This window comes from Novosphingobium naphthalenivorans NBRC 102051 (assembly GCF_001590985.1).
Taxonomy (GTDB): Bacteria; Pseudomonadota; Alphaproteobacteria; order Sphingomonadales; family Sphingomonadaceae; genus Novosphingobium; species Novosphingobium naphthalenivorans.
In genome coordinates this window covers 1-57671 of sequence record NZ_BCTX01000027.1, presented here as the reverse complement: position 1 = coordinate 57671, position 57671 = coordinate 1, and the positions used below count along the sequence as shown (strand labels likewise).

52 protein-coding genes and 1 tRNA gene (1 of these 53 running past the window's edge) are annotated in these 57671 nt (G+C 61.0%); 39 read left to right on the top strand and 14 right to left on the bottom strand.

The window, feature by feature from the left end:
• The 6 genes from NN5_RS10800 to NN5_RS10775 form a co-directional block, all read left to right on the top strand.
• Positions 1-436: the 3' portion of an SDR family oxidoreductase gene (locus tag NN5_RS10800; RefSeq protein ID WP_067734208.1), read on the top strand. 368 nt of this gene lie to the left of the window's left edge; only the last 436 of its 804 coding nucleotides appear in the window; its start codon lies off the left edge, out of view; its stop codon occupies positions 434-436.
• A gap of 149 nt (positions 437-585) precedes the next feature.
• Positions 586-1455: an FAD binding domain-containing protein gene (locus tag NN5_RS10795; protein ID WP_067734207.1), complete on the top strand. Its 870-nt coding sequence runs from the start codon at positions 586-588 to the stop codon at positions 1453-1455.
• Positions 1452-1940 carry a (2Fe-2S)-binding protein gene (locus NN5_RS10790; RefSeq protein ID WP_067734206.1) on the top strand — a complete coding sequence of 163 codons (489 nt, stop codon included), beginning with the start codon at positions 1452-1454 and terminating at the stop codon, positions 1938-1940. Before NN5_RS10795 ends, NN5_RS10790 begins: the two co-directional genes overlap by 4 nt.
• Positions 1937-4207 (top strand): xanthine dehydrogenase family protein molybdopterin-binding subunit, encoded by a 2271-nt coding sequence (locus NN5_RS10785; RefSeq protein ID WP_067734205.1) that lies wholly within the window; start codon positions 1937-1939, stop codon positions 4205-4207. Before NN5_RS10790 ends, NN5_RS10785 begins: the two co-directional genes overlap by 4 nt.
• A 21-nt stretch (positions 4208-4228) precedes the next feature.
• The gene (locus tag NN5_RS10780) at positions 4229-4453 is read left to right on the top strand and encodes a MoaD/ThiS family protein (protein ID WP_067734217.1); all 225 of its coding nucleotides are present in this window, start codon (positions 4229-4231) and stop codon (positions 4451-4453) included.
• Between the two features lie 4 nt (positions 4454-4457).
• Positions 4458-4781 carry a hypothetical protein gene (locus tag NN5_RS10775; protein WP_067734204.1) on the top strand — a complete coding sequence of 108 codons (324 nt, stop codon included), beginning with the start codon at positions 4458-4460 and terminating at the stop codon, positions 4779-4781.
• A gap of 14 nt (positions 4782-4795) precedes the next feature.
• Here NN5_RS10775 and NN5_RS10770 read toward each other — a convergent pair whose 3' ends face one another.
• Positions 4796-5212, bottom strand: coding sequence for a hypothetical protein (locus NN5_RS10770; protein ID WP_067734203.1), 417 nt, complete (start codon positions 5210-5212; stop codon positions 4796-4798).
• Positions 5213-5349: 137 nt separating this feature from the next.
• Between NN5_RS10770 and efp the strand changes: the two genes are divergently transcribed.
• From efp to NN5_RS10730, 10 genes are all read left to right on the top strand, one after another.
• The gene (gene efp, locus NN5_RS10765; protein ID WP_067734202.1) at positions 5350-5913 is read left to right on the top strand and encodes an elongation factor P; all 564 of its coding nucleotides are present in this window, start codon (positions 5350-5352) and stop codon (positions 5911-5913) included.
• 20 nt (positions 5914-5933) lie between these two features.
• On the top strand, positions 5934-6296 hold the full coding sequence (locus NN5_RS10760) for a hypothetical protein (protein ID WP_217998635.1): 363 nt from the start codon (positions 5934-5936) through the stop codon (positions 6294-6296).
• A gap of 43 nt (positions 6297-6339) precedes the next feature.
• On the top strand, positions 6340-7161 hold the full coding sequence (locus NN5_RS10755; RefSeq protein WP_067734200.1) for an inositol monophosphatase family protein: 822 nt from the start codon (positions 6340-6342) through the stop codon (positions 7159-7161).
• Positions 7162-7279: 118 nt separating this feature from the next.
• Entirely contained in the window at positions 7280-7639 is a 360-nt protein-coding gene (locus tag NN5_RS10750; RefSeq protein ID WP_245656410.1) for a hypothetical protein, read from the top strand.
• Positions 7640-7898: 259 nt separating this feature from the next.
• Complete coding sequence (locus tag NN5_RS10745) at positions 7899-9056, top strand: tyrosine-type recombinase/integrase (protein WP_067734199.1); 1158 nt, start codon at positions 7899-7901, stop codon at positions 9054-9056.
• A gap of 84 nt (positions 9057-9140) precedes the next feature.
• Positions 9141-9225: transfer RNA gene (locus NN5_RS10740), tRNA-Leu, on the top strand.
• 462 nt (positions 9226-9687) lie between these two features.
• Positions 9688-9903, top strand: a complete 216-nt coding sequence (locus NN5_RS10735) for a hypothetical protein (RefSeq protein ID WP_067734198.1) — start codon at positions 9688-9690, stop codon at positions 9901-9903.
• Between the two features lie 444 nt (positions 9904-10347).
• Positions 10348-10923: a M48 family metalloprotease gene (locus NN5_RS25815; protein ID WP_157081103.1), complete on the top strand. Its 576-nt coding sequence runs from the start codon at positions 10348-10350 to the stop codon at positions 10921-10923.
• A gap of 188 nt (positions 10924-11111) precedes the next feature.
• Entirely contained in the window at positions 11112-11690 is a 579-nt protein-coding gene (locus NN5_RS25810; RefSeq protein WP_157081102.1) for a hypothetical protein, read from the top strand.
• Between the two features lie 159 nt (positions 11691-11849).
• Positions 11850-12779 (top strand): hypothetical protein, encoded by a 930-nt coding sequence (locus NN5_RS10730; RefSeq protein ID WP_067734197.1) that lies wholly within the window; start codon positions 11850-11852, stop codon positions 12777-12779.
• Positions 12780-12793: 14 nt separating this feature from the next.
• Here NN5_RS10730 and NN5_RS10725 read toward each other — a convergent pair whose 3' ends face one another.
• Complete coding sequence (locus NN5_RS10725; protein WP_157081101.1) at positions 12794-13114, bottom strand: hypothetical protein; 321 nt, start codon at positions 13112-13114, stop codon at positions 12794-12796.
• 33 nt (positions 13115-13147) lie between these two features.
• Entirely contained in the window at positions 13148-13330 is a 183-nt protein-coding gene (locus NN5_RS10720; RefSeq protein ID WP_067734195.1) for a hypothetical protein, read from the bottom strand.
• Between the two features lie 232 nt (positions 13331-13562).
• On the opposite strand from NN5_RS10720, the gene NN5_RS10715 reads away from it, so the two are divergent.
• From NN5_RS10715 to NN5_RS25790, 5 genes are all read left to right on the top strand, one after another.
• Positions 13563-14162: a tyrosine-type recombinase/integrase gene (locus NN5_RS10715; protein WP_067734194.1), complete on the top strand. Its 600-nt coding sequence runs from the start codon at positions 13563-13565 to the stop codon at positions 14160-14162.
• Between the two features lie 210 nt (positions 14163-14372).
• Positions 14373-14816, top strand: coding sequence for a hypothetical protein (locus NN5_RS25805; protein WP_157081100.1), 444 nt, complete (start codon positions 14373-14375; stop codon positions 14814-14816).
• Between the two features lie 83 nt (positions 14817-14899).
• Positions 14900-15058, top strand: a complete 159-nt coding sequence (locus tag NN5_RS25800) for a hypothetical protein (protein ID WP_169800974.1) — start codon at positions 14900-14902, stop codon at positions 15056-15058.
• Between the two features lie 266 nt (positions 15059-15324).
• Positions 15325-15570, top strand: a complete 246-nt coding sequence (locus tag NN5_RS25795; RefSeq protein ID WP_157081098.1) for a hypothetical protein — start codon at positions 15325-15327, stop codon at positions 15568-15570.
• A gap of 207 nt (positions 15571-15777) precedes the next feature.
• Positions 15778-16230 carry a hypothetical protein gene (locus NN5_RS25790; RefSeq protein ID WP_157081097.1) on the top strand — a complete coding sequence of 151 codons (453 nt, stop codon included), beginning with the start codon at positions 15778-15780 and terminating at the stop codon, positions 16228-16230.
• Positions 16231-16449: 219 nt separating this feature from the next.
• On the opposite strand, the gene NN5_RS10710 is transcribed toward NN5_RS25790, so the two are convergent.
• The 9 genes from NN5_RS10710 to NN5_RS25785 all read right to left on the bottom strand — a co-directional run bounded on the left by NN5_RS10710 (position 16450) and on the right by NN5_RS25785 (position 24232).
• Positions 16450-16983, bottom strand: a complete 534-nt coding sequence (locus NN5_RS10710) for a hypothetical protein (RefSeq protein ID WP_067734193.1) — start codon at positions 16981-16983, stop codon at positions 16450-16452.
• 1 nt (position 16984) lies between these two features.
• On the bottom strand, positions 16985-17944 hold the full coding sequence (mobQ, locus tag NN5_RS10705) for a MobQ family relaxase (RefSeq protein WP_281190416.1): 960 nt from the start codon (positions 17942-17944) through the stop codon (positions 16985-16987).
• Between the two features lie 309 nt (positions 17945-18253).
• Positions 18254-18823 carry a hypothetical protein gene (locus NN5_RS10700; protein ID WP_067734191.1) on the bottom strand — a complete coding sequence of 190 codons (570 nt, stop codon included), beginning with the start codon at positions 18821-18823 and terminating at the stop codon, positions 18254-18256.
• Positions 18820-20388 carry a type IV secretory system conjugative DNA transfer family protein gene (locus NN5_RS10695; protein WP_067734190.1) on the bottom strand — a complete coding sequence of 523 codons (1569 nt, stop codon included), beginning with the start codon at positions 20386-20388 and terminating at the stop codon, positions 18820-18822. Before NN5_RS10695 ends, NN5_RS10700 begins: the two co-directional genes overlap by 4 nt.
• 31 nt (positions 20389-20419) lie before the next feature.
• A complete protein-coding gene (locus NN5_RS10690) occupies positions 20420-20644 on the bottom strand; it encodes a hypothetical protein (RefSeq protein ID WP_067734189.1) in 225 nt (74 codons plus the stop codon).
• Positions 20645-21048: 404 nt separating this feature from the next.
• On the bottom strand, positions 21049-21774 hold the full coding sequence (locus NN5_RS10685) for a hypothetical protein (protein ID WP_067734188.1): 726 nt from the start codon (positions 21772-21774) through the stop codon (positions 21049-21051).
• On the bottom strand, positions 21767-22672 hold the full coding sequence (locus NN5_RS10680; RefSeq protein WP_067734187.1) for a hypothetical protein: 906 nt from the start codon (positions 22670-22672) through the stop codon (positions 21767-21769). The genes NN5_RS10685 and NN5_RS10680 overlap by 8 nt, the downstream gene beginning before the upstream one ends.
• A gap of 63 nt (positions 22673-22735) precedes the next feature.
• The gene (locus tag NN5_RS10675; protein WP_157081095.1) at positions 22736-23167 is read right to left on the bottom strand and encodes a hypothetical protein; all 432 of its coding nucleotides are present in this window, start codon (positions 23165-23167) and stop codon (positions 22736-22738) included.
• A 702-nt stretch (positions 23168-23869) separates the two neighbouring features.
• A complete protein-coding gene (locus tag NN5_RS25785; RefSeq protein ID WP_157081094.1) occupies positions 23870-24232 on the bottom strand; it encodes a hypothetical protein in 363 nt (120 codons plus the stop codon).
• Positions 24233-24444: 212 nt separating this feature from the next.
• On the opposite strand from NN5_RS25785, the gene NN5_RS25120 reads away from it, so the two are divergent.
• From NN5_RS25120 to NN5_RS10630, 10 genes are all read left to right on the top strand, one after another.
• Positions 24445-26340: a transglycosylase domain-containing protein gene (locus NN5_RS25120; RefSeq protein ID WP_157081093.1), complete on the top strand. Its 1896-nt coding sequence runs from the start codon at positions 24445-24447 to the stop codon at positions 26338-26340.
• A gap of 272 nt (positions 26341-26612) precedes the next feature.
• On the top strand, positions 26613-27188 hold the full coding sequence (locus NN5_RS10670) for an antirestriction protein ArdA (protein ID WP_245656407.1): 576 nt from the start codon (positions 26613-26615) through the stop codon (positions 27186-27188).
• On the top strand, positions 27169-27480 hold the full coding sequence (locus tag NN5_RS10665; RefSeq protein WP_084384875.1) for a hypothetical protein: 312 nt from the start codon (positions 27169-27171) through the stop codon (positions 27478-27480). Before NN5_RS10670 ends, NN5_RS10665 begins: the two co-directional genes overlap by 20 nt.
• Positions 27481-27587: 107 nt before the next feature.
• Complete coding sequence (locus NN5_RS10660) at positions 27588-28700, top strand: Fic family protein (protein ID WP_067734184.1); 1113 nt, start codon at positions 27588-27590, stop codon at positions 28698-28700.
• Positions 28693-32814, top strand: coding sequence for an NACHT domain-containing antiphage protein EruA (gene eruA / locus NN5_RS10655; RefSeq protein ID WP_067734183.1), 4122 nt, complete (start codon positions 28693-28695; stop codon positions 32812-32814). The genes NN5_RS10660 and eruA overlap by 8 nt, the downstream gene beginning before the upstream one ends.
• A gap of 316 nt (positions 32815-33130) precedes the next feature.
• On the top strand, positions 33131-34447 hold the full coding sequence (locus NN5_RS10650; protein ID WP_067734182.1) for an amidohydrolase: 1317 nt from the start codon (positions 33131-33133) through the stop codon (positions 34445-34447).
• A gap of 239 nt (positions 34448-34686) precedes the next feature.
• Positions 34687-36072, top strand: a complete 1386-nt coding sequence (locus NN5_RS10645) for a TIGR03013 family XrtA/PEP-CTERM system glycosyltransferase (RefSeq protein WP_067734214.1) — start codon at positions 34687-34689, stop codon at positions 36070-36072.
• Positions 36072-38201, top strand: coding sequence for an XrtA/PEP-CTERM system histidine kinase PrsK (gene prsK / locus NN5_RS10640; protein WP_067734181.1), 2130 nt, complete (start codon positions 36072-36074; stop codon positions 38199-38201). Before NN5_RS10645 ends, prsK begins: the two co-directional genes overlap by 1 nt.
• The gene (gene prsR / locus NN5_RS10635) at positions 38201-39565 is read left to right on the top strand and encodes a PEP-CTERM-box response regulator transcription factor (protein WP_067734180.1); all 1365 of its coding nucleotides are present in this window, start codon (positions 38201-38203) and stop codon (positions 39563-39565) included. Before prsK ends, prsR begins: the two co-directional genes overlap by 1 nt.
• Positions 39566-39611: 46 nt before the next feature.
• Entirely contained in the window at positions 39612-41369 is a 1758-nt protein-coding gene (locus tag NN5_RS10630; RefSeq protein WP_245656405.1) for a tetratricopeptide repeat protein, read from the top strand.
• A 146-nt stretch (positions 41370-41515) separates the two neighbouring features.
• Here NN5_RS10630 and NN5_RS10625 read toward each other — a convergent pair whose 3' ends face one another.
• Positions 41516-42019: a flavin reductase family protein gene (locus NN5_RS10625; RefSeq protein WP_067734179.1), complete on the bottom strand. Its 504-nt coding sequence runs from the start codon at positions 42017-42019 to the stop codon at positions 41516-41518.
• Positions 42020-42117: 98 nt separating this feature from the next.
• On the bottom strand, positions 42118-42987 hold the full coding sequence (panB, locus tag NN5_RS10620) for a 3-methyl-2-oxobutanoate hydroxymethyltransferase (RefSeq protein WP_067734178.1): 870 nt from the start codon (positions 42985-42987) through the stop codon (positions 42118-42120).
• Between the two features lie 121 nt (positions 42988-43108).
• On the opposite strand from panB, the gene NN5_RS10615 reads away from it, so the two are divergent.
• The 8 genes from NN5_RS10615 to NN5_RS10580 all read left to right on the top strand — a co-directional run.
• Positions 43109-44626, top strand: coding sequence for an amino acid permease (locus NN5_RS10615; protein ID WP_067734177.1), 1518 nt, complete (start codon positions 43109-43111; stop codon positions 44624-44626).
• A gap of 293 nt (positions 44627-44919) precedes the next feature.
• The gene (locus NN5_RS10610) at positions 44920-45654 is read left to right on the top strand and encodes a hypothetical protein (protein ID WP_067734176.1); all 735 of its coding nucleotides are present in this window, start codon (positions 44920-44922) and stop codon (positions 45652-45654) included.
• Positions 45655-46602: 948 nt separating this feature from the next.
• Entirely contained in the window at positions 46603-49218 is a 2616-nt protein-coding gene (locus NN5_RS10605; protein ID WP_198409093.1) for an SIR2 family protein, read from the top strand.
• Positions 49211-50710 (top strand): argonaute/piwi family protein, encoded by a 1500-nt coding sequence (locus NN5_RS10600; protein WP_013833357.1) that lies wholly within the window; start codon positions 49211-49213, stop codon positions 50708-50710. The genes NN5_RS10605 and NN5_RS10600 overlap by 8 nt, the downstream gene beginning before the upstream one ends.
• A gap of 194 nt (positions 50711-50904) precedes the next feature.
• Entirely contained in the window at positions 50905-52068 is a 1164-nt protein-coding gene (locus NN5_RS10595; RefSeq protein ID WP_041558949.1) for a DUF3800 domain-containing protein, read from the top strand.
• 228 nt (positions 52069-52296) lie between these two features.
• Positions 52297-53223 carry a DUF7146 domain-containing protein gene (locus tag NN5_RS10590; protein ID WP_013833359.1) on the top strand — a complete coding sequence of 309 codons (927 nt, stop codon included), beginning with the start codon at positions 52297-52299 and terminating at the stop codon, positions 53221-53223.
• 32 nt (positions 53224-53255) lie between these two features.
• Positions 53256-55331 (top strand): ParB/RepB/Spo0J family partition protein, encoded by a 2076-nt coding sequence (locus NN5_RS10585; RefSeq protein ID WP_013833360.1) that lies wholly within the window; start codon positions 53256-53258, stop codon positions 55329-55331.
• 139 nt (positions 55332-55470) lie between these two features.
• Positions 55471-57671: strawberry notch family protein (locus NN5_RS10580; protein WP_174523888.1), on the top strand; the 2201-nt coding region annotated here is incomplete at its 3' end.

The following is a 57671-nucleotide window of genomic DNA, read 5'->3' as shown; positions in this document are numbered from 1 at the left end:
TCATCTGGCCGCGCGGGGCGATGCGGCAGTTATCAATGTGACGTCCGGCCTGGCTTTCGTGCCGCTGGTGGCGGCGCCGACTTATTCCGCGACCAAGGCGGCCGTGCATTCCTACACCGTGGCCTTGCGCGATGCGCTTGCCTACACCGTGGCCTTGCGCGATGCGCTTGAAGGCAAGGTCGAAGTGATCGAACTGGCGCCGCCCGGAGTGCAGACGGCGCTGACGCCGGGGCAGGAAAACCGGCCGGGCTATCTGCCGCTGGAGGACTTTGCCGACGAAGTCATGGCGCTGTTCAGCGTCGTGCCGACGCCGAAGGAGATTCTGGTCGAGCGTGTCAAACCTCTGCGCCTTGCCGAGCAGGACAAGCGTTTCGACGAAGCGCTCCAGTCCATCAACGAATTCGCCCGGAAAGCGCGCGAACAGCAGGAAGCCTGAGAAACAGCGGGCGCCCGTCAGGCGGCCGGGAAACCGGCCGCCGACAATCTGGACCGTCCGGTAGAAAAATCCGTCCGGGGCGGTTGACGAAACGCATCGCAGGGACGATTCTGGGTTTCTGACGGACCGGTCGGTTCCGGGGAGAAATCATGTCATCCACTGTTTATCATGCGCCCGGCACAGTCGAGGATGCAGTCGCTTTGCTTTCTGCCGATCCCACAGCGCGGCCGCTGGGAGGCGGCACGGACCTGATCGTGCAGATGCGCTCGGGGCGGCTCAGTCCCGGCGCAGTGATCGATCTCAAGCGGATCGAGGGGATGAGCGGCGTGCGGCGCGTGGGCGATGCCTTTGCCATCGGCGCGGCGACGCCTTGCACCGCGCTCAAGGCCAATGCAGGGCTGGCGGCCGCCTGGCCGGGCGTGGTCGAGGCAGCGAACCTGATCGGCTCGGTGCAGGTCCGCAACCGCGCGACGATGGCGGGCAACCTCTGCAATGCATCGCCGGCGGCGGACAGCGTGCCTGCGCTGGTGGCAGCCGGCGCTGTCTGCGTGATCGCGGGCCCCTCGGGCCTGCGCGAGGCGCCGGTGGAGGCGATTCCGGTCAGTCCGGGCAAGACCTCGCTCGCGCCCGGCGAATTCGTGGTCGAAATCCGATTGCCGCCCAGGCCCGCAGGCGGCGGTGACGCCTATCTGCGCGCGACCCCGCGCACCGAGATGGACATTGCCGTTGTCGGCGCGGGCGTCAGTCTCGTGCTCGACGGTGAGGGGACCTGCACTGCCGCGCGCGTCGCGCTGGGGGCTGTCGGCCCGACGGTCGTGCTGGTCGAAGAAGCGGGCGCCGCGCTCGTCGGCACCAAGCTCGGCGACGATGCGCTCGCCGCCCTTTCGCAGGCGGTGCAGGCCGCCAGCCATCCCATAGACGACAAGCGCGGGACCGTGTCCTACCGCAAGGCCATGGCAGGCGTACTCGCCCGCCGCGCCGCCCTGATCGCCGCCAGCCGCGCCGGAGCTAAGGCATGAGCAAGATTCGCGTTTCCACCACCGTCAACGGCGATCATGCCGAGTTCCTGTGCGAGTCCACGTCGTCGCTGCTCGATGTCCTGCGCGATACCATGGGGCTGACCGGCTCCAAGGAAGGCTGCGGCTCGGGCGACTGCGGGGCCTGCACGATCATGCTCGACGGCGAGATGGTCTGCTCCTGCCTCGTGCTCGCGCCAGAGGCCGAGGGGCGCACGGTCGCCACGATCGAGGGGGTCGCGGAAGGTTCGGTGCTGCATCCGGTGCAGCAGAAGTTCCTCGAACATGCCGCCTTGCAGTGCGGCTTCTGCACGCCGGGCTTCATCGTCGCGGCCAAGGCGCTGCTCGACCGCAATCCGAACCCGACCGAGGCCGAAGTCCGTTATTGGCTCGCGGGCAACCTGTGCCGCTGCACCGGCTACGACAAGATCGTGCGCGCAGTGATGGCCGCCGCCGCTGATCTTCGCCAGGAAAGGACGCCCGCATGAACGCGCCCGAACAGATGAAGCAGTTCCGTCACATCGGCACCCGCCCGATCCGTCCGGACGGTGTGGACAAAGTCACCGGCAAGGCGCTCTACAGCCCGGACTTCAAGGCGCCGGGGATGCTGTGGGGTGCGATCCTGCGCAGTCCGCACCCGCACGCGCGCATCCTGTCGATCGACACGAAGAAGGCCGAGGCGCTGCCCGGCGTGAAGGCAGTGGCGACGGGCAAGGACCTGCCGACGCTGGAATCGCTGGTGATGCACGTGGGCGAGGGCGCATCCGACATCGTCGACATCTCGCACAACTGCCTCGCGCTCGGCAAAGCGCTCTATGAAGGGCACGCGGTGGCCGCCGTTGCCGCGACCAGCCCCGAGATCGCCCGCGAGGCGCTGGGCCTGATCGCGGTCGAGTACGAGGAACTGCCGTTCGTGCTCGGGCTGGAGGAGGCGCTGGCCGAAGGCGCGCCGGTCCTGCACGACACGGTCTTTACCAAGGGCGTCGATCCGAAGCCGGACAAGCCATCCAATGCCGCGATGCGCGTCGAGATGGGCAAGGGCGATGTCGAGGGTGCGCTGGCCTCGGCGGCGGCCACGGTCAGCGGGCGCTATACGCTGGAGCCGGTGCACCAGGGCTATATCGAGCCGCACGCCTGCGTCGCCTCGTGGAACGGGGACGGGCAGGCGCAGATCTGGACGTCGAGCCAGGGCCACTTCGCGGTGCGCTCGCTGACGGCCTCGGTGCTGGCGATCCCGCAGGCGGACATTCGCGTGACGCCGCTCGAAATCGGCGGCGGGTTTGGCGGCAAGACCACGATCTACCTCGAACCGGTGGCGATGGTGCTCTCGAAGAAATCGGGCCGTCCGGTGCGTCTGGCGATGACCCGCGAAGAGGTGTTCCGGGCGACCGGCCCGGCGCCGGGCGCGGTGATCGATGTGCGGCTGGGCGCCGATGCCGATGGCGCGCTGGTCGCCGCCGATGTCCAGTTCCTCTACCACTCGGGCGCTTTTACCGCGAACGATGCAGGCGCCGGAGTGTCGAGCGCGATCGGGCATTACCGCATCGCCAATACGCGCGTTGTCGGCACCGAAGTGCTGTGCAACCGGCCTGCCGCCAAGGCCTATCGCGCGCCGGGCGCGCCGCAGGTGAACTTCGCGGTCGAAAGTGCGATGGACGAACTGGCCGGCAAGCTCGGCATCGACCCGCTGGACTTGCGCCTGAAGAACGCAGCGGCCGAGGGCGATCCGCAGACTTCGGGGCTGCCCTGGGGCCGGATCGGCTATGTCGAATGCCTCGAAGCGGCCAAGGCCCATCCGCACTGGTCAGCGCCGCTCGGCGCTCATCAGGGCCGGGGCGTCGCGGGTGGATACTGGGGCAACTATGGCGGCCCCTCGACGGTCAATGTCAGCGTGGCCGAGGACGGGACGATCACCGTGGCCACCGGCAGCCCCGATATCGGCGGCAGCCGGGCCTCGATGGCGATCATGGCGGCCGAAGTGCTCGACGTGCCTTATGAGCAGGTGCGCGCCGTGGTGGCCGATACCGCGTCCATCGGCGTCTCGATGGTAACGGGCGGCAGCCGCACGACCTTCGCGACCGGCATGGCGACCGTTCAGGCCGCCGAAGAGGTGAAGCGCCTCCTGTGCGAGCGCGCGGCGCGGATGTGGGGCGTGCCTGCGGATCAGGTCGAGTGGCGTTCGGGCGCCGTCGCGTGCCTTGCGGGCGAGGCGCAGGGACAGACCCTGTCCGCCGCAGCGATTGCCGGACGCTCGTTCCATTCGGGCGGCCCGATCGCGGCCGTCGCGGCGCTGAGCGCGCAAGGGTGGCTGCCCGGTTTTGGCGTCCACATCTGCGATACCGAAGTCGATCCCGAGACCGGCCATGTCAGGATCGTGCGCTATACCGCCGTTCAGGATGTCGGCACGGCGATCCACCCGGACTACGTCGAAGGCCAGATCCAGGGCGGCGCGGCGCAGGGCATCGGCTGGGCGCTCAACGAGGCCTATATCTACGGCGAGAACGGCAAGCTCGATAACGCGGGTTTCCTCGACTACCGGATGCCGGTGGCCTCGGACCTGCCGATGATCGAGGCGGTCATGGTCGAAGTGCCCAACCCGGCACATCCTTACGGGGTGAAGGGCGTGGGCGAAGTGCCGATCGTGCCCCCGCTTGCCGCTGTCGCCAATGCCATCCACGCGGCGACAGGAGCCCGGCTCAAGGACCTGCCGATGGCGCCTGACCGGGTCTATGCCGCGCTTCACCCGCAAGGGTGAGGCGCGGTGCGCATCGTGGTGATGGCGCCGTTCGACAAGGAGTTCTTCGGCACCGGCCGGCTGGACCTGGCGCCCCGCAACTTGTTCGATCTGGTGGGCAAGCTGGACGCGCTGGCCCCCGGCTTCGCCGCGATTGCCCAGCCGCGCGTGCATTTCGCCGTCGATGGCGTGCTGGAAACCGACTGGACCCGCCCGCTCGCGGAGGCGGCCGAAGTGATCGTGCTGCCGCGCGTGGGCGGAGGCTGAGACGATGGCGGTGACGCTGCGGTTCAGGCGGCTCGAACCTTTCGGGGTGGAAGTGTCGCACGATCTGTCCCGGCCGTTGGCGCCTTCGCTGGCCTACCATTTCGGCGAACTGCTGCGCGAACATGGGGTCCTCGCCGTGCCCGGTCAGGTCCTGTCAGAGGAAGCGCTGGCGGCACTATGCGCCTTGCGTCCCGGAACGCAGGCACGATCCGCGCCGCACGATGCGACAGGCACGATTCGGCTCACCCAAGCGAACGGCGATGTGCTGGCGTGGCCGTGGCAGGCGGGCGGCGTGATCTTCTGGGACGGGGATCAGGTCCAGGCCTGACCGGGTTTCCCGGCTCAGTAGCGCGAGGTCCGCACGCAGCGCATCGGGCCGTCGCTGCCGTCTTCGGTGATCTGGCGCAGGAAGCCGGTGGAGATCCGGTGGAGCGTAAGCCCCTTGAGCTTGCCGCCGGTCATGACAACGCGATCGCCGGTATAGAGATAGCTGCCGCGAATGCCGCCCGCCTTGTAGCTGGAGGCATTGACGATTCGGAAGTCGTATCCGGGCATCGGCGTGCCGGTGGGGCCACCGGCATCGCCGGGCAGTTCGCATGTGTAGTTGCCCAGCGCGAGCGTGCCGATCCGGCCGCCGGGCACAGGCGGCGGGGGCGTGCCGGCGGCACAGGCGGTGACGGCCGGAACGCCTGCGGCGGCAAGCAGCACGGCAAGCAGGGCGGAACGGGACCCGGTGTCGGACTTCGGTGCGCGGTTCATGGCGCTCAGCTAGCACTGGCGCGAAGCAATTGCCATGCCCGCCCGCCTCGTCTAAGGGCGCAGGCTTTCCAGGGCAGTTCCCGGCATGTGGGAGCTGGCTCTAACCTGCAAGCTCTTTCCCATCGAAGGCCACAACCATGAAGATCAGCGGCGTCGACATTCGTCCCGGCAACATTCTCGAATACGAAAAAGGCATCTGGAAGGTTGCGAAGACGCAGCATACCCAGCCCGGCAAGGGCGGCGCCTTCATGCAGGTCGAGATGAAGAACCTGATCGATGGCCGCAAGACCAACGTGCGTTTCCGCAGCGCCGACACGGTCGAGAAGGTCCGTCTCGACACCAAGGACTTCCAGTTCCTCTATGTCGAGGGCGACCAGCTGGTGTTCATGGACATCGAGACGTACGACCAGATCCAGCTTCCCGCCGACCTGCTCGGCGATGCAGTGGCCTTCCTGCAGGACGGTATGCAGGTCCTGCTCGAACTGTGGGAAGAACGCCCGATTTCGGTCCAGCTGCCCGAACAGGTCGAAGCGACGATCGTGGAGGCCGATGCCGTAGTCAAGGGACAGACAGCTTCGTCCAGCTACAAGCCCGCCGTACTCGACAACGGTGTGCGAGTCATGGTGCCGCCGCATATCGAAAGCGGCACCCGCATCGTGGTCGACGTGTACGAGAAGGCATATATTCGAAAGGCTGACTGATGCGGACTATTGCAAAGATCATGACTTCGGCGGCGCTGGCTGCGGCTCTGGCCGGAACCGGCGCGATGGCGGCCACGCCGGCCAAGGCGCCTGCCAAGGCCCCGGCCAGCAAGGTCGAAGTTCAGGATGCGATGCTTTACCTGAAGGTCATCATCAGCGGCCTTCAGTCCGATAAAGTCGAACAGCCGGTGAAGGGCGCTCTGGTGGGCTGCCTTTACAACAATTCGCTCGGCCAGATCACCGATTCGATGGAAAAGGTGATCGCCGAGAACCCCGGCAAGATCCACAAGGACAACCCCAGCGAGCTGCTGGGAGTCATGGTCCGCATTTGCGGGTACAATCCGCAGGCAGCGGCCGCGAACAACGCGGCCAAGGGCCGCTAAGTCAGACCGGACCCGGTCCGGCAGCAGGAGTAGAGAACAGGTCATGGCCGCAATTTCCGGTCTCATTCGCGTCATGGAAAAGGCTGCCCGCAAGGCGGGTGGCCGTCTGCGCCGCGACTTCGGCGAAATCGAGCACTTGCAGGTAAGCCGCAAGGGGCCCTCGGATTTCGTCTCGAAAGCCGACGAGGCCTCGGAGCGGACGATCTGGGACGAACTGCGCGCTGCGCGTCCGGACTGGGGCTTCCTGTTCGAGGAAGCGGGCGAGATCGAGGGCGACCCGGCCAAGCCGCGCTTCATTGTCGATCCGCTCGACGGCACGACCAACTTCCTGCACGGCCTCCCGCATTTCGCGATCTCGATCGCGGTGCAGGAGCCGCGCCTCGACGGGAAGGGCTGGGGCGAGATCACCGCTGGACTGATCTACCAGCCGATCACGGACGAGAGCTTCTGGGCCGAGAAGTCGCGCGGCGCCTGGCTGCACGACCGGCGCCTGCGTGTCTCTTCGCGCCGCCATCTCGACGAGAGCCTGATCGCCACCGGCATTCCCTTCCAGGGCCACGGCGATGTGGGGCAGTGGGCGAAGATTTACGGCGCGATCGCGCCGCAAGTCGCGGGTATCCGCCGCTTCGGTTCGGCCGCGCTCGACCTCGCATGGGTTGCGGCAGGCCGCTACGAGGGCTTCTGGGAAGCCGACCTCAAGCCCTGGGATACGGCTGCCGGCTGCCTGCTGGTGCGTGAGGCCGGCGGCTTCGTGTCCGACTGGAAAGGCCGCTCGCAGCCCTATTGCGACAAGGAAGTGCTCGCCGGCAACGACGCGCTGCACTCGCGCCTGCACAAGATCGTGGCGAACGCGCTCAAGGACTGAGGGGCTTTCCTCCGTTTATCGTACGCACGGGGCGTTTCGCCGCGTGCACGCGATCTGTCTTTGAAGTGCAACGCAATTGACGCGGTAGTTTCCCGGTTCGTGCCGAAGGGCGGCGGGCATGGGACACAGGGGCTGGGTATTCACCGCTGCGGCGCTTTGCGCTGCGTTTGGGCCGGGTGCGGCACAGGCTCAGGCAGGGCCTGCCGGGGCCGTCGTCGCGGCGCTGGCGCCGGCCGCCGGACCGCTTCCGGTCTTCGATCTCGGCGCGGCCGCACGGCCTTCCGTGACCGGAGCCATGGATACCGCGTGGCAGAAAGTCTCGGCCGATGAGGAAGAACCCCGGCGCGAGAAAGTGAAGATCCGCTGGCAATACCAGCCGGTCGAGGGCGGCCCGCGGTTCGAAGTCGGCACTTATGGTTCGCGCAAGGGCGCGATGAAGTCGAAGCTGCTGCATGTGGCGATGGACTGGACGTTCTGAATTCGTGCGATCCCGCCGCGCTTTCCGCAACAATTACATGGTCTGCACGCTGGCCTCTTGAATGCCGGAGACTGCGCGGCTAAGCGGGCCGCCGGATTTCCGTGCCCCTGTGGCGGAATGGTAGACGCGAACGACTCAAAAGCGCTTTATACAGAAAGCGCTCGAATAAAAACGTTGCAAAAACAGTGAAATAATAGGATTCTTCGAGGTGTTGGGGCTAGCGCATAGCTAGCACAAAAACACACAGTCGGAGGGCGCTATGGAAGCTGCGCGGCACAAGCTGATGGATGGGAAGGTTCAGCTCTATATGCGGAACGGTAGTCCGCATTGGCAGTGCTCATGTTCCATTGCCGGAAAGCAGCGTCGTACCACGACCAAAGAAGAGAGCTTGGCGCGCGCCAAGGATGTCGCGTGCGACTGGTATCTTGGACTGATGGGCAAGTACCGCTCAGGCGACCTCAAGGAGGGCGTCACATTTCGGAAAGCAGCCGAGCAGTTCCTGGCCGAGTACGAAGTCATTACGCAAGGGGAGCGCAGCCCGTCCTACGTCAAAAGCCACGGCATGAATCTGCGCGTGCATCTCCTGCCGTTCTTAGGCGATAAAGTCGTCAGTGAGGTCACGCCCGGTCTGGTTCAGGAATATCGTGTCCATCGGATGACTTCCCGACTGGACAAAGAAGGCAATCCGAAGCGCCCCGCTCGTTCGACACTTCACCATGAGATCATTACCCTCCGCCACGTGCTGAAAACGGCCAACCGTCACGGGTGGCTGGAATTCATCCCTGATCTTTCCGCGCCCTATAAGACGTCAGGCAAGGTCAAGCACCGCGCGTGGTTTTCTCCTGAAGAATACAAGAAGCTCTACACGGCCACGGGCGAGCGGGCGGAAAAACCAAAGAAGGAGCGCTGGCGCAGCGAATGCGAGGATTTGCACGACTACGTGCTTTTCATGGCCAATTCCGGCCTGCGCCCGGACGAAGCGCGGCGCATTGAAGTGCGGGACGTTGAAGTTGTGACCGATGGTCCGAAAAAAGAGCGCATTCTGCATATCGCCGTGCGCGGCAAGCGAGGCGTTGGCTATTGCAAGACCATGAACGGCGCGGTGCTACCCTTCCAGCGCATGGTGAAGCGGCACAAACTGGAAGCCACTGATCTGGTGTTTCCGAAGGTTCAGCGTGAACTCCTCAACGCTATCCTTGCTGAGCAGGGGTTAAAGCATGACCGCGAGGGCAATCCACGTAGCTCATACAGCCTTCGACACACCTATATTTCCATGCGGTTGATGGAGGGCGCGGACATCTACCAGATCGCGAAAAACTGCCGAACTAGCGTCGAGATGATCGAAAAATTCTATGCCTCCCATATCAAGAACATGCTTGATGCAGGCGCCATCAATGTGCGGCGTCGCAGAAAATGATTGCAGCTTTTGCCTTTTCGTAGTTGAGAAGGGCTGCAATGCCGCTTGGCAAGACACGTTGCCGAAGCTAGATGGCATCCCCGCGCCCCTGTGGTGGAATTGGTAGACGCGCCGCACTCAAAATGCGGTATCTTCGGATGTGCCCGTTCGAGTCGGGCCAGGGGCACCACTTCCTTTCGATGCGATGAAGCAGGCAGAACTGCTCGTGTAAACGCATCGCCGCCGCAGCATGAACGTGATCGGCGAACTTCGCGAAGGCTGGATCGAACGAGCCAGCCGGTGGCACCAGTGTACCGGACGGGGAACGGCCATCGCCACCAACATCGCCTATTGGTATTTTTCAGCTATTGGAGCGGGAAACGCCTGTGTTTGCTTGACGTAAGGCAATCGCTTTCTCCTGCCGCCTTTCAACCACATTCCCTTCTTCCCGGCTTCTCATGCGTCCGCGTTTCGCACGTGCCCGCCGCCGTTCAACCCAGCTCGCTTCCGCCTCCGCAACAAGTGCGGGGTTGTGCAGCTCCGCTCCCTTCGGGCGCAGGCGGGGTATGACCACCGGCTCGGGTAGCCCGCGCTGATTTGCTTCCTATCGAAGCCGCAAGATGGGCTTGCGGCGAACCCAAAGGAGCAGATCATGACCACCAACGCACAAACATCCGGCGCAAAACCGACCCACCGCCTCTTTCTCGTCACCGGCAACGGCAAATCCGCAAGCTGGCGCGAGATCGGTGCAGCCTGGCCGAACAAGGACGGTCAGGGCTTTTCACTCGCCTGCGAAGCAGTCCCACTTCAAGGCCGCATCGTGATGCGTGCCATCACAGAGCGTCACACGGAAGAACAGGCTCACTAGGGCCGCTTCCGCTACCACCGCCAGCCTCAGGGCTGGCGGATAGCGCGAACCAACCGCTCCAACGCGGCAATCAGCTTCGTTGCGGCGTTGGTCAGCAGGATGATTTCAAGGCTGGTCATGGGTTTCTCCCTCGTGCTGCCCGCGCGGAATTGCGCTGGCGAGAGGGCTTCACCGCCGTTGCCTCCCATGCGCCGGACACAGGCCATTTGCCGCCTTGGCGGGCCGCTGCTGCACGCAGGAAGCGAGGAGCCTTGTCCGGCACAGAGCACAACGGCCAGATTGCCCGAACAGCGCCATCCCCGCGAGGAGCCGGGAGAACTCTCCACATGCCGCCGGAGCCACCATCTGGTGTCCATGATCCGTCGTATTCGCATTGTTAGAAAAAATTAACCAAGTTTTAGCGTTTCCATGCAATGCTAGTTCTAGTTCACTTGCGCCAAATGTATGGATGAATTCACCAACAGCGATCCAAGACTGCGACCAGCCAGCCCGCCAAAAGCAAACAGGCAGCCGAATGGGCCGGTCGAGTACCCAGTGACACCCGAGACATTTCCAGAACTGGATCGAGCCTTCCGGGAGTTGGCGCACAAAGCCAATGCGGACGAATATCACCTAGTGATTTTGGGTGATAATTTTGGCGGCGCCGGTACGGATTTCAGCCGCAAAGTCATCGGTATTGGAATACGTGTAATCAATTCCGGTACTTTGGAAGAGGTGCAGGGCACTTTGGGGCACGAATTTGGGCACGAGCTAATTCGTCGGTACCCGGAACTTCAGTCAACGGTTCGTGCTGACAAAACAGATCAACAAAACGAAGAACTTACTGCGGATCGAATTGGCGTTTGCCTGACAGGCGATTGGCAAAGTGCTATTGCAGAGCTTGCCAGCGGAACAAGTATTGATCCTGCCTTATCGGTCGAAGAACGCATTGAATCATTATCATTTTTCAAACCCAGCGACTGCCCTGTCATGAAATCCGATCAAAGCAAAACTGCGACATTTCCATCTTTTAACCGATAATCGAGCTTCAAGATCGAAGCCAAAGGGCTAAAATCTTCTGACGACTCTGGTGCGCAGGGGTAGGGCTGGTGCGAAATTCAAAATTTCTCATGCTGTTGATGTCGGTTTGTATGAGTGCGCCAGTCACAGCGCAGACGCCAACATACTCACCTCCACCACCCGTATCGATTGCTCCACCGCCGCCGGTTGTGTCTGTTGAGCAGTCATCAGCGTATTCTGTGCTCGTCGCGCAAATGCAGCAAGAAAATGAGAAAATAGAGCGTCAGACGAATATGAATGCTGCGCTGGATTCAATCATCAGAGCTGACTCAAAGCACTGGTGGATGAACGAATATGTGCTTGGCAGCGTGCGGGACTCCTATATTCGTTGGCAATCGAATGATGGAAGAACGGTGATCATTCGAGCTAACTACACTTATAATTATTCCAGCAAAGGGTGGGTGGAAGCAAAACTGACCGACAATCGTCTGGTTTGCATCGAGTACTGGGATTCGGATTGCCGCGCGCCATATGACGCAAATACCACAAACGAACGCGCGAATGTTATAGCCGGTGTTGTAGTAGCTGCAGTTGCGCTAGCCTTGATTGCGAACAGCAGTTCTGATGGTGGAAATAGCGGCGCATCCGGTCAAAATTCCGGCGGCAGCTCGTCATTTGACCCCACCGCAGGAAGAGCTTCGGCGCAACCTTCTTCACCGCCCACGCCAAAGCCAGACACTTCCGTCGGTTGCGCTTGGGGTGACCGAGCTTACGGGACATGCCATTGACCTAACAGTAAGAAAAAATTAACCAAATTTTAGCGGTTTTCCGCCATACTGACGGAAGGTTCACGCGCACGAGGCAGGTACTCTATAGCGGCCAATCCGACAGTTTATCACGGTCATGCGGCACCGCCGGATGACCCGCTGGCTAGCCAGCGCACCGAATTGCTCGGCCAACTGGTCGGGGCGCAGTTCGCGCTGGAACGCGTCATTGCCGAGTTAGCAGGCAACCCGGCCGCAGCCTCCGCCTTGCAGGAAGGCCAGTCCAATCTGGCCGCGCTGAGCGCCTTATTGCGGCAGGTCGCGACGGCGGATGCCGCGAGCCTTCCAGCCTTGCGTGCTGAAATCATGGCGGCGGTTTCCGCCGGGAAAGCGACCGCTGAGCAACAGAAATCTGGAGCCACCACGGCAGAGCCTGCCGAAATCCTACTGGATCGTGCGATGGCAGAAAGCCGTGCCCAGGTGCACGCCGTGATGGCCGGGATGAAAGACTTCGATCCCTACCTGCATTTTGGCTCCGCCGAGGACGAAACCGAATACCGCAAGCGCGCCGAAGAGCGCCAAGCCTACATCTCCCAGCAGGAGGGCAAAGGTGCCGAAGGCCAGCTCAACGCATCCGGGGCAGCCATCGGCCAGATGGCCGATGCTTATGCCCATGGCGCGGGCGACAGCCCCGAGTTCAAGGCACGCTGGGATGCACTGGTTGCCAGCACCGAAAAGCTGCGCGATGCTGCCAAGGCGAACGGCGTCTCCACCGAGGAATTCGACCGCCGCCTGCGCGAGGATCTTCGCCGCATCCTCAAATCCAAAGGATTATCGGACGCCGAGATCGATGCGCAGTTTGCCGCCCACCCCGATCCGCTGGAAGCGGTGAAGGCGTATGTGGGCGGCGAAAAGGATATCGCGGTTGTCGAGAAGAGCGCGGAATGGGTCGGGCAGTCGGCCAAATCAGCCACTTCTGATGAGCGCGAGGAGATGGGGAATTTGATCGCCTCACTTCAAAACGCCGGAATTGTCGAGGCCACGGTCGATCCCGACGCCGCACCAAAACATGGCGTCGCAATGGCGCGCACGGCTACTCCCCGCACCATCTAACCAGCCAATCTGGGCTACATCAGCTTGATCTCGGCGCAATCCTGTCGTGTCTTCTGAAAGAAGGAATCGTCGCGCTGGAACGCTCCCCGTAGGATCGTGTCGTTGGATGCGAAATCCTCTTCCATCGACGCATCGGATTTACCGAGCATCCGCCCAAGGGTTAGAGCCGTGTCGTGGGACTTCTGCTTCATTGCGCGGAAATGTTCCGCTTTCGCCCCGTATCGTGGATCAGTCGAGGCGACCGCATTTGCGACGTAGCAGCGAATGGCATAGCGGTAAGTCCGCTCTTTCAACTGCGTGGATTGAGCGAGAGCCAACGTTGGCAAGGCCAACATGACCACTGCGAAGCAGGCCAAGCAACGCATGACTCAGCGCCGCCCTTTGTAAATATAGCGATTGATGGCATTCGCCGCGACGCCGGAAATCGTGCTCTTCACGACATCAAGCAGATGCTTCCGAAAGGTCTGGTCGTCGTGGTCATCGTGATGATGGGGCGTGGTGACGTTGTACGCCTGCCCATCATTGGCATGAACTTCGTAGAGATGCGCCATGGCAAAAATCCCTCACTCGCCGGAAAAAGCCATGAGGGGGTGTTACCGAATGGGCAGAATTGTTGCCGGGGATGCCCAGCCATATCAAACTGTTGGGCATGGTTGCTCTCCTACATCGCGTCCATTTCTCTCCACTTTCCGTTCGGGCGGAAAGCCGCTGTGGCGCTTACTTTTTTGCGTTCGGGGGTTGTAACATTCCTGCCCATACTGTTGCCCGGTGCGGGAGGCGGCCATGACCGCCTATGACGAACCGACCATCATCGATCTGTTCGATCTTCACGGGCAGCGGAAATACCTCAACACACAGGAGGCGCGGCGCTTCCTCGCCGCCGCCAACAAGGCCGCCACGCCAGAACGGCTCTTCTGCCTGGTGCTGTTCTATACGGGAGCCCGAATTTCTGAGGTGCTGGAACTGAACCCACGGCGGCTCGATGTCAGCGACCGCCGGATTATCTTCCGCACGCTCAAGCGTCGGAAACTCTCCTACCGCGCCGTGCCGGTGCCGACGCGGCTCATCAGGGAACTGAACGCGCTCGCCCGACCGCTCGGGCAGGATGATCGGCTATTTCCGTTCTGCCGCCAAACGGGATGGCGGATCATCAAAAACATCATGGAGCGAGCGAGGATCGACGGCCCGCAAGCGACGCCGCGAGGCCTTCGCCACCAGTTCGGCATCCATGCTATCGAGGTGCAGGTGCCGGAAAGCCTATTGCAGCGCTGGATGGGTCACGCCCGCGCCCGAACGACGCGGGTCTATACGGTGTTTGGTGGCGGAGAAGAGCGACGGTTGGCTAAACGGATGTGGCAAGAAAGTTACCGCAACCTTTCATGATCTGCCTTGAAATAAAAATTAACAATACTGTAACGATAATTAATTCTGGAAAATGATATAAATCTCTTAACAATGTGAGGATTTATCGATCGAGATAATACATATTTTCAGAAGCGATTTGTAGAGTATTTAGGTGAACGCGGGCTTTCCGCCTCAGACCCACGCGCGATCAGTCATCTTGACGCATTTTTACACTCGGAAGTACCAGAGTTGGATGCACTCTCGGCGGTGCGAGAACTGCGGTGGCAATTCAATCGCCCCAGGGTGGATGTGAGAGAGCCGTTTCCAGGCAAGCGTGCCGGAAGTGATCCAGAAACGTTCCTATTGGCCACCTATGGCGATGTAATTCGGGATGGTAGCTTTGGTCCGGGGCGCCTTTCTAACATCGATTCCGCATTGTACATCGCGCTACAGCGCGACTTGTCCAAGAAAAACCCATCAGAAACAATCGGCGACTTTTTCGAGCGACATGCAACTGAGCGGGGCAGTGCAACAAAGGCATATGCGCGCAAAGCGGCTGCTTGTGCGGAACTCCTTGGTGCTACGGAAATGGAAGCGTCCCGTTTCTTTGGGGGAATCCGGGCAGATCGAACAAGCAAATGGGTTAACGCCATCGCTGATGATGAGCGGGGGCGTGGCTCCCGGCACAAATGACGCGCATTGACAGCCACACCAATCATTGAGACAACTTCTTCCCGTGAGGTTGTCTCGCGGTCATTGAAGACGCGGAGGTGCTCATGTTCCCTTTAAGTTGGATTTTTGCAGGTGGTGCTGGCTTGGCGGGCGGCTTGGGCGGCGCAGTAGCTTTGCCCATTGTTGCGGTCACTGTTGCTGTTTCTGCACTTGTGAAGAAAGAAAAAGGCAAGCCGTCAAGTCCGCCCTCCAATCACAAGTGATCAGTGAATTTTCTTCTTTTATAGAAAAGGTACATTCCTTCATTTTTGGAGGTGTCTTTCCTATTTTCATATCTTCGTTGTCCCTAATTCTCAGTATTTATGTATTTATTACAAATCTGCGATCACGAGAAGATGAAGTAATCCACTCGATAGTTGATAGATTTTCTAAATATTCCTTGGGTATGGAGGAGGCTCAATCCAAAGGTGAGGCGAGCCAACACAGAAGCGTTTTGGATTTCTTGAACAATCTCGAAAATATGTGCCTCATGTATAACGAGAAGCGGTATGGCCGAAAGGCACGAGCTGTCATTGTGAATATGGTTTCAGATTCTATAGCTGGAATAAAAAAACGGGGCGTGGATTTTGAATATTTGATTAAAGCCTATAGTAGTGGTGTTGATTCTTACTGTGAGATTTTGAAATTCTCAAAAAAGCATCGTGTGTTAATTTTAAGGAAAATTGGAAAATTAAATGATGCCGTGTTTCTGGAGAGTGTTCCTGAAAAGCAGTAGTAAGATACAGAAAAAATTCAGGAATCGGGCTGCATGGCATTTGTTCGCAATTTTTTTCGCAGAAACCACCTGTCGCCTGAAATAGGCCCGCGAAAGACCTCTGCTGCGTGATGCAACGTTGAAAATTCTATGTAAGAATTTTCACTTGAGTTGAGGTTTTGGCTTTGCTTGGCTCTATTATGACAACGAGCGATTCGGATCATAAAAATGTCGTCAAAATTGATTCTGAAAATTGGAAATTTTGGCGGTAACGTAGAGTTCATTTACCCCGATGGCGGCCTCGACGACCTTTCCAAATACGGACTCCAGACAGTCTTTAAAGTTGCTGGAGCTGGAGTAGCAGGTATTGTGACAAACGTGAGTGAAATGGTGTCCAAGAGAATTCTTGGAGGACTGCCATTTCCGGGCACCCTGTATGTTTACGAAGACAGATTGGAGTTCCGCCCCGCATTCCGTTTGATTGGTTTTATTTATAAGGGTATTGAAGAAATCATCGTTCCTTCAAGTTTGATAAAGTTGGCAGAGCAGAAAAATAAAGGCCTAATAGTGAATTATGTAGAAATATTTCTACATGAGGGCGGCAGCGTGAAAATTGCCTCCATGCTACATTCCAAAAAAATTGCTCAAGCAATAAACTCAATGAACACTTCGACCAGATAGGTCGCGATTTTTCTTTGAATTTAGTGCCTTGCAGGCGAAGTAACCCACTGCTCCTACCGTTGCAACATGCGCAGCCGTGATCAAAGCGACCTTGCCATTCGGCGATAGCGGCAACCGCTTTAAGTCCGGAGAAACCGTTGTATACGCTTGAACTATATCTACGATTGGATTCGGCATTGTTCAAATGTATCAAAAACCAATCGAGTTGGTGTTACAATTTCATGAAATATCGATGAGCCTGATGGAGCATATTTTGGAGCTATGATCGACATTTCTTTGCAGAATGTCGCGAGGGAACTCCACCACCGTCACCACGCTTCCCTGCTGCAAATGTCGCGCCAATTCGTCGAGGCCGCTGCCTTCGATCACGAACTGCCGTGAACCAAAATCCAGGCTGAGCAGCCTGTCGCCCGTCAGCTCGACCGCAATCAAATGCGGGTAGCTGACCATCCAGCTTTGCCACATGCCGGATTTCGGCTCGTAGCGCCGCAGCTCCAGCATCAGCGGTGGGCGGGAACGCCCCCGCTGCAACACCCAAGGCTTGTAGATTGATGGATCGTGCGTCACGGCCTCTTCGGCATCGCCATCCTCATAGGCCGCTGCCTGCGCACCGCCTTGCCCGCCCGGCGGTTCCACCGGGCGTGGCGTCGATGCCGGGTTGGGCGGCACTGGCCGCCGTGGCTCGAACATCTCGCGCCAGTTGCCCATTTTGGCGGGATCAGGTTCCCAGCCATTCGCTTGGTAATCACTCATCTCATCGCTCCAGATCAGGGGTGGGGTTGCGGGCATAGGTGCGCTCATGCCCCGGCGGATCGCGCGGCGCGGGTTGCAGCCGCTCGATCTGGCGGTCGAACCATTGGTGGAACCGCTCAAACGCTTGCACGGAGCTGGGCGAGCGGATATCGACCTGCCGGAACGCCGCCTTCGCCCGCTCCTCGACGGCGCGGTAATGCCGCGCGAACTGGAACTGCCCGAACCGGTCTTTGAGGACGCCACGTAGCTCCTTGAGGTGAAAGGCCAGCCGCAGTGCTGGCTCAGGGAGGCGGGCAAGTCCGCGTTCCAAATAACTCCGCCGGTCGATCTGTTGATCCGATCCGGCGCGCGTTAGCGCTGCGTTCGCAGTGCGCTCCCAATCGGCTCGGCATGTTTCCTCATAATAGCGTGCCGAGTTCCACGAATCTGGATTGCTCTCAACCATGACGGGCCTGCCGTCCGGGTGCGTCCGCCCATCCGGGTCAGGCACCCAGTCATGGCGGGATTTCTTCCCGAAGCCTTCTGGTGAAAGCGGGCGCATGGTGAGCATGATGTGGACGTGCGGTTGCTCTTTGCCGTCCGATGCTAAGCCGTTGTGGAACGCCACATCGGCCACCATGCCTCGCGAGACGAAGTTGCGGATCACATATTGGCGGATGAGCGGGATGCGCTCGGCCTGTGGAATCTCGCGCGGTATCATAACGCGGATTTCACGCGCGACCTGGGCGTCCTTTCGGCGTTCACCCGCTTCCACACGATTCCACAGTGTCTCACGGTCGATGCCCTTGATCCACTGCGGTGCATCGGCAGGAAGGAGTATTTCCGAATGCTCCACGCCTGAGCGTCGGGAATAATCGTGGGTGACGTCTTGCCGTTCATCGTGCAATCGTTCACCGGCTCTGTAAGCTGCCGCTGCGACTGCGGATCGTCCGGCACTTCGTTTGAGTACCTGAACCCTCATGCTAAACTGCGCCACGCGACCCTCCCTGTTGGAAGTGGTCTGCCCAATGCCGGAATTTGTTCCCAGTCTGTTCGAAAAAGCCTTGAATCGTGCACAGATACGTTCGTCTTGAAGACAACCCGAACGTGCACCCCTGCGGGAGGCTTTTTGCAGTGCAATAGTGACTATCCATTGGTTAACAAATCCCTAAGATTGGCGGGTTCATGGGTGTTGCAGCCAGTTCGTTGCCGGGGGCACGGGCGCAGTTGCACCCGCGCTGGCGAGGCTGCAGACCGCTTGTCCGGGCTCGGTTGACCCCGAACACCACAATCACCGATTGTGCGCCTGCGGTGCTCGCAGCAGCCGTTGGCAATGCTCGGGCAGGCTGCGGTAGGCGGTCGCCAAATCCGGCACCGGCATGACCGGGCGGCGCACGCAGATGGCGACCATGCGTGCCCGCGCGACGCGGCGTTTGGCTGAGCCACGCCCAAGGCGTCGCAGGAAGGCAACGAGGCAAAAGACCGCGCTGCCAACCACCCCAAACCCCAGCGCGGCGGCTGCCCCCGGCTCGTGGCGATGGGCAACCAGATAGGCCACCATCAGAACGACGAGGATGCTGCCGACGATCCGGCGCAGCCACATGGGCGGCTTCGGCAAGGCGGCTGCCTGCCGTGGTGCCTCGTCACCCAGTTCGCCCCATTCCCGTTTCCAGGCGCGGTATCGGATAAGGGTGTCGTGCTTGCCAGCGACCCACGCGCCCAGCGGCAAGGTCAGTGCGGCGACCGTCCAGCCGCCGCTCACCGTGAGCGCATGGTAGCCCGCCCACAGGCACAGGAAGCTGACGGCCAGAAATACCGGCGCGTTGCCGACGAGATAGGTGAGGATGCCGGGCTTTCTCATTGGCCGAACTCCACATGGAGGGCATTTCCGCGCGACGCGTCGAACCTGCGCCCGGCTGAAAACCACACTGCGCTCACGACATTGCCATTGGCCGGGCCGCCGGTCTTGAGCATCCGCCCAAACTCACCGGGCTCGATGATGAAATCGACTTGTTCGCTTACCCCGTGGCTGACGCTCTCATTGCTCGCCCGACCACGCTGGCGTCCCCAATTGGTGGAGTCGCCCTGGCTGGTGCCGCTGCTTCCCGAGCTACCCACGCTGTAGCTGTTGCCGCTATGGCTGCTGTTCCAACCACTGCTGGCGTTGGAGCCCCGGTTCTCGCCTTCGCCCGCATTCATGCCCCAGTTGCGGCTGGAGCCTTCGGACTGGTTGTAGCTGCGGCGCTCCTGCACCGCCCGGCCCATCGTTTTCGCCGCCCATTCGTTGGTCTCGGCGCAGGCATTGTTATGCCAGATGCGCGTCGCGAAATTGCCGACAAACTGGTTCACCCGGTGTTCCGGTTTCTCGCCGCCGAACGAGGCATAGAGGCTGGGCAGGTTCTGCGTCAGATAGACGGTGCAGGCGCGGCTTCCCCGGCAGGTCGAGAGGAACTCGGCATCGTGGCTGTTGACGAAATACTGGCACTCGTCCGCCCACAGGAACAGCGGGCGTGCCTGTTGGAATTCCGGCAGGCCGTTGCGTGCCAGCACGGCGCGCTGCCACAGATATTTGAGGATCTGTTGCGCGATGATCCCGTCCTCGTTCATGGTGAGGGCGGGCATGTCGAGCAGCAGGATCGCGCCGTGGAACGTCAATTCCAGCGTGAAATGCGTCTCACCACAGAAGAGATCGGCGAGCCAGCCGTGATTGAAGCGATCCAGCGCCGTGGTCAGTGAAATCTGGATGCCGCCCCTTGTCTTGGCATCAAGCGTCGCCCAGTCATTCTGCCAGTAGCCGACCAGCTTCGCGCCGACCTCATCGGCAATCTTCGGTGCGGCTTCGGCGAAGTAGCGGCAGAACAGCGAGTGCTGCTGCCATGCCGGATCGCGCATCTCCTCCGGCGAGTGCGGCGCGCTGCGCACGAAGGCGAGCAGATCGCTGATCCGTACCGTGCCGGTCGCGGCATAGATGATCGGGATGGCATGGCGCAGCACCTGCCGCACCGTGTCTTCCCAGAACTGTTCGCTGGCCTTGCCTTCTGCCGCACCGACCGACCGGCAGATTTGCAGGACGGCCATCAGCAGCTCGATCACGGCATTGATGCCGCCGCTGCCCTGCCGCGCCAGTTCATAGGCCAGTATGTTGATGCCGCCATTGTGCCCGTTCACTTCCATCAGCGAACCCATGCGCCCGGTCTGCTGGCAGTAGCGACGCCACTGCGCCGCCTCTTCGGGTTTGGCGCAACAGACGATGCCGCCCATGCCTGCCAGCAGGTACGCCCTGGCCAGCGCGGCTCCCGAGCCGCTGGTCTTTCCGCTGCCAATGCCCCCGGTGATAAGAACGCCCTGGCAGGCGTCACGAAGCGTGAACGCATCGTCGGGCGACAGTTGCAGCAGCGATGCATCGAGATTGATCGATGAACGCATTTCCGTTCTCCAAAGAAAAACGGGACCGACCTCAGCGGTCGATCCCGTGTTCATGTTCATGGCCGGGTGGCTGGCGAAACTCGCCGGGCTGATCCCATCCCATCTGTTGCGCGATGGAAGGGTTGGCGGTGGCGGTCTCGCGATCCCAGCCGCCGTTCCCGTCGAATTCCCGGCCCCTCCAGCCGCGCTCAACGAGATTCTTGCGCACGTCGTCCATGGCACGACCGAATGCTTCAAAGAACCATTCCCCGATCATGACGCGTTCCTCACCCGGAAGTCGTACTTGCAGGCGGCGCATATCCAGTCGCTACGCAGAGCGTTGATGAGTCGGATGCAGACCCAGCTTACGGTGCCTCGTGCCAGATCAGTCGCGCCATGGCGCAGACCACGCGCTCTTGCGTCGGCCCATACTTCACCAAGCGGCGGACGGGGGATTTTGCGCACCCGCAGGAATTCGGTGGATTGGCAGTTCGGGCAACGCAGGGTCGCCGAAGGGCAGGTTTGATCAATAGTCGTCATATGCATCGTTCTTCTCCAGAAAATCGGGCGCACGATCCCATCCGCGCGGATCGCACCGCGCGCCCGGTTGAGGTTGCGAGTGGATGTGGTCAGTGGTTCATCGCAGTCCCCGGCCAGGCCGGGGCTCGATGGGCGTCCGGCTTACAGAGCCGAGATGAAGGTCATGTCCGCAGGCTTCACGCCCGCTGCTTGCAGGTATGCAGTCCAGGCCTGCCGGAGCGAGATCAGCATCGATGCGGGAAGGATTTGCGGTGCCTCCGCCGACGGGTCGATGGTGAGCCCGAAACCAAGCATCACCACCCGGCAGCCTGCCAGATACTCCCCCGGAGGCGGCGGCAGGTTCACGGGCTCACCCGCAACCAGTGCCTGGCTGGCCGAATAGGCGTCCGACACTTCCATCCCGTCCGTCATCAACACGACGGTCGAACGCGGCGTGCATGACGGGCGGATGGTTTCCAGCGCCAGCAGTAGGTTGGTCTGGTCATCGCCGCCTTCGGCGTCAAAGCGCGCCGCGATCTCCTGCAACTGCTGTTCCAGCTTTGCCGCTGCTGCTGGGATGCGCAGATTATAGTCGGTGACGATGGCCGGATGGGCAATCATCCGCTCGGCGGAACGGGCACCGGCTTCATACACGATGATGCTGTCACCAAGCTGCATCTGCCCGGCAAGCCCGGCAATGCGCTGCTGGGCGGCCTTCGCCACGGCAGGGTCAATATGGGCTGCCGTGCTCTCCGATACATCGTCAATCACGGTGAGCTGGGCTGGTTCGCTCGTGTGCGGTGCATCCGTGGGCGCAGGCGCACCGGAGCACGCTGCGAGGGCGAGGAAGAAGGGCAGCGCTGCCCCCTGTTTTGCAAAATCAGGCATGGCGAGGCTCCTTGGTGAGCAGGTTGAAGAAATAGTCGGCGGTGTAGGTCTCGAGGTCGGCCAGCCGCTTTTCCAGCGCGGCTTGCGGCACATCGGGCACGTCGGAACGGTCGTCCGGGCCAAGCTCGGCATCGCCGCGCGCCGCGCCAGAGTCGACGAGGTCATGCGCATCGGCCATCACCATGCCGACAATCACCCCGGCCTCGTTCGCGGCCTTGCGGGCAAGCGCATCGGGCACCTCCGCATCGGTGACGATGCTGCGATACCGAACAATCCGCTGCTGGCGGTCATGGACATCACGCAGCAGCGCCTTCCCGGCAGCGATATGCTGCCGTTCTCCCCACCCGGTGGCAATCACCGGCATGACCGCAAACAGCTTGCCGAGCATGGCGTGGCTGGCGAGGAATGAGAGGCTGAACATGGCAGCACTGGCCGCCCCCAGCGCCACGCCAAGGACGGAACCGATGGCACCTTGCCCATCGCCACTGCCAAGTGTCAGGAAGGTCGCTGCGAACATGAACGCGCCAATTCCGGCCATCAGGGTCAAAATCACGCCGACGCCAAACATGCTCAGGAGCCCGTCGAGCATTGCCTTGAGCTTGTTCGGGAACGCGAAGAGCATGATGTCTCCGAACAGCAAGGCGAGGATGATCGGATAGCGTAGTGACGCCAGTTCGGCGGCAAGGCTCGTGCCGTCCGATTTCATGGGAAACGCGGCATGGAAGCCGACGCCGGAGGAGTAGAACTCCGCGCAGCACGCAGCTACGATGCCGATTGCGCAGCCAATGGCGGTCAGGCTCGGCATCAACAACCGCGTGCGTGTGGATGCCAGCTCAGCGAGTTGGGATGAGGCGCGCTGCAACATGGCGTCATGGTTGGATGGATCAGTGATTGTCATTTGATGGTTTCCTTTTCGTGGAGTGATGCGGGGCGGGTGCTGGGCAGCCCGCCCGCGCTAGGTTCAGTGGGGTTTTCTGCCCCGGCCATCGCCGAACAGCTTGCCAATGCGCTGGTAGTTTCTCGGGCGGGGCTTGACCGGAGGTTCCGGCTCGGGCGGAGCCGGTGCCGGGAACATGGCACCAAGGCCGCGCAGGCAGCCGCCCAAAGCCAGTTCTTCTTCGGCCAGCAGGCGCTTCCACTCGCCCGCCTGGTCGAGGCAGTTTTCGTACAGGCTCAACGCCAACGCATCCGGCACCAGCCCGCTATGCGCCGATGTTGTGATCTGCTCGCGCAGCACGTCTCGCTGCGTTTGCAACTCGCCCATCCGGTCAGACGGGAGCGCCGCCGGGTGAATGGCTTGGTCGGCGTTCTGCCCAATCTGGGCGGGGTTCCGCCACGGGGGGCGGCGGTCGATCTTGCGCCACAGGCGCGATGTCCAATTCTCGTTCTGCATGAACTTGCTCCAAAACTGGGCGTGCAGCGTCGTTCGCGGGCGCTGCACGCCGCGTTGATGATTCCATCGATGTGTAGGGTGCGGTGCTTGGCCTATTCGGCCAGGCAGGCATGCCCAATCAGGGTGCCAATTCCCGGAAATAGACAAGAACCAAGGCAGCACCCTGCCAACGACCAAAGCAGGGCCATGGCGAAGTGCTTGCTGTTTTCAGGGTCAAAATTGATATGATCACCTCCCTTCCAATTGGCGACGCCGGAGCGACGTCGTTGCAATCAGATTGATAAGCGGAAGCGATGTTCGATAGCCGTGAATACCCTTGATTGCGGGTTATTGCGGGTCGAGATGAGGGGGCTGTGATGAATTATAACATTGATATAAATATATTTTATTTCATTTCAGGGCGAGCGAACAGACTCGCTTGATCCGATCTCCGCTCCAGAAATCGTATCGGCAATGAGGGTGATTTTGGAGGCCGAACAACCTTTCTTGATGGCTTGAGTTTGCGGCTTATGGCTGTGGTTGATGCTCGTATGAGTTGCCGGACTTCAACTGGCCGAAAGTGACCAGTGTCGCGAGGGGTGCATGAGCAGCAGCGTCACGCTGATGTGTCCGCTGGACTGGCAATGGTCACTCCAACATTTACGTGCGTGTGGAGGTCGCTAGACTATCAAACGGACACATTTTTTGGCGGACACGAAAGTGTCAGATGGAACGAGAGCGTGGTGCCAAGGAAAGGGCGTGATCGATTGCATCTTCGATATCCCCCATATTATGGGCTGTCAGTTCCCCATCCTCATTACAACCTAGCAATTTCAGCATTTGGTTCATGCGCTCCGCTTTTTCCGGTTCTCCAGGAACACTATCAAAGGCTAGCATGAAGTGTCCAACGTTGTCTTCAGGTCCATCTTTAACCAACCCAAATGTCGCGTCAGCCTCGGAAGGATTTAATCCAAAACGCCGGGTTAATTCTGAAATTCTATACAATATTGCAACTGAAGAACTGCTTAACAATGAATGCCTTTTGTATTTATTAGGGGTGATGAAATTATATTGATTATACGTCACTCAACTAAGTTTTGGCAATATTGAAAATATTATTTATTAATTTTCTTTATTTTAGGCAATTGTCATTTCGGAAATGAAGGGGTTATTCCAGCGTGCGTAAGCCGAATTCCGACAGAATCTGGAAGCACGGCTCATATCCCGCAGGCAAGTCGTTCGGAGAATTGCTAGATTGGCACTTAACCTATTGGGGGACTAGGCCGTATACAAATGCTTTGGATCAGAACGAACCGTGGAAATTGCTTGAGTTCGCAGAGGCAATCAACGCTGGCAGGCCAAGGCCAAAGACAGAAGAGGCATGGGAAAATAATCTCAGAGGCTGGAGATTAGCTGGGCGTTTACCGAAATCCCCAAAGATTGTTAGCAACATCCTGCTGGCATTGTTTGGCGATGATCCCGATCTGGCTGAGTGGAAGCGCGATCTTGAAGATGCGTTGCAGCGGGATCGGCAGGCAAAGTTAGAGGGCGTGATAAAGTGGCAGCCAGAACATGCGTCCTCCATCTTACCCACTGGCGAACCAAAACTTCCTCTGGATCAAAGTATTGGAATAGAGCCGGAACTAGCGGTTGCTCCGCGACATCGCAAAAGCTTCCCTTGGAAGCGCATTTTCGGCATCCTTGTACGCCCACAATTCGTCACGTGGCGCGATGATCTGGATGCCTCCCGTCAAGGATCATCGAAAGGCAAAAATGTAAGGACGGTTGAGCCCCCGACGCCGCCACAGCCGGGTTCCATAAATCGGGATTCAGAATCTGCCCTCGAAATATCAGAGCCAACTGCCGATACTGAGCCGCGGTCACCCTGGCATCAGCGGCTCCGTCACAGCTATATGCGCAACCCCATTGCTGGCACACTCGCACTGGTTTTATTTTTGGGCATAGGGCTCACAACCATTCGATACATTGGCACTGCCACCTCCGCAAAGCCAGAAGACGCCACCGCTGCTCCCATCAATGACCGGTTTATTTTTCCGAACGAGATCGGGGTCACCGACACATCATTGTTTGACGATTCTGAAACACAAGCTGAGCCCACGCGGCTTGTCCTTGTCAGCAAAGATGGGAAGCTTCATCCTGTCGGCAATGAACGCATCGATCCGGTAATCGTTCAGCAATTTGCCAAATGGGTAAAGCCAGAATTCGATCGGCTAACAAAAGGTCGTAGCGAACCGCTACTTGTTGTGACCACCCTTGACCTTGAACTGCAGCAAACAGCGGCCTCCTCAGTTCGCAACCATCTCCCGGTTGGCGCAGAAGGTGCGCTTATCAGCCTGGATCGCGACGGCGCAGTGCGAGCGATGATGAGCGGCGCAAACGCTTCTACAAATGCCAACCGTATCATTTCTCCAGTCTTTGCAGCCGGTCCGGCATGGCGCATCTTTGTTTATGCTGCAGCACTCAATGAAGGCTTCACGCCATTTGAAAGCGTTCAAGACGAGCCCGCCACATTCAACGGTTGGAGTGTGCCGCAACGATCTTATTCAGGAGGCACGGACCTCCGAAATGCGTTCGCATATGCCATGAATTCGGTGACGATGCAGTTGGCGTGGGGAAGGTTTGATGCCATAGAAGATTTGGCACGCCGATCCGGGATCACAACTCCAATATCTACAGAAATTTCTATGCCATTAGGCGCTTTCGACGTGCGATTCCTCGAAATGAATCAGGTTTTTGCCATGATATCTTCCGGCGGAAGCCTAGTTAAACCTTTCGGTGTAACCAAGATTTCGACGCTGGATGGAGAGGTTATTTACACGCGGGAAGCAAAGCGACCAGAAGCTGTTATCCCAACTTACGTTGCCGACGAAATGATTGATCTTCTCCAAACCTCAGTCGTACTCGGTCCCGCAAGATTCGCCGCGTTTGGTCGACCGATGGCAGGATTGGCCGGTATCAGTTCCGACTCGACCAGCGGTTGGTTTTTCGGATTTTCTAGCGGGATTACTACCGCCGTGTGGATTGGGCGGCCTGATGGGAATAAAATCGATTTGAAGGGAGGCGCACTCCCGGCTCGTGCGTTTGGCGAATTCATGCGTGGGGCCACAAAGGGAAGACCCGTGGAGCAATTCGCCACTAAGGCAACACTTCCTGATAGGCTGCTGGCAGATTGAACAAATGGGAGGCCAGCGAGCAGAGGTATTTCCATTTGTTGGAAATTAGCTTCGTGCGTTGCCTCCGGCCCGCGCCCTAGGCGCTGATTGCGCCCGTAGCCGCGCTGCGTCTCCGCCATCCGGTAACGGTCACTAACGCGGCTTAGGGACCAGCCCCTCAGCGCGCTTCACGTAAAATAGGCGGTCTCCCGAGGCTCAGCCTGACGGCCTGCGCCCGCCGTCGATTTTCCGTTCCGCTTGCACACCCCGATCTCGCCGATGGGCAGAGGTTCATGACGAACCCCATTCCCAAGGAGGAGAACATGGCCTTTCCAGCCCATAAGGAGCAATCCGTTACCACTGAACCCCGTATCTATGTTGCCTGCCTCTCGGCCTACAATAACGGCTATCTGCATGGGGCGTGGGTCGATGCCTATCAGGATGCATGGGACATCTGGACGGTCGTCAAAACCATGCTGGCCGCATCCCCCATGCCGGATGCCGAAGAATGGGCAATCCATGATTATGAAGGCTTCATGGGCTTGCGCATTGAGGAATATAGCAGCTTTGAGACGGTCAGCCGCCTTGCAGCCTTTGTGGTCGAGCACGGGGAACTTGGCGCAGCGCTAGCCGAGCATTTCGGTGGGGACATAGACGAGGCCGAACAGGCCTTGGCCGATGGCTATCTTGGCTGCCACCGCAGCCTTGCTGACTACATGCAGGAACTGACCGAGGAAACCACCACCATCCCGGAGAACCTGCGTTTCTATATCGATTGGCAGGCCATGGCACAGGATGCAGAACTGTCCGGCGACCTCTTCACCATCGAGATGGGTTTCGAGTCCGTCCATGTCTTTGCGGGGCGGTGAGATGGAAGAGCAACGCTACCGCTTCACGTGGCGCGGCATTGAGATCGAGGCGGTCTATACCCCGCTCAAATGGAACGTCATCGCCCACCTCGAAATCCGCAGCATCAGACCGGCACGTGCACCGCTGCCGATCACCAGTTCCGGCTACCGCTCCCATTTCCACCAGCCGGTCACCATCGAAGCGCTTGGCGGCGATGTCATCGCCCAAACCATCGCATGGCTCGACGACGAAGCCACTCGCCCGGAATGGCAGACGCAGGACACCGCCAGCAGGCAGGGGGAGCTGTTTTGATCCGGCTATGCGGAGATTAACGCCTTCATTCTCCGCATGGTGTGCGGCGAATATTCTTGCCTATGCGGTAAATATCCGGCATAATCTCCGCAGAAGATACGGAGATTATGCGCTACCTTTACCACTTGCCCGACTGGCCAGCCTTTCGCTGGCGTGAGGATGAAATCGCAACACCGTTGGCTGCTGTGCGCCACCGGCAGGGGCGTTTGATTGGCCGGATGGAAGGGTTGGGTTTCGATTTGCGGAACGAAGCCGTTCTCACCACGCTAACGGACGATGTTCTGAAATCCTCAGAAATCGAGGGCGAAAACCTCGATAAAGAACAGGTGCGATCATCGATTGCCCGCCGCCTTGGTATGGACATTAGCGGGCTGGTGCCTTCCGACCGTAACGTGGAAGGCGTCGTCGAAATGATGCTCGACGCTACCCAGCATTTTGACCAGCCGCTCACCGAAGCACGGCTTTTTGATTGGCACGCCTCACTGTTCCCCACCGGACGCAGCGGTATGCAGCGCATCACCGTTGGCGCATGGCGCGGTGCCGAAGGTGGCCCTATGCAGGTTGTTTCCGGCCCGATTGGCCGTGAGCGGGTGCATTATCAGGCACCGGATGCCGAGCATCTGCCGGAAGAAATGGCGGCATTCCTTAATTGGTTCGAGGAACCGTCCGCTTACGATGCCGTGCTCAAAGCCGCACTTGCCCATCTCAGGTTCGTGACCATCCACCCGTTCGACGACGGCAATGGGCGCATTGCCCGCGCCATTGCCGACATGGCGCTTGCCCGGTCGGAGGGGAGCGTTCAGCGCTTCTATTCCATGTCCGCTGAAATCCGAAAGCAGCGCAAGGGCTACTACGACATTCTGGAAGCCACCCAGAAGGGTGATCTTGATATTACCGCATGGCTTCTGTGGTTCCTCGCATGCCTGGACGGTGCAATCGCGCGCTCTGAAGACGTATTGCAGCATGTCTTCGCCAAAGCCCGCTTCTGGGAAGTCCATCGCGACATCAGCTTCAACGACCGTCAGCGCCTGATGCTCAACAAGCTGCTCGATGGCTTTGAAGGCAAGCTCAACACGTCCAAATGGGCGAAGATTGCCAAGTGTTCGCAGGACACGGCCTTGCGCGACATTGAAGCGCTAATGGTGCTGGGTATCCTCGAAAGGGAGCCCGGTGGCGGGCGCAGCACCAGCTACGCCTTGTCTGGCGGCAATTATGAATGACCGTCCCGCGAACGATGAACGGGAAGGGCGCTTTGCCTATATCCCCCGCACGCTTTCTTACTTCGATGCCCAACTAGAGGCGAAGCGTATCGTTCAAGGGGACGTGCTGGCGACATTCGGCGAGCCCATCGTTGTACTGGCACCGCCAGGCATGGGCAAAACCCGCCTCATGGAAAAGTTCGGTGAGGAACCAAACCATCGTTTCGTCCGTGCGACGAGTTTCCTGCGGCAGCCGAATGCGCCGCTGCCCACGAATGTCCGGCTGGTAATCGACGGCCTCGATGAGGTTGCGGCGGTCTCCGACGAAGACCCACTCCACCAAGTGCTAGCGAAGCTGCTGGCCTGCGGGAAGCCGCCATTCGTTATCTCATGCAGGGAAGCGGAATGGCGGGGTGTGACGGCCAATCTCGACGTTGCCGACGACTATGGCGTTAGCCCACGACTGTTGAATCTCGACCCGCTGACTCAAAGTGAAGCGCTTGCCGTACTCATTTCGCTGTTCGACCGCGAACGGGCGGAAGCCGCCATCGGTCGTTTGGGTGAGGTGGGGTTGGACGAGTTCTACACCAATCCGCTCCTGCTCGACTTTGTGGCTGCGATTATTGAGGCCAACGGTGATATTCCAGAAACGCGGGCGGATTTGTACGAGCAAGCCGCCGGGCAACTATGGCGGGAGCAGAACAGACGGCATCAAACCCGCAGCGCGGGCCTCGCACGCCTATCCGAAGACGAAGCGCTCAACGCCGCCGGTGCCATTATGGCTGCGTTGCTTATTACCGGGCGGGATGTCGCGTCCTTCCGTCAGGACGATCCGGCGGCATTGCCGATCTCCGCGCTCAATGGGTTCGCCGAACCGAATACGTTGCAGGCCATCGTGCGCAGTAATCTGTTTCGTGTCGCTTCCGATCAGGACGAGCAAATTCGTCCATTTCACCGAACGGTGGCAGAGTTTATTGGCGCGCGATGGTTGGCACACATGGTGGAGCGCCACGCCAATCCTGCAAGGGCTGCTGCGCGATTGCTCGCGCTGATTTCGACCGATCAAGGCATTCCGTCGTCGCTGCGTGGCTTGGCCGCATGGCTGCCGCGTTTCAGTCCGACATGGCTGGGGCCAGCGATCATCAAGGCTGAGCCGTATGCGGTTTTGCGTTACGGTGATGCCGACCATCTTTCCGTCACCCAAGGCGAACAGATGCTGTCCAGTCTTCGGCGGCTGGCGACGTTCGATCCCTATTTTCGTTCCAGCTATTGGGGCAGGCTTTCAGCAAAGGGTTTGGTGCAACCGGCACTCACTGAAACGGTTCGGTCGATCCTGACCGATGACGATGTGACCTACCAGTTGAGATCCACCATTCTGGACGCGCTGGGCAACGTGGAAAGTGCCCAGCATTTCACCAGCGAACTGGCTGCGATTGCCCTCAACACCGAACGATTGCCTAGCGAGCGTTCAGAAGCCCTTGGGGTGCTGCTGAAACGAAACGCTGAACTTGATTGGACAAGCCTGATTGAAGAGCTTGTTGGCCTAGGCGATGAAAATTCCACGGAAATGGCAATCACAGCCATCACCAAATGCGGCGTTGAGAATTTCGAGGTTCCTTTCATCGTGCGCGCTATCATTGCTGAAGCGCGCCTCACGGCTGAAGATACTGGTCGCATCTCCATAGGATTTGGATTGCAGATGCAGCTTGCGGGGGCAGTTCCCGACGATCTGCTTGTCCCGCTACTCGATGAAATGACGGCACAGACACAGCCGCTGCGCGATCCGAAACGCTGGTGGCAACACAACCAGCATTCGGGATGGCGGCAACTCGCTTCCTTTTCTGCCGGGCTGATCCGACGTCAACTTGAAGCCGATGCCGCCGCTGTGTCGCCGGAGCAGCTATGGGCATGGATGCGTGCGCTCGAACAAGAGCAGGATCGTGATCGTGACGACCGCCAGGTTGTTGCTGAAATTCTCGTGAAAGACGCACGCCTTCGCCAAGGTGTTCAGCGGTTGGCATTATTCGCCGAAGGGCAGGAGTCAGAGTTCCATGTAAATCACTTCCACCTCAATCGCCTGTCAGCCGGGCTCACGCTGACAGACGAAGATGCACAATTACACCTCGTGGAACTGGTGGCTCGCAACAATCCTGCTGAAAAGGAGGCGTGGTTCGCATTACTGAACCAGTTACGCGAGGAGGATAGGCTGATCCCGAAATCCATCCAGGCGCTGGCTCGCCCTTATGCTGGAGTCGACGAAGACCTTCTTGGTTTCCTGAGAAAGAAACCGAAGCGGATGCCGGTTGACGAATTTACCAAGAAGCATCGTCGCGACGAGCGGGCTCGCGAACGAAAAAGACAGCGCAGCTGGCAGAAGGCTCGTGAAGACTATGCCGCGCATCGGGACGAAGTTTGCGCGGGCGACCTTAATTGGGTTCTGACCCCTGCCAAGGCCTACTTCGGCATGTTTTATGACGTTGACGCAGACGAACCTGTAGACCGCTTGGCCAAATGGCTAGGGGAAGGCCCCACTGCCGATGTGCTCGTTGGATTTGAAGCGGCATTGCATCGCAGCGATTTGCCCTCACCTGAGCAGGTTGCCGAGAGCTATGCGGACGGCAAGGAATGGCATTGGGTTTATCCTCTGCTTGCCGGGGCTGGGCAACGGATGCTTGCCGGAGGGAGTTTCGCCAACCTCAGGGATGATGTGCTGATGATCCTTGCGCTCGCTATCGAGCAACTGGGGTTTGTTGAGCACCGGGGCTTCAAGGAACTGCCTGCGCAGCTGCTTGAGCAGCTCAAGAAGGATGAAGCGACGTATGAGCGCTATCTACAGCTCAAATTCGAGCCCATGCTCAAAGCCAGGAAAACACACATCAACGGCCTCTATCCGTTCCTTCGTGCCAAAGAGGAGCGGCCCGGATCGATCCTGCGTGCGATGCGTTGGATCGAAGAATATCCCGATCTCCCGCAAAGCGTGGAAGAGGAATTGGCAGGGTGTTTGCTCCATGCCCCAAAGGAACAGCAGCCAGCAGCATGGGAAGTACTCAAGTCGGCTTTGGCCAGAAAGCTAGGGACATGTGATGCCGGTTCGGATGCCGAAATCCACTGGCGATCCATCCAGTTCACTATCGACCCGGCCACGGCCATTGCAGCGCTGCCGACGCCGAACAGCGAATCCCGAAACCTTTTATGGTCGTTGTCGGAACATCTATATTCCCGTTTCAACGATGCCCCGCGCATTTCTGCCAACACGCAGCAACTTGAGTGGTTGGTAAGAAATTTCCGCAGTCTATGGCCTCATGTAGAACGACCGAGCGGTGTTACCCATGGCAGCGAGAATCCGTGGGATGCCACCCGCCTCCTTTGCTGGGCAATTTATGAGCTGGGCAAGGATATCGGACAGCGCGCCACTCAGGTTTTGGCTGAACTACGGGCGATGCCAGTGGATGGCTACACCGAGATTATTCAGGCCGCCATCGCTCAGCAGCAACGTTCACGCCTTGAGGCTCACTTCACACCGCCTGCCTTCGATGATCTGAAGGCAGTCCTGACGGATGAGCCGCCTCGCTCGGCGGGCGATGTCCAGGCAATCGTTCTTGAAGCAATGGCGCGACTGCAAGACAGGCTGCATGGCGACCCGCTCAATGTCGTGAACAATTTCTACAAGGACGACGGTTCGCATAAGGATGAAAACGATTGCCGGGACCAGATGCTGATCGCATTGGGAAATCTTCCTTACGGCATTCAGTTCCATTCGGAATCGGCAATGCCGCAAGGCAACCGGGCAGATAGCGGCTTTGCATTCGGCGATATGCTTGTGCCGCTGGAAGCAAAGGGTCAATGGCATAAGGGGGTCTGGACGGCTCCCATCGAGCAACTCGACCGCCTCTATGCGTCTGACTACCGCGCATCCGGTAAGGGTATCTATGTCGTGTTCTGGTTTGGGGAAGCAGTACCCCTGCAAGCTCCGCCAAAGGGGAGGGCGCGTCCGGCCTCGCCTCAGGCGATGGAAGCAGCATTGATCGAAAGTTTGCCTGCGGATCGGCGGGAGCATATTGCTGTGGTGGTGCTTGACCTCACCCGGCCAGCGATCAAGCCCAAGCGGAAGTCCGCTGGCCGAAAGGTGACATAGACTGAGGCAAATGGATGTCGATGTGGTCGAATGGGGGGAGGAATGCCGTCTCTCTGTGCAAAAATGCGAGAAAATTTAGCACATCATCTAGCACAAAGGCACATAAATATCGCTATATAATATAATAATATCAAGTAATTATCTATACATAAATTCCGACTCAAAATCGTTTGTCGCAAGACGTGCCCGTTCGAGTCGGGCCAGGGGCACCATCGTTGCGGCGTCAGCCGCGGCGGAGGCCATGCTTGTAGGTTATGGCAGAAGGCCGTGATTGATGGCTTGCGGTTGGCCCGGCGTCCACCTAGCCTGTCTTCCCATGAAATTGATCCCGCTCGCTGCACTCGCAGTTGCCGCCGCTGTTCCTGCAACCGTTCATGCCGAAGCCGTTCCGGACAAGATCGCGTCCGATCTGCCGGGCCTGATGGAGATCTACCGCGATCTCCATTCGCATCCCGAACTGAGCTTTCAGGAAGTGCGCAGCGCCGCGGTCATGGCCAAGGCCGCGCGGGAGGCCGGTTTCGAAGTGACCGAGAAAGTCGGCAAGACCGGTGTGGTCGCGGTCCTCAGGAACGGTCCCGGACCCACTGTGCTGATCCGCGCCGATATGGACGGCCTGCCGGTGACCGAGCAGACCGGGTTGCCTTTCGCCTCGAAGCAGCGCGGCGTTTCCACCGCCGGGGTGGAAAGCGGCATCATGCACGCCTGCGGGCACGATACCCACATGACCGCGTGGATCGAGACCGCACGGCTGATGGCGGCGCGCAAGGCTGACTGGTCGGGCACGCTGGTGATGATCGGCCAGCCCGCCGAGGAGATCGGCCTCGGCGCGGTCGAAATGCTCAAGGACGGGCTCTATACGCGCTTTCCCAAGCCGGACTACACGCTGGCCTTCCATGATACGCCCGAACTGCCCTCGGGCGTGGTCGGCGCGGCCAAGGGCTGGGCGCTCGCCAATGTCGACAGTGTCGATATTCTGGTGAAGGGCGTGGGCGGCCACGGTGCCTATCCGCACATGACCAAGGACCCGATCGTGCTCGCCAGCGCGATCGTGATGAAGCTGCAGACGCTGGCCAGCCGCGAGATCGATCCGCTCGATCCGGTGGTGGTGACGGTCGGCTCGTTCCACGCCGGGGCCAAGCACAATGTGATCTCGGACCGGGCCAAGCTGGAACTGACCGTGCGCAGCTATTCCGACGAGACGCGCCAGAAGCTGCTCTCCGGCATCAAGCGCATTGCCGAAGGCGAAGCGATCGCCTCGGGCATTCCCAAGGACCTGATGCCCGAAGTCACGGTGGAGGAGCCTTACACCCGCTCCACTTACAACTCGCCCGAGTTCACCCAGGCCGCGATCGACTATCTGCAGCAGAAGATGGGCAAGGATCGCGCGGTGATCACGCCTTCGGTGATGGGGGGCGAGGATTTCGGCGAATTCCGCCGCGCTGACGAGGATCACATCAAGTCGATCATCTTCTGGGTCGGCGGCTCGCCGGCGGACAAGATCGCGGCAGCCAAGGCGGGCGGGGCGTCGCTGCCTTCGCTCCACAGCCCGTTCTGGGCACCGGAGGCCGACAAGGTGATTGCCTCGGGATCGCAGGCGCTGACGCTGACGGCCTTGCACCTGATGGCGAAGTGAAGCGCCGGCAATTATGTCGCGATATGGTTAGCGCCGGGTTGCCCGCCAGTTAGCGCCTGCGCGGCGCATCTCTGGGCCGGCGTGTAAGAATAACCGACGTTTTGAACGAAAAAATCGGCAGTATTCCGTGAGAAATGCTGCCGTTTTTATAGTCTCTGTCAGATTTACCGACATTTTACGCCTTTGGCCTAGTCAGGACCGCGAACTCCCACGCGGCCCGGAGGATGGCGCATTCGGCGATGATTCGTCTTTTCAAACATTACATACCGCATGCGGTCATCCTGCTCTGGCTGGTGGACGTGCTGCTGCTGGTCGGCGCCAACGAAATGTCCTGGCGCCTGAGGGCCGAGCAGATCGGCATGGAGCTTGGCGCGCTGGATGACCGGATCGGGATGCACGCGGCCTTTGCCGGCGTGATCGTGCTCTCGATGATTGCCGTGGGCGTCTACGGCGCGGATGCGCTGCGTTCCATGCGCTTTGCCGCGGCGCGGCTGCTGGTGGCGATCTCGCTGGGCGTGATCGCGCTGTCCTTTGCCGATTTCGTGGTGGGCTCGCAGAACTTCTGGCGTTCGACGCTGGCCTATTCGATGGGCTTTGCGATTGTCCTGCTGATCCTCAATCGCCTCATTCTGGGCAGTTTCCTTGGCACTTCGGCGTTTCGCCGGCGGGTTCTGGTGCTGGGTGCGGGCCATCGGGCGCAGCGGCTGCGCGAATTGTCCGACCGGCCCGAGAGCGGGTTCGCCATTGTCGGCTACATCGCCATGAGCGAGGCTGCCCCGATCGTCGAGGAAGCGATTCCGCGCACCGCGATTCCCAATCTCACGCGCTTCGTGGAGAATCTCGGCGTCAGCGAAGTGGTGCTGGCGCTCGAAGAGCGGCGCAATTCGCTGCCGCTCAAGGATCTGCTGCGGATGAAGACCGAGGGGCTCCACATCAACGAGTTCTCCAGCTTCCTGGAGCGGGAAACCGGGCGCGTCGATCTCGATACGGTCAATCCCAGCTGGCTGATCTTTTCCGACGGGTTCTCGTCAGGCCGGGCGATCTCCAGCGCGGCCAAGCGGATATTCGATATTGCCGCCAGTGCTTTGCTGCTGGTTCTGACTGCGCCGCTCATCCTGCTCTTTGCCTTGCTGGTGAAGATCGACAGCAGAGGCCCCGCCTTCTACCGCCAGTCGCGCGTGGGGCTGTTCGGCCAGCATTTCGATGTCATCAAGCTGCGCTCGATGCGCACCGATGCCGAAGCCGCGGGCGCACAGTTTGCGGAAAAGAACGATCCGCGCGTCACTCGCGTCGGCAAGTTCATCCGCAAGGTCCGCATCGACGAACTGCCCCAGGCCTGGACGGTCCTCAAGGGCGAGATGAGCTTCGTCGGGCCGCGCCCGGAGCGCCCCGAATTCGTGTCCGATCTGGAGGAACGGCTTCCCTATTACGCGGAGCGCCACATGGTGAAGCCGGGTATCACCGGCTGGGCCCAGATCAACTACCCTTACGGCGCTTCGCTGGAGGATTCGCGCAACAAGCTCGAATACGATCTCTACTACGCCAAGAATTACACGCCTTTCCTGGATCTCCTGATCATCCTGCAAACGCTGCGGGTGGTGCTGTGGAGTGAGGGGGCGCGGTGATGGGGCAGGGGGCTGCCGGTATCTGGAGCACTGTCGGGGTCGCCTTCGACCTGACGGGGGCGATTGCGCTGGCGAGCTTCGCCATCTGGCTCTGGCCCCGGCGCGAGCGGTTCGGTAATGCCGGGCCGCTGATCCCGGCGGCGCTGTTCGTTACGGCGGGCTGGTGCCTGACGGTCGCTTCGGCATCTGCCGTGGGGGCCGGCTTCTTCCTGCCTTCGGTGGCGGAAAGTGCGCGCAACCTGATCTGGCTTGCCGTGATCTACCGGCTGTTCGCGAGCGATGGCCGCCACGCGAGCGTCGCCCCGATCCGCCCGGTGATCGTGGCGCTGGCCTTCGTGGAAGTGCTCCATCTGGGCGTCGACTATATGCTCTCGCGCGTTGCGCTGGACGGAGAACTCGTAGGGATCGCGTTCGATTTCAACGTGATGTTCCGGCTGCTGGTCACTGTTGGCGGGCTGGTCCTGGTCCACAATCTCTATGCGGGCGCGCCGCGCGAAGTGCGTCCGGCCTTGCGCTGGCCGGCCGTGGGGCTTGCGGTGCTCTGGGCTTTCGACCTCAACCTTTACACGATCGCCTATCTCGCCGCGCGCTGGCCGGCCGAGATCGCCGCGTTCCGGGGGATGGCCACACTGGCGCTGACCGGATGCTTCGCACTGGCGGCCGCGAGCAACCGCGATGCGCTACGCCTGCGGCCGTCGCGCGCGGTGACGTTCCAGACTTTCTCGCTGCTGGTGATCGGCTTCTATCTCGTGGCGATGGTGGCGGTGGCGCAGTGGCTGTCCTATGCGGGCGGCAATTTCGCGCGGCTGATCGAACTGGCGTTCCTGACGCTGGCGAGCGCGGTCGCGCTGGTGGTGCTGCCCTCGCGGCGGGTGCGCGGCTGGCTGAAAGTCATGCTGGCCAAGCATTTCTTCCAGCACCGCTACGACTACCGCGAGGAATGGCTGCGCTTCACCCGGACGATCGGCAGCCGCGGGTCCGAAGCCCTGCCGCTCGGGGAGCGCGCGGTGCAATCGGTGGCGGATGTCTTCGAAAGCCCGGCCGGGCTGCTGCTGACGCCGGGCGAACAGGGCGACCTCACTCTTGCCGCGCGGTGGAACTGGCCCGAGATCGAAGTGCCTGCTGCGGCATTCCCGCTGCACGCCCAGGCCTATTTCGAACGCACCGGCTATATCGCGGACCTCGACGATGTGCGCGCGGGCCTCGCCTTGCCCGAAGCCGATATCGAGATTCCGGGCTGGCTGACCGGCGATACGCGGGTCTGGGCGCTGATCCCGCTGGTCCACTACGAACGCCTCGTCGGCATGGTCGTGCTGGCCCGGCCGCAACTGGTGCGCAAGTTCGATTGGGAGGACTTCGATCTGCTGCGCGTCTTCGGCCAGCAGGTCGCCAGCTATCTTGCCGAGAACGCCAGCCAGCAGGCCCTCGCGGAATCGAGCCGGTTCGAGGATTTCCACCGCCGCATCGCTTTCGTGATGCACGACATCAAGAACCTCGCCAGTCAGTTCAGCCTGCTGGCCCGCAATGCCGAGCTTCATGCCGACAAGCCCGCGTTCCGCGCCGACATGCTGGTGACGCTGCGCAATTCCTCGGACAAGCTCAATGCCTTGCTGGCGCGCCTGTCCCGCTATGGAAACGGCGCGGTGGACAAGCTGGAGCAGGTTCGCGCCGGCGAAGTGGTCGCATCCGTCATGGAGCGCTTCCGCGCCAATCCGCAAGTGGTGCTGGCCCAGATCGAGGATGTCGAGGTCACTGCGAACCGCCATTCGCTGGAGCAGGTGCTGGTGCATCTCGTCCAGAACGCGATCGATGCCAGCAAGCCGGAAAGCCCGGTGTTCCTGTCGCTGACGGTCGATGGCCTCACGGCCCGTTTCGAAGTGCTCGATTCCGGCTGCGGCATGAGCGCGGAATTCGTGCGCAACCGCCTGTTCAAGCCGTTCGTCTCGACCAAGAGCGGCGGCTTCGGCATCGGCGCCTTCGAGGCGCGTGAGCTGGTGCGGGCGATGCGCGGCCGGCTTGAAGTGGAATCGCGCGAGGGGTTGGGATCGCGGTTCCTCGTGCATGTGCCGATTTCCGCCGCATCCGACATTTTCCAAACCATAAACAGCCAGGACCAGAAGGTGGCATGATGACCGGGACCCGTCCCAAACTCCTCGTCGTGGAAGACGATGCCGGGCTGCAGGCGCAGCTCAAGTGGGCTTACGAGGATTTCGACGTGCTCGTGGCTGGAGACCGGGCCAGCGCACTGGCGCTGCTGCGTGCTGAAATGCCCGATGTGGTGACGCTCGATCTGGGCCTGCCGCCCGATCCGGACGGGGTGAGCGAAGGTTTCGCCGTGCTCGACGAGATCATGGCGCTCAAGCCCGATACCAAGGTGATCGTCGCCAGCGGCCACGGCGCGCGCGAAAGCGCGCTGCAGGCGATCGCGCGCGGGGCCTACGATTTCTACCAGAAGCCGGTCGAAATCGATGCGCTGGGGCTGATCGTCCGCCGTGCGTTCCAGCTTTTCCGGCTGGAAGACGAAAACCGCCGTCTCGCCGCCAAGGTGGAGAAGGACGAGAAAGTTCTCGGCCGGATGATTACCGCCGCGCCGGAAATGGTCCGTGTTGCGCGCACGATCGAGCGTGTGGCCAATACCAATGTCTCGGTCATGCTGCTGGGGGCGAGCGGCACCGGCAAGGAATTGCTGGCACGCGGGCTGCACGATGCCAGCGACCGGGCCAAGGGCGAGTTCGTGGCGATCAACTGCGCGGCGATCCCCGAGAACCTGCTCGAAAGCGAGCTGTTCGGGCACGAGAAGGGCGCTTTCACCGGTGCGGTAAAGACCACGCCGGGCAAGATCGAGCAGGCCGGCGGCGGCACGCTGTTCCTCGACGAAGTGGGCGACATCCCGCTGCAATTGCAGGTCAAGCTGCTGCGCTTCCTGCAGGAGCGGGTGATCGAGCGCGTGGGTTCGCGCGAATCGATCCCGGTGGACACCCGCATCGTCTGCGCCACGCATCAGGACCTGGAAGCGATGATTGCCGACGGGCGGTTTCGCGAGGACCTCTATTACCGCCTGGCCGAAATCGTGGTGAAGATTCCCAGTCTGGCCGAGCGGCCGGGCGATGCCACGCTGCTCGCCAAGGCTTTCCTCAACCGCTACGCCAAGGAAATGAACCCGCAGGTGCGCGGCTTCGCGTCCGACGCGCTGGCTGCGATCGACGCCTGGTCCTGGCCGGGCAACGTGCGCGAGCTGGAAAACCGGGTGAAGCGGGCCGTGATCATGGCGGATGAGAAGCTCGTGCGCGCGGCGGACCTCGATCTGACCGAGCCCGACGAGCAGGTGATCAAGGCGCTCAACCTCAAGACCGCGCGCGAGCAGGCCGACCGCAAGGTCATCCGGCACGCGCTGGCCCGCAGCGAGGGCAATATCTCAAGCACCGCCAAGATGCTCGGGATCAGCCGGCCGACCCTCTATGACCTGCTCAAGCAGTACGACCTGCAACCCTGATCCTTCCCGAGGGGGGGAGACAGGACGGGGCAGGGCGCGGCTGGCCGTGGTGCTGGCGGCTTTCGTGCTGCCGCTTGCGCTCCATTCCAGTCCGGGGCTTGGCGACCGGCCGGCCCGCGAAGCGTCGATCGACGCGGCGCGCTCGGCCTTGACGCGCGGCGACGGGATCGATGCCGAGATGAAGCTGCGCGCGGCGCTCGCCAGCGGGGCGGCAAGGCGCGATGTCGCCGCCTGGATGGGCAAGGCCTTCCTCGAACAGGAGGATCTCGGCAAGGCGCGCACCTGGCTGGCGCCGGGCGATTTCGGGCCGGGGACGGAGGCCGACGGCTGGCGCGCGCTGGGCCTGCTCGAAAAGCTGCAAGGCCACTTGCCGGAATCGGGCCGGGCCTACGACAAGGCGCTGAGGCTCATCCCCAACGACGCATCGCTGTGGGTCGAGATCGGCCGCCTGCGCTATGCGGGCGGGGAGCACCGGGCGGCGATCGCGGCCGCCGGGCACGCGCTCGAACTCGATCCCGGCAATGTCCGCGCGCTGCAGTTCGGCGGCCAGCTCGTGCGCGACCGCTATGGCCTGCTGGCAGCGATCCCCTGGTTCGAGCAGGCGCTGCTGCACGATCCGAAGGATGTACCGGTGCTGCTGGACTATGCCGCGACGCTGGGCGATCTGGGCCGTGCGAGCGAAGCCGTGACCGTTACGCGCCGGGTGCTGGAGCTCAGCCCGAAGAACCCGCGGGCCTATTACCTGCAAGCCGTGATGGCGGCCCGCGCGGGCAATTACGAACTGGCGCGCGGCCTGCTGCTGCGCACTGGGGACAAGCTCGACGGATTGCCCGGCGTTGCGATGCTGCGCGGCGTCGTCGAAATCGCAGCGGGTAATTACGAACTGGCGGGCGACGCGCTGGAAGAGGCGCTGCGGATGCAGCCGGATTGCCGCGAAGCCAAGGATCTGCTGGCGCGCGCGATCTATCTCGGCGGCCAGTACCGTTATGCCACGCTGCGCTTCAAGGACGAGATCGCCCGTGACGATGCCTCGCCTTATCTGCTCACGGTCGTTGCCCGCAGCTATGAAGTGCTGGGCGATCGGCTGCGGGCCGGGGAGCTGCTGGACCGCGCCGCGCGGGCTCAGGCACCGGCATTGCGCGTCATGCCGCATCAGGGGCAGGTCGGCGAACTGCTGGCCGAGGGCAAAGCCGCAGCGGCGCAGGCCATGACGGAGTCCGCGCGCAACGCCGATCCGGATTTCTACGACAATCAGGCGCTTGCCGGGGACGTGCAACTGGCGCTCGGCCATCCGCAGGCCGCGCAGGAGCGTTATGCCGCCGCCGGGCTGATCCGCATGTCCGAGAGCCTGTTCCAGCGTCGTTTCGAGGCCTATGCGATGGCCGGCGATCTCAAGGGCGCGCAGGGGATGGTCGAGGGCTATCTGCGCCAGAACCCGACAAGCCGCGCGGCACTGCGCGCAGCCGCCCGGCTGGCCATCGGCACCGGCGATCTGGCCCGCGCTGAGGCTATCCTGTCATGGCTGCGCGACAACGGGGATGCGCGCGATGTCCGCTTGCTGTCCGAACTGGCCCTGGCCGAGACGCGCGAGGATGATCCCGAAGCGGCGCGCGGCAATGCGCGGGCGGCCTATCGTCTGCAACGCTCCAGCCCGCTGGCCACGCAGGCACTGGGTTTCTGCTATGCCGCGCTTGGCACTCGCCGCGAAGAGGCGCGGGCCTTGCTGGACAAGGCGCAGGCCATGGCGGGCGAGACCCCGCTGATCGCCGAGGCGCGCCGGGCCATGCTGAAGACGAAAAGCTGAGCCGGGCGCGAGCCGGTTTTGGCCTTGAAGCACCGTGCGTATAGGAAGCGCCGTGCGTATAGTCCGCATCAGCCTCGTTCGTGTCGAGCGAAGTCGAGACACGATAGGCGCTGCTCGACACGAACGGTGGTGGCCCAGATTGCCCCCTATCCGCCGTAGAAGACGTTTTCGCCCAGATCCTTCATTTCCAGAATCGCGGCATCGGGGCGGCCTTCGGGATGCTTGTGGAGATGGACCTGCGTCACTTCGCCGATCACGACGTGGTGATCGCCCACGGCTGCGATCTCCACCACCTTGCATTCCACCGCGCCGATGGCGCTGTCGATGATCGGCGCGCCGTTATCGCCCGGGCGGAAGGGTTCGCCGGACAGCTTGCCGTCCTCGACCTCGGCAGGTTTGAAGAAGGCGAAAGCGGCGCCCTGCTGGCCCTTGCCCAGCATGTTGAGCGCGAACTGCCCGGTTTCCTTGGCGGCCAGATGGCAGCCTGAATCCATTTTCACGCCGACGACAATGAGCGGGGGCGAAAACGACGTCTGCGTCACGAAGTTTACCGTTGCCGCGGTCAAGTGGCCGTCGGCGCCTTTCGCGGTCATGACGTAGATCCCGTAGGGGATCATTCGCAGCACGGTCTTCTTCGTCGCGGGGTCCATAAACGCATCCTCTTTCGGTGTTTCCGCTTTTCTAGGACGCCTCGGCGAGGTTCTGCAATACGCGATGGCGCGCCGCCAGCGTCCTCGACGGATTGACCCTACTTCGGCTGATAGGTCTGCTCGACGCCCGGAAATGTACGTGCGCGGACTTCTTCGGCGTATTTCGCAGCGGTCTCGGTGATGAACCCGGCAAGATCGCCGTACTTCTTCACGAACCGCGGCACCCGCTCGAACATGCCCAGCATGTCTTCCGTCACCAGCACCTGCCCGTCGCACCGGGCCGAGGCGCCGATGCCGATTACCGGGATTTCCACGCTCTGGGTGAGGGAGACGGCGATCGGTTCCACCACGCCTTCGACCACCACGGCAAAGGCTCCGGCATCGGCCACGGCCTGCCCGTCGGCGATGATCTTGGCGTGTTCTTCCTGGCTGCGGCCGCGCGCGCCATAGCCGCCCAGCGCATTGACCGCCTGCGGGGTGAGGCCGACGTGGGCCATCACCGGGATGCCGCGCCGGGTCAGGAAGGCAATCGTCTCGGCCATGGCCTGACCGCCCTCCAGCTTGACGGCCGCGCACCCGGTTTCGGCCATGATTCGGCTTGCCGCGGCAAACGCCTGCTGCGGGCTGGCTTCATAGGCGCCGAAGGGCATGTCGACGACGACGACCGAATGATAGCTGCCGCGCACGACGGCGGCGCCATGGGCGATCATCATGTCGAGCGTGACCTGCAGCGTCGAAGGCAGGCCATAGATCACCTGGCCGAGCGAATCCCCGACGAGCAGCATGTCGCAATGCTGGTCCAGCAACTGGGCCTGCCGCGCGGTATAGGCGGTGAGCATGACCAGCGGTTCTTCGGTCTTGCCTTCGAACTTGCGCCGCTGGATCGCGGGCACGGTCAGGCGCTTCATCGGCGCGGGGGTGGGATGGGCGCGGCTGGTCGCGGTGTCGAGCTGGAAGGTCGTGGACATGCCACCGCCTTAGCGGGTGCAATGAAAATCTGCAAAGCTGGGGAACTGCTTGCCATTCGCTCTTGCCATGCGTTCGCATGTCGTTAGCGTCTGCCGATCCGCAAATTCCGGGGGTCCACGCATGTTCGGACGTGTAAAGCCGCTTGATGCCATTCTGGCGACGGCTGAAAAGAAATCCTTGCACCGCTCGCTCGGTGCTTTCCAACTTACAATGCTAGGCATCGGTGCCGTGATCGGCACCGGTATTTTCGTTCTCACCGCCGAGGCCGCGCAGAAGGCCGGGCCGGGCATGATGCTCTCGTTCGTAATCGCCGGTTTCGTCTGTGCGGTAGCGGCTCTGTGTTACGCCGAAATGGCGGCCATGGTACCGGTTTCGGGCTCTGCCTACACTTACAGCTATGCCGTGATGGGCGAACTTGTTGCGTGGATGGTCGGCTGGGCGCTGATCCTGGAATACGCGATCGCGGCCGGTGCTGTTTCGGTCGGCTGGTCCGGCTATTTCGTCGGCTGGCTCAATACCAGTTTCCAGATAACCATTCCCCATGCGCTGGTACGCGGACCGTTCGACGGTGGTATCATCAACCTCCCCGCGATGCTGATCGCGGCGGTCGTCACGGCGCTGCTGGTGAAGGGCACCAAGGAAAGCGCCACGGTCAATGCCGTGCTGGTGGCGATCAAGATCCTGGCGCTGACGATGTTCGTCCTGCTGACCCTGCCGGTGCTCAAGAGCGGGCAGTTCACCCCGTTCGCGCCGCTGGGCTTTGCCGGCATTTCGGGCGCGGCGGCTTCGATCTTCTTCGCCTATGTCGGCTTCGATGCGGTTTCGACGGCTGCGGAAGAGACCACCAACCCGCAGCGCAACATGCCGATCGGCCTGATCGGCAGTCTCGCCGTCTGCACCATCTTCTACATGCTCGTGGCCGCCGGTGTGATCGGCACGGTCGGCGCGCAGCCGGTCTCCGGCCCCGGAGGCGCTGTTCTTTCGCCGGGGACGCCGGCGCTGTCGCAGGCTTGTGCGGCGATTCATGAAAATGCCGTCGTCTGTTCCAAGGAAGCTCTGGCCTGGACGCTCAAGCAGGTCGGCTATCCGTTCGTCGGCTGGCTGGTCGGTGCTGCGGCGATCATCGCGCTGCCCTCGGTCATCCTGATGATGATGTTCGGCCAGACCCGCATTTTCTTCGTGATGAGCCGCGACGGCCTGCTGCCCGAGTTCTTCTCGAAAGTGCACCCCAAGTTCCACACGCCCTATGCGATCACGATCCTGACGGGCATTTTCGTCGCGCTGTTCGCCGCCTTTTTCCCGGTCGGCCTGCTGGCCGACGTGTCGAACTCCGGCACGCTCTTCGCGTTTGCCGCGGTTTCGATCGCAGTGATGGTGCTGCGTCGGACCGATCCGAATCGGGCGCGTCCGTTCCGTACCCCGGCCATCATGGTCACTGCGCCGCTGGCGATCGCGGGCTGTATCTACCTGTTCTTCAGCCTGTCGATGGAAACGATCCTGCTGTTCGTGGGCTGGGCCATCGTCGGGTTGTTCGTGTACTACCTCTACAGCCGCAGCCGCAGCCATGTGGGCCGCGGTCTGGTCGAAGTGCACGAGGAAGATGCTGACGTGCCGCCGCAGCCGGTTCCGCCGCTCTGAGCGGATCGTTCGCCGGGCAATGAAAGGGGAGCCGCAGGGCTCCCCTTTTTTGTGGCACCGGGCTGGGCAGACAAATCCGCCCTTTGAGGAGCGGCTGCTTTCGGCAGGCCGAGATCGGATGGCATGGATGGCTGCGAAGCACGGGACGGAACTTTGTTGCAGCGCGGCGAGATGGCCGAAACGACCCGATTGCTGACATCACCATGTCCTGCCCCGCCTGTTCTTCGCTGGAAGTGGTTTGAGATAGGCTTCTGTCTGACCTGAAATTATAGAGGCCCATTGAGGAGGCTCGGATGTATCGCATTATATTGGCGGCTGTGTTGGTTCTGGGAGCCGGGCCGGCCTTGGCCGAACCCACTGACATAGTTGTGCGGATCATCGCGCAGGACGCAAAATTTGTCGGCACCTCAATGGGGGGAGTGCGCATTGTCTTGCGTGACGCGAAGAAGGGCACTGTGCTTGCCGAGGGGCGTACAGAAGGGGGGACGGGCAACACGGCACGGATTATGAAATCCGATGGCCGCAGTCCGCTCCGCGCAGATGGATCCGAGGCCGCATTTGCGGCCACGCTGGACATTATCAAGCCGACCCTGGTCGAACTCGAAGCATATGGCCCTCTCGATTATCCCGAATCTGCCGTTCGCGTGAGCCAGCAGCGTTGGGTCATGCCCGGAGAGGATGCAACGATTGGCGACGGTTGGACCGTTGAGCTGCCGGGACTTGTCATTAATCCAGAAACAAAAATGGATGGTCTCTTGGCCAGAATTTCAGCCAAGGTGATGCCGATGTGTGGCTGCCCGATCGAGCCAGACGGATTGTGGCCTTCCGGCGAGTACGAAGTCAGCGTTACGGCTTGGAAGGACGGTGTGCGGATCGCCAGGAGCAAACTTGCCTTCGACACTCCGCCCGGTGTCTTTTCGGGTGACATCAAATTGCCGGCCGAAGGCCGCTACGAATTGACCGTCTCTGCCCGCAACAAACGCACTGGGAACAGTGGCATCCGGACAATTGAGGTTGCTGCAGAATAGAAGGGCCTGAAGAGGCTGCTTGTCTGCGCAGTATCCGCTTTCCACTCAATATCGCGATTATCTGCGATGAGGGGGCGTGCGGGAATTCTTCCCTGTCACCTCTGAGGGCGGCGCGCTGACGCTGCGGCTGTCACACCGTTGCCTTGAAACTGCGTGTAGGGAAGGGGTTGGCGGAATGGTGACCCCTACGGGACTCGAACCTGAGGAACAAGGGATTGCAGGGGGCTCCAGGGGAAAGAAATGGCAGAAAACCGCCAATCGCATTCCCGCTCAATCCCCCTGATTACCGCGATGCTCCCACGGATGCTCCCACGGCTCCTGTATGGTAAGTGCGGTTTCAACGGCGTCGGCAAACATAATGCTGATATCTGCAGGGCATTGCGCGCGGGGAGCACGAGGGGCGATGGTCAAGCACTACATTGAAGTGACCGGCGCACAGCCCGAATTGCGTGGCGGTCGGACACTCCAGAATGGCAATTTATGTGTTCACGAGTTGCGAATAACAACCTCAAGAGTCGTCAATATGCGACGCAGCTAGGGACCTCGTTCTCGTCGATCAGTATCCCGAGACCGAATCTTGAAAATAACCAATTTCGCGAGGCGATTGGCGGTTCATTACAAATGCCACACGGCCCCATCCGTGCCAGCGGGCTTCAAAAGTCTGGATAGTAACGCCCCGGGGCTTTCCTTCACGAACCAAATCGCGCAGATTGCGTTCGACATTTGTTCGTCATTATCCATAGGCATGGGGTCAGTCGCTTGGCAGGCAGTGGTCCGGTTTCCGAATTCATCCCGACCGAAGTCCAACGAGCCGTGCCGGGTCGGCTACGATCGCTGCTGCGCGGGCAACCTGAGCCTGTTCTTCTATTGGGAGCAGGCGCGTCCATCTCGTCAGGGATCCCGGCTGCCGGGGAAGCTGTCGAGAGAATCGCTAAATGGCGGTGGTGCTTGGACAACGATCGCCTACCAAATGATCCGAGCGTCCGCCGCGCGGATTATTGGCCTTGGTTGACCGCGCAGCCGTGGTTTTCAACGGATGTTCTCCTTGCGGAGCTGTATCCCGATGCGGTCAAGAACCTGTTGAACGTTGCAAACGACCGGCGCGTCTTTTTCGAGGACATGATCCATCCACCCGTGCATCCTAATCGGGGCTACAGAGGTCTTGCCAACATCCTGCACCAAGGCTGGATAGCGACCGTCCTCACGACAAACTTTGACGAATGCATTCAAAACGCCCGAGTTCTGGTGACGCGGCCTCACCATCTGGTGGCGATCAAGACACCATCGGACCTAGTCCGCTTCTCATCAGCGCCGGAAAATCCTCAGCTCGTTTACCTGCACGGCTCGGTAGAGCATTTGACCGACAAGAATCTGGCGATCGACGTCCAAAATATGGACAGCGAGATCGTCGAACGTGTGCGACCGCTGCTCCGCGACCATCCCATCATTGTCGTCGGCTATCGTGGCGCCGAACCCTCGGTGATGCGTGGTCTTTTCCTCGACAACATAGACTACACCAGCAAATTCTATCACGGCATCTACTGGTGTGTGCTGGACCGAGAGATCGACGCGCCGATGCCTCCAATGGTTGCGGAACTCGCGTCGGCCATCGGCGGTAACTTCACTAAAGTACCGATTTCGGGCTTCGACGATCTTTTCGAGATCGAATTATACAATCGGCTGGTGGCCGAAGGAGCGCAACCGACCCGGCGTAACCACGGCTATCGGCCGCCCGAGTTGCCGCTCGACATGACCCCGATTGCTGGGGGCCTTCTCGATAACATCGATCGCGTTTTGCTTTTCACACGTCTCCGTGAATATGCCGCCGTACTCAACAACTGGGCACCGGATTCCTATGAGGAAGACTGGACGCTTCGAATGGGCACCACCTTCAACCTGCTCATGGCTAACGACGATGCGACCGTTCCGACGGTGGCGGGTTGGTTGTTGTTCTCTAATGATCCGACCGTATTGATACCCAGTGCATTTGTGCGCTTCCGTGCGCTCGGGCCCGAGACTTGGCTGCGTCAGTGCCTTGGCGACGATGTCGATCTTCTGCACGAACCCAATGCGGAAGGCTCTCTCGTCGAGGTGGATATCCGCGGAAATCTGTGGTCACAGCTCGACCAGCTCACCGAGTTGCTATCACGAGTCAACCGTCAGTTTCGCTTGAAGCAGGAGGTGTCGCGGCAGGTCCGTTCGTACAGTCCATTGGCCCTCAAAGAGATGATCGTGAACGCGCTTGTGCATCGTGACTATGCCTGCCCCGATCCGGTCGAGATCGTGGTTACGCCCGAGCGGATCGTCACCAGGAGCCCTGGAGGTCTTGTCGATACGGTCGCTGCGCAGATTTACGATCAAGAACTTCAGGCCATGATCAAGAGTGGTCGGCGCAGCATCAAAGGCTACCGAAATCCGGTCATCTCCGATCTCTTCTACGGCGGCGGCCAGATGGACCATACCGGATCGGGTCTGTCGGATATGTGGAAAGAGACCATCAACAACAATGGCGACGTGGATTTCGGACCGGGGGACGAGAACAGGGCGTTCAACGTCGAGATAAAGGCCCGTCCCGAGGCTGTGGACGACATCACGAATACCGCTATCGCGGATGAATCACAGGTCACACGTTTCACCACGAACCTTTTGCCCATCCATACAATGCCCGATAGGATCTGGCATGCTGGGACGACTGCGACTTATACCGGGGGGCTATATCGTTCCGCGGGCGACCTCCCCGTACCTCCTGGACACGTCCAAGACGGCCGCTTCTACACACTCTACGACCTCGACGAGATTACCGATGCGCTAGTGACGCCGTTCGATCCTGGAGATGTCGAGACGGTCACGCCTGAAGAACTCATGGATCTTCCGAACGGCGAGAATATCCTGATCAAACTCCTCGTCGATGCCGTACTCGGACATTGCCGCGCGCTCGGGATGCAGATCGATTTCAAGCGAAAGCGCGCCCATTTCCCGCGTTTCGATGAGGAGCAGGAACGTCGGATTACCTACAAAGCCCGATATAAGCGAGCCACGAGAACGGTGGTCAAGGCCCGGACGAAGCGGGATACGGGCGAGATATCCTATTACGAGCACAAGGCGCTTTCGATCTCGGTTGCGCCCTATGGCTCCGAGTGGTGCATCATCCTCTCGCCCGGTTACGCGTTCACGCGAAATGGCTTTGGACGGCTGATCGGCAACGAGCTCATCAACAGCCTGTCGACGCGGCGGGCGGCAAAGGACTTCAATTCGAGTGTCCATAATGACCTCGCCTTTTGGCAGGCGATGTTGGCGGAACAGTCAGAGGGGCTGTTCTCTCTCCAGCCAGATGTGAGCGGTGGCCTATCCCGGTTCGCACCCAATATTGTCATGAGCAACCAGCTTCCTGGGGCCTCACTGAACTCCAACGCTTTCGATGAACTTGCGATCGTCCAAGGCGACCCGGACGAACTCGAAGAGCTCGACAGAGAGCTCTCGGAGTTGGCCGACATGGTCGAGCTTGACGACTTGCGGGAACCCGAACCGGCGAGCGCATTCGGGCGGGTGAGCGACGATGACTGACTTGTCACTTTTCGAGCTGCGCTCGCCTCCGCTGCAATTCGGTGGGGCCGCATCCACGTCCGACCCCAAATCGGGTCTCGACAGTGCCGGACCCTTTGATCTTCGGTTTGGAGCGGCCCGGAAGGATGCGATCCATGTCGGTGTGATCGGTCCTGCGGATATGATCGATAGCGCGCAGAAATGGTTGACCCGTTGCGCGGCCGGAATACCGACGTTCGGCCCGGCCACATCGTTGCGACGACCGTTTCCGGGTTTTTCGGAGGTTTTCCGCAAGAAGCTGGTCTATTCAACGCATCTTTCCATTGCATTGGCCGAGGCAGGTGACAATTCGATCGAGCTTGCGCTCGCGGGCTCAGACGCGTTCATACGCTTTCAGACGATCGTCGATCTCTACGATGCCAGTCTTCAACGTCTCGCTGGGCGAGACGTGAACCGTCCCGATGTCGTGTTGGTGTGCCTCCCGCAGAGCGTTCTCGACAAGTGCAGAACGGTCGAGCGCCAGAATACAGAGGCCGAGCGAGAGCGGGCAAAGGCGATCAGGAAAGCGCGTGCGAGTCGACAAACCGATTTCTTCGACCTGCTCGATGAAGTCGAGGAAAGTGAAGATGATTTCCTCAAACGCGATCTGAGACATGCGCTCAAGGCCAGGGCCTTGGCGGCGCGGCTGCCGATCCAGATCGTCACACCACGGTTGCTAGAGGATGGTCCTAAGAGCGAGGATCCCGCCACCCGCGCCTGGAACTTCTCGGTTGGCTTATACTACAAGGCAGGCGGCGTTCCTTGGCGGTTGAGTCCGCCCGGGCCGGAGACTTGTTTCGTTGGGATAAGCTTTCACCACTATCGGACGAAGCAGCGCCACATTGTGCAATCGAGCCTAGCCCAAGCTTTCTCGAGCGAAGGCGAAGGTTTCGCAATTCGGGGCACCGGAGTGCCGGCCGAGGCGGATCAACGCCTGAACGTGCATCTTTCCGAGGATCAAGCTTATGATCTCGGCGTACGCATCATCGCGGAATATGGGGCACGTACGGGTCGCTCTCCGCTGCGATTGGTGATCCATAAGACCAGCCAGTTCGACCAGGCGGAGATCCGGGGCTTTCGCGCCGCGCTCGGGGACATTCCTATCGTCAGCCTCGTGACGATGGTGCCGAGCGCATTCCGCCTCGTACGTTTTGGTATGTACCCTCCAAAAGTTGGCACAATCTGCACGGTGAACGGAGCGCGGACCTTCCTCTACACATCTGGCTATATTCCAGAGATCGAGACCTATCCCGGTCCGCACATACCTCAGCCATTCGAAGTGCGCTCGATCGGCCCCGAGGATTCATTGGCTGCGGCAACCGATATCTTCAACTTGACGCGTATGAACTGGAACACGGCGGATATCCGCGGAAAATGGCCCGTTACCCTCTCTTTCGCCCGACGGGTTGGCGGAATTCTCAATGAATATGGAGAGCAGGATCCTGATGAAACTTCATTTCGATATTTTGTGTAGAGGGGGAGTGCAGGTTCTGGTTTTACAGACGCCGTTTGTCACCTGTTGACCTGCCGAGGCCACGAGTTCAGCTCGGTTTTTCTATCACTGAGTCGACCGTCTGAAATTTTGGCTGCATTTGCTCGTTCATCCATGGCGCGGTGATTAGTAGGTTTGCCTGATCGCTAGGTTAGATAGAAGACGGGAAGTGGAATTTGCACGCTTACATCGACGAGACGGGCAACACTGGCGGACGCCTCCTAGACGATAATCAGCCGTTGTTCGTAACGGCGGCGTTGCTGACGCGTTCAGACTTTGACAAACGCTTCGGTGCCGAGGTTGCCATGATCGCCTCCTCTATAAGCGAGAAGGAAATCCATGCCAATCAGCTTGGCGTTGCGAAGCTTGAGGAGCTTGCTCCCGCGATTTTGAAGGTCGTGCGCAAGGCTGGGCCCGCGTTCTTTCTCGCTCGTGTCGAAAAGAAGTACGTGATGGCCTCGAAGATATTCGACACAATCTTCGATTGTTTTGAGAACAAGGCTGTACCCTGGCAGGTGTACAACATCCGGCCACTGCGTATTATGATGGTTTTCAAACTGGCTGCCATCCTCGACGACGAACTTGCCCAGCAGTTCTGGAACGCCCTGCTGGAAAAGAACGAAGCCAAGGCCAGGGACGGCATGGCAGGCTTCTGCTCGGCTCTGAAGGAGCATGTGCGGCATATCGTCGACCAACGATCCCAGGATATCGTAAACGATGCACTCGACTGGGTTGTCGCCAACCCGGAGGGGCTGGATTTCGTTCACCAGACCAAGATCGGCCGCAAGGGCCACATGCCCAATATGGTGGGGTTCGGGAACCTGCTTGCCGGGATCGAGCGACAATCGGGAATTTGGAGGCGGTCAGTGGAGGTGATCAAACACGATCGTCAGCACGAATTCGCACCGGCTCTCCAATTCTGGCACGACATGTATGCCAATGCCCTTCCAGGCGCGGTCAACCTACCCTTCGGCGAGAGGCTTGTCCTGCGGAAGGTGTTCGGTAGCAAACTGGAGATTTCTTCCGCTCAGGAGAGCGCCGGCATCCAGATAATCGATGCCATTCTTTGGCTGTTTGCCCGCACACTTCGTGGCGATGCGCTGCCGGAGAAATGCCAGGCACTTCTCGATTATGTCTATGGCCGCGCCTATCAGGATGACTTCTCCTTCGCGGGAGCGGGCAGTGCCACCGAAGAGGCGCTCAAGGATATTTACGCGAAACCGCTACCTGCTGATGCCCTTGAACGCGCACGTGCGTTCCAGGTCGAGAGCGAGGAACGCCGGCTCACGGCAATGGCGGACTATGCGATGAAGAAGGAAGCTGCGAAGAAGCTTGGCTGAACTGAGATACGGTCGGGACAGTATGCAGTCGAATGACGTTCACTTTGCGGTTCGTGGACAACCTCTTGTCCGTCTAATCCGCTATCTCCGCCGTTTTTTGCCCTAGGAACCAAGGGCAAATTCCAGCGGGTCGATCAGGATTCGAGAAGGTCGGCTATGCCGCCGTCTATGGTTAGAAATTCCTGCATCCAGGAGTGGAGGTGTGCCGTGAGGTGAGACGGAGGTGCTATGCCCGATCTCTACAATCCTGCCGCCCATTTCGACCTCGAAACTCACGCAGCCAATCTCGTCAAACGCCTCGGTGGCACCTGGTCGTCGAAAGGCGCAATGTGTCGTTGCCCGGCCCATGATGACCGCACACCCAGCCTGTCGATCCGTGTCGGCGAGAAAGCGCTGCTGTTCAAATGCTTCGCCGGTTGCGACACGCTCGACGTGATCCGGGCAATTCGGCGGCTCGACCGCAACATTTCAATGGGCGGTGAGGCGGCGGTATCATCATCGCCCACGTCGCTCAGCCCGGCATGGTTGCGGCAACGGGCGCTGGATCTGTGGGATAGCGCGCGCCCTCTGGCCGAAACGCCAGCCGAACAATACCTGCGGCGACGCGCGATCATCCTGTCGCCGCCTGCCTTGCGCTTTCACCGGCGAACACCGCTCGGCCGAGGAAAACGCGCCGTGTTCCGCCCAGCGATGCTTGCTGCAATTCACGAGCGGAGCCGGTTGGTTGCACTCCAGAGGACTTTCCTCGATCCTGACCAGCCGCTCCGCGCCCGCGATCTAGGTAACCCGCGGCGCATGCTCGGTCGCCCAGGCCAAGGCGCTGTTATCTTGGCACCCGCAAACGACACCCTCGGGCTTGCCGAAGGCATCGAAACCGCCCTGTCGGCGATCCTCCTGCTCGACATCCCGGTTTGGGCAACGCTCGGAAACGAGCGCTTGGCCCATATCGACGTCCCCGACACCGTCACCCGCCTGATCCTGCTTCCCGACAACGACCGCGGCGGACAGATCGGCGCGGCCAAAGCCGCTGAGGCCTACGCCATGCCGGGCCGGACGATTGAAACGCTCTTCCCGCCCCAGGGCTTCAACGACTGGAATGACGTGCTGCGGGCAAAAGGGAAGGGGGTGGAGGACTGGTTGCGGCAAGCGGCCTGAATGGTCGGGCCTCGTCCGCCAGGAGACCATCCATGTCCCAGCCCATCATTCTCGTATCGGCGGCCAAGCTCGCCAAGTCGCCCAGCAATGTGCGCAAGACCAGCGATCCGGAGGCCGACGCCCAGCTCGAGGCGAGCATCGTCGCGCACGGCGTGCTCCAAAACCTGATCGGCCTACCGGTCGCGCGCAAGAAGGGCCAGTACCGCATCACCGCCGGCGGCCGCCGCCTCGATGCCGTCCACCGCGCGATCGAAAAGGGCGATCTTCCTACCGATTACGAGCTGCCGGTGAAGGTCCTCGCCGATGCCAACGACGCGGTCGAGATCAGCCTGTCGGAAAACTTCTTCAAGCTGGCGATGAACCCCGCCGATGCCTGCCGGGCGTTCCAGGACATCATCGAGACCGAGAAGAAGACCCCCGCCGACATCGCCAAGCGTTTCGGGCTCACCGAACGTTTCGTGCTCGGCCGCCTGCGCCTCGCGGGCCTCGCCGAACCGGTATTCGAAGCGCTGCGTGAAGGCGCGATCACGCTCGACATCGCCATGGCCTATGCCAGCACGTCGGACACCGCGCGCCAGGCCTCGGTCTTCGAGCAGCTTGGCCAGGGCTACTACCGGGCCAATGTCGGCGAAATTCGGCGCCAACTCGCCTCGGGCGGCTATCACGGCAGTGACCCCAAGGCGATGCTGGTCGGACGCGACGACTATGTCGCGGCGGGTGGCAGGATCGATGCCGACCTGTTTTCCGACGACGCCACCGAAATGTGGATCGATGGCGATATCCTCGATCATCTCGCCGAGGAAAAGCTCACCGCAGCCGCCGAAGCGATCCGCCAGCGCGAGGGCTTCGCGGAAATCCGCGCCGTGCCCGCGTCCCATATCCCCTACATGGAAACCTACAGCCTTCGCCAGGTCCAGGGCGAACTTCCGCCGCTCACCGCCGACGAGGAAGCCCGCTGCGAGCAGATCCAGAGCGAGCTCGAAGCGATCGAGGAAGCCGCGGCCGACGAGAACGGCGAGGGCTATACCGAGGACGACGAAGCGCGGACCCAGGAACTCGAAGCCGAATACGAGGCGATCCAGTCGCGCACGCCGGTCCTGACCGAGGAGCAGAAGGCCTCGGCGCTCGCTTATGTGGTGATCGGCCGCGACGGTCAGCCCCGCATTCACGAACAGCTCTATGTCGCGCCGGTCGAAACACCGGCCGACGGGGACGATGACACCAGCGACGATGAGGACGCGGATCATGGCGATGAGGCCGAAAGTTCGGCCAAGCCCGTCGTCAGCCAGCGCCTCGCCGACGAACTGGCGATGATGAAAACCGAGTTGCTTGCCGTCCATGTCGCGAGTGATCCCCGCTTTGCCTTCGACGTCGGCACCTTCATCATGGCTGATGCCGCGACCCGGCATTTTGGGAGCAGCGATCTCGCCAGCGAATTGCGCGCCAGGGCACCAAGCCCGCGTGTTTCCGGCTTCGAGAGCGGCACGCTGGCGGCCGAGGAATGGGCCAAGCTCGACAGCGCGCTCGATCGCAGCTGGATCGATCACGAGGATGTCCGTGATCGCTACGATGCCTTCTGCTCGCTTCCCGACGAGGCCCGCGCTGGCTGGCTGGGCTGGGCGGTAGCCCGGACCTTCGACGCGGTTCCGGCGGGCAGGACCGGCAGCGTGTTCATCGACCATCTCGGCAGCAAGCTCGCCATCGACGTCGCGGCCTGGTGGCGGCCGACCGCGAAGAACTACTTCGACCGGATCACCAAGCCCGCGATCCTCGGCCTGTTCGAAACGGTGGGAACCGCCGAACTGCGCCAGCGCTACGCGGCGTCGAAGAAGCATGATCTTGCCGCTTCGGCCGAGAAGCTCTTCGCGGGTGACATCCTTGTCGAGGCCGAGATCAAGGAACGGGCGCTGACCTGGCTGCCCGATGCCATGCGCTTCGAACTGATCGACGGCGAGGCTGACGGCGTGATCGACGCGGATGAAGTGGCAAGTGACGAGCCCACCGACGCGACCGGCCTAGCCGAGGATTCCGAGTTCGGCGATCTTGCGGAACACGGCGCGGACGCTGGCGCTGACGACGGCATGGACTCGCTCGCCGCCGCTGCCTGATCGCACAAGCCTGCCGTCCTGACGGGGCCGCGGTGTCATGCCGCGGCCCCGTTTCCATATGCCCGGCTTCCGGGAGGAAGGGGGAGGACGATTGGCGACGGGGCGGATGGCCGCCCGACTTTCCGGAGGACCATGCCCGATGAACTTGCCGCTTCTCAAGCTCGCCGAACCGGAATTCGGCGCTTACGCCACCAAGGCCGAAGGCCTGTTTTCGGTCGCGAGAATGGTCGCCGACACGCTCGCTCGATCCGGCGTTGTTACCCGCCAGTACCTTACCCGCCTGACGATCGATGCGTTTAGTGCGACCGATGCCGATGGCGCCTGGTCGATGCGCGACGCCTATGACGCGCTGGAAGCCGCACAGGTGCTGCTGCTTCAACGCGGTGATTGGCGGGTCATGCATGGCGGCGATCCCGAGGCGATGTTTGCCGCGCTGCTCGCCTTCCAGAACAGCCTGCCGACCCAGACCTACCGGTCAGAACACCAGGTCGATCTCCAGCAGTTCAGCACGCCGCTGGCGCTGGCCTGGCTCGCGGCCCGGGCGGCGCAGTTCAGGTCCGATGATCTGGTGCTCGAACCTTCGGCAGGCACCGGGATGCTCGCCGCGCACGCGGCGAGGGCCGCCACCGGCTTGCTGCTCAACGAGCGCGACGAACAGCGGGCGGCATTGCTCGGTCTGGCGCTCGGTCAGGACGTCACCAGCCACGATGCGGAATTCATCCACGACAAGCTGCCGTCTGGACTCGCGCCGAGCGTTGTCCTGATCAACCCGCCCTTCAGCCGCAGCGAGGGGCGGGGCCGCGACCGCCATGCCGGCGCCAGGCATCTCCGCTCAGCCCTGCTGCGCCTTGCCCATGGCGGGCGCTGCGTCGCGATCATGCCGCCGAGCTTCGCGTCCGATGGTAGTGGTGCACCGGGCTATGCGGCGGTGGCCGAGGTCGTGCCACCGCGCGCGGAAATCACGATCCTCGGCAATCCTTACGCCAAGCACGGCACCAGCATCTCGGTGCGGCTGCTGGTCTACGACAAGGGCTGGGCGGGAATACCCGCACGCCATACCGTGCCCGATCTCGCAGCGGCGCTCCCGATCGTGCTGGGCCTGCCGCCCAGGCTCGACCCGTCGCAGTCGCCGCCACCTGCACCCGCGCTGGCACAACCGCGACTGCGCCCGGCCGCCAGACCATCGCCGTCAGCGCTCTTCACGAACCTCGCAGGATCGAAGCTTGCCACGCCAAAGCGCGAACCGCGCATCGACGATGTCCCGCGCCTGCTCGACTATACGGTTAGGGACACACCGCTGGCCGCAGGCGATCCGGTCGGCATCTATGTCCCCTGGCGGCTCGCCCGCATCGACATTCCAGCCGCTAGGCCGCATCCCGACCAGCTCGTCGAATCCGTCGCCATGGCTTCGGTGCTGCCGCCCGCACCCGGCTACCGCCCGATGCTCCAGGACCGCGCGATCGCGGCACTGTCCGATGCCCAGCTCGAAACCCTGATCCACGCAGGCGAGGCTTTCCAGCGCGATCTGCCAGGGACCTTCCTTCCCAATGACGCGGGCGACCAGCTCTCGGAAACGCCGGAGGGTCATGTCTATCGCACCGGCTATTTCATCGGTGACGGCACCGGGGTCGGCAAGGGCCGCGAGGTCGCCGCCTGCATTCTCGACCAGTGGAACCGGGGGCGGCGCAAGGCGGTGTGGATCTCGGTCAGTTCCGGGTTGATCGAAGATGCGCGCCGCGACTGGTCTGCACTCGGCGGGTTGCCCATCGACATCCAGCCGCTCGATGCCTTCCCGTTGGGCCAGCCGATCGGCATGGCGAGCGGAATCCTGTTCCTGACTTATGCGACGCTGCGCTCCTCGCGCCATGACGAGGCCTCACGCCTCCAGCAGATCCGCGCCTGGCTGGGTGAGCATTTCGACGGGATGCTGGTGTTCGACGAGGCCCATGCGCTGGCCAATGCCGCAGGCACCGATACCGAATTCGGCACGGCCAAGGGCTCCGAGCAGGGGCTCGCGGGCGTTCGGCTCCAGCACGCGCTGCCGCGCGCCCGGGTGCTCTATGTCTCGGCGACCGGCGCCACCGACCCCGCCAATCTCTGCTACGCCGCCCGGCTTGGCCTCTGGGGACCGGGCACCGCCTTCCGCGACCGCGCGGCATTCATGGCGGCGATGGACGATGGCGGGATCGCCGCGATGGAGATCGTCGCCCGCGATCTGAAAGCCATGGGGCTCTATACCGCTCGGGCACTGAGCTTTGCTGGCGTCGAATACGAAGCGCTCGAACACCGGCTGACGGTGGATCAAATCGCGATCTACGATGCCTATGCCGATGCCTGGGC

Bases quoted from the DNA above. Each gene is read 5' to 3' on its own strand.
- NN5_RS10795 (WP_067734207.1), top strand. From the start codon at position 586: ATGTCATCCACTGTTTATCATGCGCCCGGCACAGTCGAGGATGCAGTC.
- NN5_RS10790 (WP_067734206.1), top strand. From the start codon at position 1,452: ATGAGCAAGATTCGCGTTTCCACCACCGTCAACGGCGATCATGCCGAG.
- NN5_RS10785 (WP_067734205.1), top strand. From the start codon at position 1,937: ATGAACGCGCCCGAACAGATGAAGCAGTTCCGTCACATCGGCACCCGC.
- NN5_RS10780 (WP_067734217.1), top strand. From the start codon at position 4,229: ATGGCGCCGTTCGACAAGGAGTTCTTCGGCACCGGCCGGCTGGACCTG.
- NN5_RS10775 (WP_067734204.1), top strand. From the start codon at position 4,458: ATGGCGGTGACGCTGCGGTTCAGGCGGCTCGAACCTTTCGGGGTGGAA.
- NN5_RS10770 (WP_067734203.1), bottom strand. From the start codon at position 5,212: ATGAACCGCGCACCGAAGTCCGACACCGGGTCCCGTTCCGCCCTGCTT.
- efp (WP_067734202.1), top strand. From the start codon at position 5,350: ATGAAGATCAGCGGCGTCGACATTCGTCCCGGCAACATTCTCGAATAC.
- NN5_RS10760 (WP_217998635.1), top strand. From the start codon at position 5,934: ATGACTTCGGCGGCGCTGGCTGCGGCTCTGGCCGGAACCGGCGCGATG.
- NN5_RS10755 (WP_067734200.1), top strand. From the start codon at position 6,340: ATGGCCGCAATTTCCGGTCTCATTCGCGTCATGGAAAAGGCTGCCCGC.
- NN5_RS10750 (WP_245656410.1), top strand. From the start codon at position 7,280: ATGGGACACAGGGGCTGGGTATTCACCGCTGCGGCGCTTTGCGCTGCG.
- NN5_RS10745 (WP_067734199.1), top strand. From the start codon at position 7,899: ATGGAAGCTGCGCGGCACAAGCTGATGGATGGGAAGGTTCAGCTCTAT.
- NN5_RS10735 (WP_067734198.1), top strand. From the start codon at position 9,688: ATGACCACCAACGCACAAACATCCGGCGCAAAACCGACCCACCGCCTC.
- NN5_RS25815 (WP_157081103.1), top strand. From the start codon at position 10,348: ATGGATGAATTCACCAACAGCGATCCAAGACTGCGACCAGCCAGCCCG.
- NN5_RS10725 (WP_157081101.1), bottom strand. From the start codon at position 13,114: ATGTTGGCCTTGCCAACGTTGGCTCTCGCTCAATCCACGCAGTTGAAA.
- NN5_RS10720 (WP_067734195.1), bottom strand. From the start codon at position 13,330: ATGGCGCATCTCTACGAAGTTCATGCCAATGATGGGCAGGCGTACAAC.
- NN5_RS10715 (WP_067734194.1), top strand. From the start codon at position 13,563: ATGACCGCCTATGACGAACCGACCATCATCGATCTGTTCGATCTTCAC.
- NN5_RS25800 (WP_169800974.1), top strand. From the start codon at position 14,900: ATGTTCCCTTTAAGTTGGATTTTTGCAGGTGGTGCTGGCTTGGCGGGC.
- NN5_RS25795 (WP_157081098.1), top strand. From the start codon at position 15,325: ATGTATAACGAGAAGCGGTATGGCCGAAAGGCACGAGCTGTCATTGTG.
- NN5_RS25790 (WP_157081097.1), top strand. From the start codon at position 15,778: ATGTCGTCAAAATTGATTCTGAAAATTGGAAATTTTGGCGGTAACGTA.
- NN5_RS10710 (WP_067734193.1), bottom strand. From the start codon at position 16,983: ATGAGTGATTACCAAGCGAATGGCTGGGAACCTGATCCCGCCAAAATG.
- mobQ (WP_281190416.1), bottom strand. From the start codon at position 17,944: ATGAGGGTTCAGGTACTCAAACGAAGTGCCGGACGATCCGCAGTCGCA.
- NN5_RS10700 (WP_067734191.1), bottom strand. From the start codon at position 18,823: ATGAGAAAGCCCGGCATCCTCACCTATCTCGTCGGCAACGCGCCGGTA.
- NN5_RS10695 (WP_067734190.1), bottom strand. From the start codon at position 20,388: ATGCGTTCATCGATCAATCTCGATGCATCGCTGCTGCAACTGTCGCCC.
- NN5_RS10690 (WP_067734189.1), bottom strand. From the start codon at position 20,644: ATGATCGGGGAATGGTTCTTTGAAGCATTCGGTCGTGCCATGGACGAC.
- NN5_RS10685 (WP_067734188.1), bottom strand. From the start codon at position 21,774: ATGCCTGATTTTGCAAAACAGGGGGCAGCGCTGCCCTTCTTCCTCGCC.
- NN5_RS10680 (WP_067734187.1), bottom strand. From the start codon at position 22,672: ATGACAATCACTGATCCATCCAACCATGACGCCATGTTGCAGCGCGCC.
- NN5_RS10675 (WP_157081095.1), bottom strand. From the start codon at position 23,167: ATGCAGAACGAGAATTGGACATCGCGCCTGTGGCGCAAGATCGACCGC.
- NN5_RS10670 (WP_245656407.1), top strand. From the start codon at position 26,613: ATGACGAACCCCATTCCCAAGGAGGAGAACATGGCCTTTCCAGCCCAT.
- NN5_RS10665 (WP_084384875.1), top strand. From the start codon at position 27,169: ATGTCTTTGCGGGGCGGTGAGATGGAAGAGCAACGCTACCGCTTCACG.
- NN5_RS10660 (WP_067734184.1), top strand. From the start codon at position 27,588: ATGCGCTACCTTTACCACTTGCCCGACTGGCCAGCCTTTCGCTGGCGT.
- eruA (WP_067734183.1), top strand. From the start codon at position 28,693: ATGAATGACCGTCCCGCGAACGATGAACGGGAAGGGCGCTTTGCCTAT.
- NN5_RS10650 (WP_067734182.1), top strand. From the start codon at position 33,131: ATGAAATTGATCCCGCTCGCTGCACTCGCAGTTGCCGCCGCTGTTCCT.
- NN5_RS10645 (WP_067734214.1), top strand. From the start codon at position 34,687: ATGATTCGTCTTTTCAAACATTACATACCGCATGCGGTCATCCTGCTC.
- prsK (WP_067734181.1), top strand. From the start codon at position 36,072: ATGGGGCAGGGGGCTGCCGGTATCTGGAGCACTGTCGGGGTCGCCTTC.
- prsR (WP_067734180.1), top strand. From the start codon at position 38,201: ATGACCGGGACCCGTCCCAAACTCCTCGTCGTGGAAGACGATGCCGGG.
- NN5_RS10625 (WP_067734179.1), bottom strand. From the start codon at position 42,019: ATGGACCCCGCGACGAAGAAGACCGTGCTGCGAATGATCCCCTACGGG.
- panB (WP_067734178.1), bottom strand. From the start codon at position 42,987: ATGTCCACGACCTTCCAGCTCGACACCGCGACCAGCCGCGCCCATCCC.
- NN5_RS10615 (WP_067734177.1), top strand. From the start codon at position 43,109: ATGTTCGGACGTGTAAAGCCGCTTGATGCCATTCTGGCGACGGCTGAA.
- NN5_RS10610 (WP_067734176.1), top strand. From the start codon at position 44,920: ATGTATCGCATTATATTGGCGGCTGTGTTGGTTCTGGGAGCCGGGCCG.
- NN5_RS10600 (WP_013833357.1), top strand. From the start codon at position 49,211: ATGACTGACTTGTCACTTTTCGAGCTGCGCTCGCCTCCGCTGCAATTC.
- NN5_RS10590 (WP_013833359.1), top strand. From the start codon at position 52,297: ATGCCCGATCTCTACAATCCTGCCGCCCATTTCGACCTCGAAACTCAC.
- NN5_RS10585 (WP_013833360.1), top strand. From the start codon at position 53,256: ATGTCCCAGCCCATCATTCTCGTATCGGCGGCCAAGCTCGCCAAGTCG.